The organism is Ruegeria sp. AM1 (genome assembly GCF_056540745.1).
Genome location: NZ_JBQFXH010000006.1, coordinates 1 through 55,030 on the forward strand (window position 1 = coordinate 1; position 55,030 = coordinate 55,030).

The 55,030-nt window shown below is 58.3% G+C and carries 58 protein-coding genes (1 of these 58 cut by a window edge); 32 read left to right on the plus strand and 26 right to left on the minus strand.

What is annotated here, in order from left to right; genetic code table 11:
- Window positions 1–216 precede the first annotated feature (216 nt).
- From ACR0I7_RS13450 to ACR0I7_RS13470, 5 genes are read right to left on the minus strand one after another with little or no spacing between them, the layout of a single operon-like run.
- Window positions 217–759, minus strand: a complete 543-nt coding sequence (locus tag ACR0I7_RS13450) for a DUF3833 domain-containing protein (RefSeq protein WP_480511830.1) — start codon at window positions 757–759, stop codon at window positions 217–219.
- On the minus strand, window positions 756–1,370 hold the full coding sequence (locus ACR0I7_RS13455; protein WP_480511832.1) for a DUF3833 domain-containing protein: 615 nt from the start codon (window positions 1,368–1,370) through the stop codon (window positions 756–758). The genes ACR0I7_RS13450 and ACR0I7_RS13455 overlap by 4 nt, the downstream gene beginning before the upstream one ends.
- Complete coding sequence (locus tag ACR0I7_RS13460) at window positions 1,367–2,590, minus strand: MFS transporter (RefSeq protein ID WP_480511834.1); 1,224 nt, start codon at window positions 2,588–2,590, stop codon at window positions 1,367–1,369. Before ACR0I7_RS13460 ends, ACR0I7_RS13455 begins: the two co-directional genes overlap by 4 nt.
- On the minus strand, window positions 2,590–3,135 hold the full coding sequence (locus tag ACR0I7_RS13465) for a hypothetical protein (RefSeq protein WP_480511836.1): 546 nt from the start codon (window positions 3,133–3,135) through the stop codon (window positions 2,590–2,592). The genes ACR0I7_RS13460 and ACR0I7_RS13465 overlap by 1 nt, the downstream gene beginning before the upstream one ends.
- Window positions 3,086–4,420, minus strand: a complete 1,335-nt coding sequence (locus ACR0I7_RS13470; protein ID WP_480511838.1) for an NAD(P)/FAD-dependent oxidoreductase — start codon at window positions 4,418–4,420, stop codon at window positions 3,086–3,088. The genes ACR0I7_RS13465 and ACR0I7_RS13470 overlap by 50 nt, the downstream gene beginning before the upstream one ends.
- A gap of 207 nt (window positions 4,421–4,627) precedes the next feature.
- Between ACR0I7_RS13470 and ACR0I7_RS13475 the strand changes: the two genes are divergently transcribed.
- Entirely contained in the window at window positions 4,628–5,353 is a 726-nt protein-coding gene (locus tag ACR0I7_RS13475; protein WP_480511840.1) for an SDR family NAD(P)-dependent oxidoreductase, read from the plus strand.
- Between the two features lie 11 nt (window positions 5,354–5,364).
- Here the strand turns inward: ACR0I7_RS13475 and ACR0I7_RS13480 are convergent, their stop codons facing one another.
- Window positions 5,365–5,652: an I78 family peptidase inhibitor gene (locus ACR0I7_RS13480; protein ID WP_480511842.1), complete on the minus strand. Its 288-nt coding sequence runs from the start codon at window positions 5,650–5,652 to the stop codon at window positions 5,365–5,367.
- A gap of 130 nt (window positions 5,653–5,782) precedes the next feature.
- Here ACR0I7_RS13480 and ACR0I7_RS13485 point away from each other — a divergent pair, with 130 nt between their 5' ends.
- From ACR0I7_RS13485 to amaB, 3 genes are all read left to right on the plus strand, one after another.
- Entirely contained in the window at window positions 5,783–6,895 is a 1,113-nt protein-coding gene (locus tag ACR0I7_RS13485) for an S-(hydroxymethyl)glutathione dehydrogenase/class III alcohol dehydrogenase (RefSeq protein WP_480511844.1), read from the plus strand.
- 216 nt (window positions 6,896–7,111) lie between these two features.
- Window positions 7,112–8,218 carry a saccharopine dehydrogenase family protein gene (locus tag ACR0I7_RS13490; protein WP_480511846.1) on the plus strand — a complete coding sequence of 369 codons (1,107 nt, stop codon included), beginning with the start codon at window positions 7,112–7,114 and terminating at the stop codon, window positions 8,216–8,218.
- A gap of 3 nt (window positions 8,219–8,221) precedes the next feature.
- On the plus strand, window positions 8,222–9,733 hold the full coding sequence (amaB, locus tag ACR0I7_RS13495) for an L-piperidine-6-carboxylate dehydrogenase (protein ID WP_480511848.1): 1,512 nt from the start codon (window positions 8,222–8,224) through the stop codon (window positions 9,731–9,733).
- Between the two features lie 36 nt (window positions 9,734–9,769).
- Here the strand turns inward: amaB and ACR0I7_RS13500 are convergent, their stop codons facing one another.
- Window positions 9,770–11,347, minus strand: a complete 1,578-nt coding sequence (locus ACR0I7_RS13500; protein ID WP_480511850.1) for a DUF5928 domain-containing protein — start codon at window positions 11,345–11,347, stop codon at window positions 9,770–9,772.
- A gap of 142 nt (window positions 11,348–11,489) precedes the next feature.
- On the opposite strand from ACR0I7_RS13500, the gene ACR0I7_RS13505 reads away from it, so the two are divergent.
- Entirely contained in the window at window positions 11,490–12,308 is an 819-nt protein-coding gene (locus ACR0I7_RS13505) for a sulfotransferase family protein (RefSeq protein ID WP_480511852.1), read from the plus strand.
- A 303-nt stretch (window positions 12,309–12,611) separates the two neighbouring features.
- Here the strand turns inward: ACR0I7_RS13505 and ilvD are convergent, their stop codons facing one another.
- The gene (gene ilvD, locus ACR0I7_RS13510; protein ID WP_480511854.1) at window positions 12,612–14,444 is read right to left on the minus strand and encodes a dihydroxy-acid dehydratase; all 1,833 of its coding nucleotides are present in this window, start codon (window positions 14,442–14,444) and stop codon (window positions 12,612–12,614) included.
- Between the two features lie 106 nt (window positions 14,445–14,550).
- On the opposite strand from ilvD, the gene ACR0I7_RS13515 reads away from it, so the two are divergent.
- From ACR0I7_RS13515 to ACR0I7_RS13535, 5 genes are all read left to right on the plus strand, one after another.
- Window positions 14,551–15,099, plus strand: a complete 549-nt coding sequence (locus tag ACR0I7_RS13515) for a helix-turn-helix domain-containing protein (RefSeq protein ID WP_480512131.1) — start codon at window positions 14,551–14,553, stop codon at window positions 15,097–15,099.
- 11 nt (window positions 15,100–15,110) lie between these two features.
- Window positions 15,111–15,380, plus strand: a complete 270-nt coding sequence (locus ACR0I7_RS13520) for a CBU_0592 family membrane protein (protein ID WP_480511856.1) — start codon at window positions 15,111–15,113, stop codon at window positions 15,378–15,380.
- Between the two features lie 71 nt (window positions 15,381–15,451).
- Window positions 15,452–16,306, plus strand: coding sequence for a 3-mercaptopyruvate sulfurtransferase (gene sseA, locus ACR0I7_RS13525; RefSeq protein ID WP_480511858.1), 855 nt, complete (start codon window positions 15,452–15,454; stop codon window positions 16,304–16,306).
- Window positions 16,306–17,490 (plus strand): amino acid aminotransferase, encoded by a 1,185-nt coding sequence (locus ACR0I7_RS13530; RefSeq protein WP_480511860.1) that lies wholly within the window; start codon window positions 16,306–16,308, stop codon window positions 17,488–17,490. Before sseA ends, ACR0I7_RS13530 begins: the two co-directional genes overlap by 1 nt.
- Before the next feature lie 148 nt (window positions 17,491–17,638).
- A complete protein-coding gene (locus ACR0I7_RS13535; protein WP_480511862.1) occupies window positions 17,639–17,935 on the plus strand; it encodes a YciI family protein in 297 nt (98 codons plus the stop codon).
- Between the two features lie 50 nt (window positions 17,936–17,985).
- Here the strand turns inward: ACR0I7_RS13535 and ACR0I7_RS13540 are convergent, their stop codons facing one another.
- Together ACR0I7_RS13540 and ACR0I7_RS13545 are read right to left on the minus strand one after the other, a co-directional pair.
- Window positions 17,986–19,314, minus strand: coding sequence for an ammonium transporter (locus tag ACR0I7_RS13540; RefSeq protein ID WP_480511864.1), 1,329 nt, complete (start codon window positions 19,312–19,314; stop codon window positions 17,986–17,988).
- Window positions 19,315–19,347: 33 nt separating this feature from the next.
- Window positions 19,348–19,686, minus strand: a complete 339-nt coding sequence (locus ACR0I7_RS13545) for a P-II family nitrogen regulator (RefSeq protein ID WP_480511866.1) — start codon at window positions 19,684–19,686, stop codon at window positions 19,348–19,350.
- Window positions 19,687–19,943: 257 nt separating this feature from the next.
- Here ACR0I7_RS13545 and ACR0I7_RS13550 point away from each other — a divergent pair, with 257 nt between their 5' ends.
- Entirely contained in the window at window positions 19,944–22,133 is a 2,190-nt protein-coding gene (locus ACR0I7_RS13550; RefSeq protein WP_480511868.1) for a transglycosylase domain-containing protein, read from the plus strand.
- A gap of 46 nt (window positions 22,134–22,179) precedes the next feature.
- Here the strand turns inward: ACR0I7_RS13550 and leuB are convergent, their stop codons facing one another.
- The gene (leuB, locus tag ACR0I7_RS13555) at window positions 22,180–23,283 is read right to left on the minus strand and encodes a 3-isopropylmalate dehydrogenase (RefSeq protein ID WP_480511870.1); all 1,104 of its coding nucleotides are present in this window, start codon (window positions 23,281–23,283) and stop codon (window positions 22,180–22,182) included.
- Window positions 23,284–23,374: 91 nt separating this feature from the next.
- On the opposite strand from leuB, the gene ACR0I7_RS13560 reads away from it, so the two are divergent.
- Complete coding sequence (locus ACR0I7_RS13560; protein WP_480511872.1) at window positions 23,375–23,902, plus strand: redoxin domain-containing protein; 528 nt, start codon at window positions 23,375–23,377, stop codon at window positions 23,900–23,902.
- 3 nt (window positions 23,903–23,905) lie between these two features.
- On the opposite strand, the gene ACR0I7_RS13565 is transcribed toward ACR0I7_RS13560, so the two are convergent.
- Window positions 23,906–24,799 (minus strand): LysR family transcriptional regulator, encoded by an 894-nt coding sequence (locus tag ACR0I7_RS13565; protein WP_480511874.1) that lies wholly within the window; start codon window positions 24,797–24,799, stop codon window positions 23,906–23,908.
- 87 nt (window positions 24,800–24,886) lie between these two features.
- Between ACR0I7_RS13565 and ACR0I7_RS13570 the strand changes: the two genes are divergently transcribed.
- Window positions 24,887–25,789, plus strand: a complete 903-nt coding sequence (locus tag ACR0I7_RS13570) for a Rossmann-fold NAD(P)-binding domain-containing protein (RefSeq protein ID WP_480511876.1) — start codon at window positions 24,887–24,889, stop codon at window positions 25,787–25,789.
- On the opposite strand, the gene ACR0I7_RS13575 is transcribed toward ACR0I7_RS13570, so the two are convergent.
- The 8 genes from ACR0I7_RS13575 to ACR0I7_RS13610 form a co-directional block, all read right to left on the minus strand.
- Entirely contained in the window at window positions 25,777–26,814 is a 1,038-nt protein-coding gene (locus tag ACR0I7_RS13575) for an endonuclease/exonuclease/phosphatase family protein (RefSeq protein ID WP_480511878.1), read from the minus strand. The two genes, ACR0I7_RS13570 and ACR0I7_RS13575, sit on opposite strands and share 13 nt — an antisense overlap.
- On the minus strand, window positions 26,811–27,641 hold the full coding sequence (locus ACR0I7_RS13580) for a hypothetical protein (RefSeq protein WP_480511880.1): 831 nt from the start codon (window positions 27,639–27,641) through the stop codon (window positions 26,811–26,813). The genes ACR0I7_RS13575 and ACR0I7_RS13580 overlap by 4 nt, the downstream gene beginning before the upstream one ends.
- Before the next feature lie 333 nt (window positions 27,642–27,974).
- Window positions 27,975–28,580 (minus strand): 3-isopropylmalate dehydratase small subunit, encoded by a 606-nt coding sequence (gene leuD / locus ACR0I7_RS13585; RefSeq protein ID WP_480511882.1) that lies wholly within the window; start codon window positions 28,578–28,580, stop codon window positions 27,975–27,977.
- Between the two features lie 43 nt (window positions 28,581–28,623).
- The gene (locus tag ACR0I7_RS13590; RefSeq protein ID WP_480511884.1) at window positions 28,624–29,178 is read right to left on the minus strand and encodes an HdeD family acid-resistance protein; all 555 of its coding nucleotides are present in this window, start codon (window positions 29,176–29,178) and stop codon (window positions 28,624–28,626) included.
- A 37-nt stretch (window positions 29,179–29,215) separates the two neighbouring features.
- Window positions 29,216–30,619, minus strand: a complete 1,404-nt coding sequence (gene leuC / locus ACR0I7_RS13595; RefSeq protein WP_480511886.1) for a 3-isopropylmalate dehydratase large subunit — start codon at window positions 30,617–30,619, stop codon at window positions 29,216–29,218.
- A 44-nt stretch (window positions 30,620–30,663) separates the two neighbouring features.
- The gene (locus ACR0I7_RS13600) at window positions 30,664–30,771 is read right to left on the minus strand and encodes an isopropylmalate isomerase (protein ID WP_170528597.1); all 108 of its coding nucleotides are present in this window, start codon (window positions 30,769–30,771) and stop codon (window positions 30,664–30,666) included.
- 12 nt (window positions 30,772–30,783) lie between these two features.
- Window positions 30,784–31,026, minus strand: a complete 243-nt coding sequence (locus tag ACR0I7_RS13605) for a helix-turn-helix domain-containing protein (protein ID WP_480511888.1) — start codon at window positions 31,024–31,026, stop codon at window positions 30,784–30,786.
- Window positions 31,026–31,532, minus strand: a complete 507-nt coding sequence (locus tag ACR0I7_RS13610) for a hypothetical protein (RefSeq protein ID WP_480511890.1) — start codon at window positions 31,530–31,532, stop codon at window positions 31,026–31,028. Before ACR0I7_RS13610 ends, ACR0I7_RS13605 begins: the two co-directional genes overlap by 1 nt.
- A gap of 194 nt (window positions 31,533–31,726) precedes the next feature.
- Here ACR0I7_RS13610 and rsfS point away from each other — a divergent pair, with 194 nt between their 5' ends.
- The 3 genes from rsfS to ACR0I7_RS13625 are packed head-to-tail and all read left to right on the plus strand — an operon-like array spanning window position 31,727 to window position 33,193.
- Window positions 31,727–32,191 carry a ribosome silencing factor gene (gene rsfS, locus ACR0I7_RS13615; protein ID WP_480511892.1) on the plus strand — a complete coding sequence of 155 codons (465 nt, stop codon included), beginning with the start codon at window positions 31,727–31,729 and terminating at the stop codon, window positions 32,189–32,191.
- A gap of 44 nt (window positions 32,192–32,235) precedes the next feature.
- The gene (gene rlmH, locus ACR0I7_RS13620) at window positions 32,236–32,706 is read left to right on the plus strand and encodes a 23S rRNA (pseudouridine(1915)-N(3))-methyltransferase RlmH (protein WP_480511894.1); all 471 of its coding nucleotides are present in this window, start codon (window positions 32,236–32,238) and stop codon (window positions 32,704–32,706) included.
- A 1-nt stretch (window position 32,707) separates the two neighbouring features.
- On the plus strand, window positions 32,708–33,193 hold the full coding sequence (locus ACR0I7_RS13625; protein ID WP_480511896.1) for a flavodoxin family protein: 486 nt from the start codon (window positions 32,708–32,710) through the stop codon (window positions 33,191–33,193).
- On the opposite strand, the gene ACR0I7_RS13630 is transcribed toward ACR0I7_RS13625, so the two are convergent.
- Both ACR0I7_RS13630 and ACR0I7_RS13635 read right to left on the minus strand, forming a co-directional pair.
- Window positions 33,190–33,558 carry a hypothetical protein gene (locus ACR0I7_RS13630; RefSeq protein WP_480511898.1) on the minus strand — a complete coding sequence of 123 codons (369 nt, stop codon included), beginning with the start codon at window positions 33,556–33,558 and terminating at the stop codon, window positions 33,190–33,192. The two genes, ACR0I7_RS13625 and ACR0I7_RS13630, sit on opposite strands and share 4 nt — an antisense overlap.
- Before the next feature lie 35 nt (window positions 33,559–33,593).
- Window positions 33,594–34,292, minus strand: coding sequence for a DUF599 domain-containing protein (locus ACR0I7_RS13635; RefSeq protein WP_480511900.1), 699 nt, complete (start codon window positions 34,290–34,292; stop codon window positions 33,594–33,596).
- Between the two features lie 81 nt (window positions 34,293–34,373).
- Here ACR0I7_RS13635 and ACR0I7_RS13640 point away from each other — a divergent pair, with 81 nt between their 5' ends.
- From ACR0I7_RS13640 to ACR0I7_RS13670, 7 genes are all read left to right on the plus strand, one after another.
- A complete protein-coding gene (locus tag ACR0I7_RS13640) occupies window positions 34,374–35,822 on the plus strand; it encodes an FAD-linked oxidase C-terminal domain-containing protein (RefSeq protein ID WP_480511902.1) in 1,449 nt (482 codons plus the stop codon).
- A 43-nt stretch (window positions 35,823–35,865) separates the two neighbouring features.
- On the plus strand, window positions 35,866–36,966 hold the full coding sequence (locus ACR0I7_RS13645; protein ID WP_480511904.1) for an FAD-binding protein: 1,101 nt from the start codon (window positions 35,866–35,868) through the stop codon (window positions 36,964–36,966).
- Window positions 36,967–36,970: 4 nt separating this feature from the next.
- Window positions 36,971–38,293: a glycolate oxidase subunit GlcF gene (glcF, locus tag ACR0I7_RS13650; protein WP_480511906.1), complete on the plus strand. Its 1,323-nt coding sequence runs from the start codon at window positions 36,971–36,973 to the stop codon at window positions 38,291–38,293.
- 119 nt (window positions 38,294–38,412) lie between these two features.
- Window positions 38,413–39,204 (plus strand): trypsin-like serine peptidase, encoded by a 792-nt coding sequence (locus ACR0I7_RS13655; protein WP_480511908.1) that lies wholly within the window; start codon window positions 38,413–38,415, stop codon window positions 39,202–39,204.
- Window positions 39,201–40,019, plus strand: coding sequence for a trypsin-like serine peptidase (locus tag ACR0I7_RS13660; RefSeq protein ID WP_480511910.1), 819 nt, complete (start codon window positions 39,201–39,203; stop codon window positions 40,017–40,019). Before ACR0I7_RS13655 ends, ACR0I7_RS13660 begins: the two co-directional genes overlap by 4 nt.
- A 121-nt stretch (window positions 40,020–40,140) precedes the next feature.
- Complete coding sequence (locus ACR0I7_RS13665; protein WP_480511912.1) at window positions 40,141–40,608, plus strand: Hsp20 family protein; 468 nt, start codon at window positions 40,141–40,143, stop codon at window positions 40,606–40,608.
- Window positions 40,609–40,880: 272 nt separating this feature from the next.
- A complete protein-coding gene (locus ACR0I7_RS13670) occupies window positions 40,881–41,429 on the plus strand; it encodes a hypothetical protein (RefSeq protein ID WP_480511914.1) in 549 nt (182 codons plus the stop codon).
- A gap of 101 nt (window positions 41,430–41,530) precedes the next feature.
- Here ACR0I7_RS13670 and ACR0I7_RS13675 read toward each other — a convergent pair whose 3' ends face one another.
- Window positions 41,531–43,714 (minus strand): esterase-like activity of phytase family protein, encoded by a 2,184-nt coding sequence (locus ACR0I7_RS13675; RefSeq protein ID WP_480511916.1) that lies wholly within the window; start codon window positions 43,712–43,714, stop codon window positions 41,531–41,533.
- Window positions 43,715–43,855: 141 nt separating this feature from the next.
- On the minus strand, window positions 43,856–45,331 hold the full coding sequence (locus ACR0I7_RS13680) for an NAD-dependent succinate-semialdehyde dehydrogenase (protein WP_480511917.1): 1,476 nt from the start codon (window positions 45,329–45,331) through the stop codon (window positions 43,856–43,858).
- 242 nt (window positions 45,332–45,573) lie between these two features.
- Here ACR0I7_RS13680 and ACR0I7_RS13685 point away from each other — a divergent pair, with 242 nt between their 5' ends.
- The 9 genes from ACR0I7_RS13685 to ACR0I7_RS13725 are packed head-to-tail and all read left to right on the plus strand — an operon-like array spanning window position 45,574 to window position 53,026.
- Window positions 45,574–46,653 (plus strand): hypothetical protein, encoded by a 1,080-nt coding sequence (locus ACR0I7_RS13685; protein WP_480511919.1) that lies wholly within the window; start codon window positions 45,574–45,576, stop codon window positions 46,651–46,653.
- Window positions 46,654–46,655: 2 nt separating this feature from the next.
- The gene (locus ACR0I7_RS13690) at window positions 46,656–47,078 is read left to right on the plus strand and encodes a hypothetical protein (RefSeq protein ID WP_480511921.1); all 423 of its coding nucleotides are present in this window, start codon (window positions 46,656–46,658) and stop codon (window positions 47,076–47,078) included.
- Complete coding sequence (locus ACR0I7_RS13695; RefSeq protein ID WP_480511922.1) at window positions 47,068–48,189, plus strand: hypothetical protein; 1,122 nt, start codon at window positions 47,068–47,070, stop codon at window positions 48,187–48,189. Before ACR0I7_RS13690 ends, ACR0I7_RS13695 begins: the two co-directional genes overlap by 11 nt.
- Window positions 48,190–48,211: 22 nt before the next feature.
- On the plus strand, window positions 48,212–50,143 hold the full coding sequence (locus ACR0I7_RS13700; protein WP_480511924.1) for an AAA family ATPase: 1,932 nt from the start codon (window positions 48,212–48,214) through the stop codon (window positions 50,141–50,143).
- Complete coding sequence (locus ACR0I7_RS13705; protein WP_480511926.1) at window positions 50,143–50,433, plus strand: hypothetical protein; 291 nt, start codon at window positions 50,143–50,145, stop codon at window positions 50,431–50,433. Before ACR0I7_RS13700 ends, ACR0I7_RS13705 begins: the two co-directional genes overlap by 1 nt.
- Window positions 50,434–50,769 (plus strand): hypothetical protein, encoded by a 336-nt coding sequence (locus ACR0I7_RS13710; RefSeq protein WP_480511928.1) that lies wholly within the window; start codon window positions 50,434–50,436, stop codon window positions 50,767–50,769.
- Complete coding sequence (locus tag ACR0I7_RS13715; RefSeq protein ID WP_480511930.1) at window positions 50,766–52,103, plus strand: DUF6638 family protein; 1,338 nt, start codon at window positions 50,766–50,768, stop codon at window positions 52,101–52,103. Before ACR0I7_RS13710 ends, ACR0I7_RS13715 begins: the two co-directional genes overlap by 4 nt.
- Window position 52,104: 1 nt before the next feature.
- Complete coding sequence (locus ACR0I7_RS13720; RefSeq protein ID WP_480511931.1) at window positions 52,105–52,371, plus strand: hypothetical protein; 267 nt, start codon at window positions 52,105–52,107, stop codon at window positions 52,369–52,371.
- 10 nt (window positions 52,372–52,381) lie between these two features.
- A complete protein-coding gene (locus ACR0I7_RS13725) occupies window positions 52,382–53,026 on the plus strand; it encodes a DUF1523 family protein (protein WP_480511933.1) in 645 nt (214 codons plus the stop codon).
- 58 nt (window positions 53,027–53,084) lie between these two features.
- On the opposite strand, the gene ACR0I7_RS13730 is transcribed toward ACR0I7_RS13725, so the two are convergent.
- The gene (locus ACR0I7_RS13730) at window positions 53,085–54,179 is read right to left on the minus strand and encodes a flagellar basal body P-ring protein FlgI (RefSeq protein WP_480511935.1); all 1,095 of its coding nucleotides are present in this window, start codon (window positions 54,177–54,179) and stop codon (window positions 53,085–53,087) included.
- A protein-coding gene (locus ACR0I7_RS13735; protein ID WP_480511937.1) for a flagellin crosses the window boundary here: on the minus strand, window positions 54,176–55,030 show its 3' portion. It continues 153 nt past the right edge of the window; 855 of the gene's 1,008 nt are visible here — the last part of the coding sequence; its start codon lies beyond the right edge, outside the window — the gene reads right to left on this strand; it ends in the stop codon at window positions 54,176–54,178. The genes ACR0I7_RS13730 and ACR0I7_RS13735 overlap by 4 nt, the downstream gene beginning before the upstream one ends.

A 55,030-nucleotide genomic window follows, 5' to 3' on the forward strand; every position in this document is an offset into this window, starting at 1 on the left:
TCCTTGATCATTCCAATGATCTGTTCGTCGCTAAATCTGCGTTTCATAGTCCATCCTTTGCTTGGACGGATTACTAACACCTCAATGGCCTGATTTCAGGGGGCTGGGTCACGGACAATGTGCGCTTACGCCAGAGGTTGATCGCCGCGGTTGCAAAGCGCGCAAAACGACGACACTGCACCAAGAGAATGAGCCATATAGAAGTCCGAACCGTGGTTACTCTTTCTCAAAGAACAGGATCACTTCGCCCAGACGGATGCCATAGCGCGAGACATAGGCGCGGTTCAGCAAGCGATCCTCTTCCAGAAGCCACATCCAGTCGTCAAAATTCACACGCATCGTACCGTCCTTGACCGGCAGGTCGATCTTGTATGTCCAGTTGAATGTATCGCCCCGCTCGATCCCGCTGGCGGTGCCCAGAACACCCGGCGCGGTGCCGGTCCAGGTCGCTTCGCCGGTCTTGGTCAGCGTCCAGATCCGTTGCTCGGTTGCGCCGTCATCATAGGTAAAATCTTCGACAAGCGTCAGCGTCTGGCCGTCCCATGTGCCGTCAATATCGACGCTAAAACGGCGAGGGACATTGCCCAGCACATCCTGAAACTGGCCGTAGGCCACGGTCTTGCCTTCAAAGAACTCTTCCAGGTTGAGTTTACGGTCAGACAGAAATGTTTCCGGTACTTTGGGTTTGCCTGAACATGCGGTCAGGATGGCCAGCCCCGCAAGGACGGCAAATATGCTCAGGCCGCGCAACCGGATCATTGCAATACCCGCGCCGCTTGCGTGTCATGCCCGTTGGCGCCATGCAGCTTTGCGGGCTTTACCTCAGGCGCGGGGCGCATCGTGGCGATCAGCTCGACCACTTTGAGGCCGAATTTCCGCATCTCGGATCGGTTCATTATCGCGCCGTTTTCCGTCAGATACATCCAGTCCGTCACATCCAGTGTATGGCCCCCGGCATCCTGTGGCAGGACGATCCGATAGCTTAGCCTGACGGTAGAGCCCGAAATCACGCCCTTGCCTTTGCCCACGATATCATCAGCGGTGGCTGTGAATGTGTTGCCGGTGCCCAGTGTCAGATGCCATTTGCGCGTGATCTGTTTGCCGTTTGAATAGGTGAAGTGTTCTGTCAGCGTGCCGGCATTCCCACGCCACTCGCCCACCATTCTGGCCACAAAACTGTTCGCCATTTTGCCGTTGGGCCCATAGATCAAGCCCTCGGACAGAATTTCCCCGTTTAGGTGCCGTTTCAACGAAAACTCGGGGCCGGTATTGGCATAATCGGCAGGGGCCTGCGCACGAAAACTGAACAGCCGGCGTTTGGCGATGATCAGGGTAAGAAGGGCAAGCAGGATGACAAGGACAAGTTTCATTTGGCGGAAACCTCTGTTGGCAGCGTCAGGACCATTCCAAACGCGCCGAGTTTGAGAATGCAGGGCAACACGGCATAGGCAAAGTTCAGTGTCTCCAATGCCTGCGCCGAGTTTGATTGACCGGGCGCAAACCCGTTCCGTTCCAGCAGGGGCAGTGTGAAAAAGGCGGCCAGTGCCAGGCCCAGTTTCCCGGCAAAGGACCAGATGCCAAAGGCGGCTGAGGCATTCAGCCCCGCGCGCGTCAGCACGACCGAGAACATGGCCGGCAATACCACCATATCCGCTCCCAAGGCCGCCCCGGATGCGATACAGATCAACGCGAACCCGGTCAGATTTCCGGCCGACAGGGTGGCGGCCCCGATAAACCCGGCAATCGACAGCGGCATTGCGATGATCAGGGTCTGTTTTGCACCGATCCTATTGCTGAGGCGTGCCCAGAGCGGGACGCTGGCACCCGCGCTCAGGAAAAACAGGATCAGTAATGGGCCCGCTTTGCCCGGCAGCTGCAGCCGATCTTCGACAAAAAACAGAAACAGGGTCGAGGTGATGGCAACCGGAAGACTATTGACCAGGGCAAGCGCTAGCAATCGGAGCCCGCCCGCCTGTCGTAACCCGGCCAGCGACAGTGTGTCCCCCGTGATGGCGGGTCTTTTCCAGATCGGGCGCGTCAGTATCAGAACAGTGACAGCCAGCAGGCCAAGGAACAGCCCAAAAGCCGGATAGCCCTGCGCGCTGGCACCGAAGGCCACGAACAGCGCCGGGGCGCTTGCGGCGAGGATCACACCGGTCAGCTGACCCCCTTCGCGATACGCCGCCAGCGTCATCAGCTCTTTGGGGGCGGGGTGTTTGGCCAGTGTAGCGCTGCGCCCGTATAAAAGGATGGTTCCAAGACTGTAGGCGGAAAACAGCAATATCAGTATAGCCACCAGCGTGGCGATGCCGACCCCGGTGGGCAGCAGAAACAGCAGGGGAAACCCAATCGCCAATCCAAGGGCCGCTGCGGCCGCAAACTGCGGTTGCGCATCTGGCCAGCGATCGATGCCCCAACCGATCAACGGGTCCTGCACCAGATCGACCAGCCGGATGATCAGCAATACGGTTCCGATCACACCCAGCCCGATACCCAGATTGACCGCTGCAAACCGTGGCAGGTGGATGTATAGCGGGATGCCCGCTGCTGCCAGCATCAGTGCATAGAGGCTGACGCGCGGATACAGCATCACTGCCCCTTCAACTGCTGTGTGAACGCGGCAGATCGGCTGTTCTCACCCAGAAATATCGACATGAAACCGCGTTTGGCACCAGCGTAGGATAGGGTACAGGTCTTGCGACCATTGCGCCAGAAACCAACATTATCCGGCCCCTGAGAGATCGCCAGATAGGTGTCGCCCTTGCTGACGGCCTGAAAACACTGCGCAAGCTGCGCGCGAGTGGGCGCCGGATTGCTCTGCCGCTGCATCTCTTCCAACGTCGAATTGATCAGAGCCTTTTGGGTCAGGTTCTTGCGATACGTCAGCTCAAGCCCGAAATCCGCATCCCAGCTGAAGGGCGCGCCATTCGGTGTGAACAGTTTGGCGTTATAGAGCGGCACGCCCAGAAACCGAAAGGTTGCGGTGCCGCGCAGCTGAGCGTTCTGCAATTCATCCGACACCACCGATGCGTCCGTTGCACCGGGGGAAAGCAGCGCAAGGGCAAGCAATCCGGCGTTGCAGAGCTTACAGATCTGCCGCAGCAGGAATGGCCGGGTCTCTTTCGGGGATGCCATTTTCAGCTCCGATGGGTTGCGGTGTACCTTCAATGCGTTCGACAACATGCATGGCGCTGGCAATGCCATCTTCGTGAAAGCCATGCCGGTTATAGGCACCGGCAAACCATGTTTTGTTCTGGCCCTGCATGTCGCGAATCTGCCCCTGCGCCCGCAGCGCGGCCTTGTCAAAAACCGGGTGGGCAAATTCGACCTGATCATAGATCATGTCATCGGGGATTTCGGATGAGGCATTCAACGTGACAAACAGCGGGTCGCTGTCAGGGATGTTTTGCAGTCGGTTCATCCAATAGGTGACACCAACATTTCCGGCTTGTGAACGATAGGTCCAACTGGACCAGCAGGCCCGCCTGCGGGGCATCTGGCCTGGGTCGCAATGCAGCACGGCTGTGTTGGGTTGATACCGGATCGCACCCAATGCGGCGGTTTCAGCCTGCGTTGCGCCGTCCCCCAGAATGGCGAGCGATTGGTCGGAATGGGTGGCCAGGATGATCTCATCAAACAGGTCGGGTTGGCCGTTGCTGTGTACGCTCACGCCCAGCGGGTTTCTTTCAACACGGTCGACCGGTGTGGCCACCCGGATGTCGCAGCCCCGCGCGCGCAAGGCGGTTTCTACCCTGCGAACATATTCGACGCTTCCGCCTTTAACCGTCCACCACTGGTGTTGATTGGCGCGACCGCTGGCCAGAAGGGCGTGATTGCGAAAGAACTGTACCAATGAGCGTGCCGGGAAGCGGTCGACAAATTCAACCGGTGTCGACCAGATCGCGCCGCACATCGGCATCAGATAGTTATGACGGAACCAATGCCCCAGACGCAGCTGATCAACCAGCTCTCCGATTGTGGTGTCATCGTCCTGCGCGGCGGCGGGGGCCTCTTTGCCGAACCGCAGGATATCGGCGATCATTTTGTAATAAGCAGGCCGCGCCAGATTGCGTTTTTGCGCCGTCAGCGTCCGCAGGTTGTTCAGCCCGTATTCGATGCGGCCATTATCGATCGTGGCCCCAAAGCTCATCTCGCTTTTGACAACCGGAACATTCAGTTCGTCGAACAGCCGCGTTAGGTAGGGGTATGTCTTGTAGTTAAACACGATAAACCCGGTGTCCACGGGCTGATCCCCGTTGCGACCAGCCAGAACCGTTCTGGCGTGGCCGCCCAGTCTTGGTTCGGCCTCATACAAAGTGACATCGTGAGATTTTGAAAGATAATAAGCTGCCGACAGACCTGAAATACCTGCACCAACAATTGCGATTTTCTTGCGTACGCCCCGGGTTTCGTCGAACATGCCATCCTCTTTATGCGACATTTTACAAGGGGATACGCAGCTGAGCCGGGTGCGGATCATTCATATTGGTATTTTTTCTGTGGCGCGCCTGCAGGGCGGGTTTCTTTCACCTCGCCGTGATCCGGCGGGGCTGTGGCATCGTAAATTCTTATACATATTGTAATCATCGACCACGGGCGGCAAACAGTCTGCGAAAGACCTGACCATATGAACATGCTTGACGGAAAAACCTACTGGATCATCGGTGCCAGCGAAGGGTTAGGACGGGCGCTGGCCGAAACGCTCAGCCGGCAAGGGGTCAGCCTGATCCTGTCGGCGCGCAACGCGCAACGTTTGACCAGTTTGACAGAGACATTGCCCTCGGCCCGCGCGGTGCCCGTTGATGTAACCGATCTTGAAGCCGTCCGTCGCGCAGTCGCTCAGATCGGAGAGATCGATGGTCTGATCTACAATGCAGGCGCTTATGAGCCCATGAAGACCCAGAACTGGGACACCGACGCCGCCTTGCGCATCAGCGATGTCAACTATGCCGGAGCGCTGCGGGTTTTGGGCGAAACAGTGCCTGCAATGGTGCGCGCGGGACGTGGTGACATCACCCTAATCGGCTCTCTCGCAGGGTATCACGGCCTGCCGGCGGCGATTGGGTACGGTTCCAGCAAGGCGGCGCTGATTTCGTTGGCAGAAACGATGCGGCACGATCTGACAGGCACAGGTGTGACCGTCCGGATCGTCAATCCTGGGTTTATCAAAACGCGTCTGACCGAAAAGAACAGCTTTAAGATGCCGATGCTGATGACGCCCGAAGATGCTGCTGAACGTGTCATGCGGGCGATGTCACGCCGCCGCTTTCGCTCCGATTTTCCCGCACCGTTTTCCTGGCTGATACGCTTTCTGGATTATCTGCCGGACATTTTAGTTTATCGCGGGAAGTAAGCCTCAACCCGTTAGCCACATGTCAGACGCTGAATGATACCGGCCCCATTGATGAACACGTTCAGGCGATCGATGCGATAGTCCTGCGTTGCAATATCATCCGGCCCCAAAACGCGGGACCGGTCGGGTAGGCCGCTTTGAATAGTTGAAACCGGCTGGCCAACAGAGTCCGCAAAAGGCTCGCCCTTACAAAAGGCCAGATCTACAGGCGCAGGATCAGCAACCGAGGAGGTGTCCTGAGGTTCGACCGTTTCAGAACAGGCGGCGAGAAGGATCAGGATCGGTGCAAATCGGCGCATTGGCGCTCCTCCTGTAGGTAATGTCGTTTCTGAAATATCAATTGTTCGGTCAGCCTGTCACGAAAGTACAGTGGAATACACCCTGTATTTATCGCGGGGTCGACGTAAAGATGACAGGGAGATGTGCACCATGCGTACCCGCGCCGCCGTCGCCGTTCAGGCTGGCAAACCCTTGGAAGTGATGGATGTGAACCTTGAAGGCCCCAAAGCGGGTGAGGTTTTGGTTGAGATAAAAGCAACGGGCATTTGCCATACCGACGAATTCACCCTGTCAGGCGCAGACCCCGAAGGCCTGTTCCCCGCCATCCTTGGCCATGAGGGCGCGGGCGTCGTGGTTGAGGTGGGGCCGGGCGTAACAAGCCTGAAGCCCGGGGATCATGTCATCCCGCTTTACACGCCTGAATGCCGCGAGTGCGAGTATTGTCTGCACCCGAAGACCAACCTGTGCCAGGCGATCCGCGAAACGCAGGGCAAGGGGCTGATGCCCGACGGAACGTCTCGTTTCTCGACGCTGGATGGCGATCCGATCCTGCACTACATGGGCTGCTCGACTTTTTCGAACCACACGGTTTTGCCCGAGATCGCACTGGCCAAAGTGCGCGAGGACGCGCCGTTCGACAAAATCTGTTACATCGGTTGTGGTGTGACCACCGGCATCGGTGCGGTGATCAATACGGCGAAAGTAGAAATTGGCAGCCGCGCCATCGTGTTTGGTTTGGGCGGTATCGGCCTGAACGTGATCCAGGGCCTGCGTCTGGCCGGAGCTGATCAGATCGTTGGTGTCGACCTGAACCCATCGAAGGTCGAGATGGCCACGAAATTCGGCATGACCGATTTCGTCAACCCTGCTGAGGTTGAGGACGATCTGGTGCCCTATCTGGTCAACCTGACCAAGGGCGGCGCGGATTATACTTTTGACGCGACCGGCAATGTGGGCGTGATGCGCGACGCGCTGGAATCGGCGCATAAGGGCTGGGGTGAATCCATTATCATCGGCGTGGCCCCCGCGGGTGCGGAAATCTCAACCCGTCCGTTCCAATTGGTCACCGGCCGGTCGTGGCGCGGCACTGCCTTTGGTGGCGCTCGGGGCCGGACGGACGTGCCCAAGATCGTCGACTGGTACATGGACGGAAAGATCGAGATCGATCCGATGATCACCCACACCATGGGGCTGGACGACATCAACCATGGTTTTGATCTGATGCATAAGGGTGAAAGCATCCGCTCGGTGGTGGTCTACTAAACCCTCTTCTGATCTGTTCGGACTACATGCGGCGCGCCTGATGGTGCGTCGTTTTGTTTTGGGGTTCAGATCACCTTTTCCTCAAGATCGATTTCGCCATATTGCCAAATATATTGTCATAATGACGGATAGAGTCGTGATTTCGTCAAGTCGCCCACTGTGCGCCGGACAGCCTGTCGCCGATAATTCCTGAAAAGGAAAAAGGAGGAGGCGCTCTTGGGCTGGAATACATGTATCATCGGGGCAGGGAAGATCGGTCAGATGATCGCAACCCTGCTGAAAGGCTCATCCCATTATTCGGTGACGGTGGCGGACCGTGATCTGACCGCGCTGGCCGCGTTGAACAAACTTGGTATCGCAACACGGCAGATAGATGCCAAAGACCCGCAGGCGCTGATACGCGGTATTGAGGGGTTTGATGCGGTGATCTCGGCTGCTCCGTTCTTTTTGACACCGGACATTGCCCGCGCGGCCAAGGCAGCAGGCGCGCATTATTTCGACCTGACCGAAGATGTCGCCGCAACCCATGCCGTGAGACAGCTGGCGGAAGACAGTGAGACAGCTTTTATGCCGCAATGCGGATTGGCCCCGGGGTTTGTGGGCATCGCTGGCGCATCGCTGGCTGCAGGGTTCGATGAAATTGACAGTCTTCATATGCGGGTTGGGGCGCTGCCGCTCTATCCGACCAATGCGCTGAAATACAATCTGACCTGGTCGACCGATGGCCTGATCAACGAATATTGCAACCCGTGCGATGCCATCGTGAATGGAGAACGGGTCAAGACCGCGCCGCTTGAGGATTACGAAATCCTTGGTCATGACGGCGTCGAATACGAGTGTTTCAACACCTCAGGGGGGCTGGGAACCTTACCCGAAACGCTTGAGGGCAAAGCCCGCGCTGTTTCGTATCGGTCGATCCGCTATCCGGGTCATCGGGATATCCTCAAACTGTTGCTGTCGGATTTGGGGCTGGACCGCCGCCGCGATCTGCTCAAGGAGATCTTTGAGGCGGCACTGCCGCGCACAGATCAGGACGTGGTGCTGGTCTACTGCACCGCTAAGGGGATGATTGATGGCCAGCTGCGCGAGAAATCCCTGATCAACAAATCCTTTGCCCGCGTGATCGATGGGCAGGTCTGGAGCGCGATCCAGATTACCACCGCAGCAGGTGTGCTGGGTGTTGTCGATCTGATGCGGACGGGTGTGCTGCCCCCCAAAGGGTTCGTCCGGCAAGAGCAGGTGAAGCTGCAGGATTTCCTGAATACTGAATTTGGCCAGCTTTACCGCGCTGGCGAAGGCACTGAACAAGACAAGGCGGCCTGAGACATGAAAGACGTTGTGATGACAGCAGAAGCGACACTTGCCAATTTGGGTTTGACCCCGGCCGAGCTGACCGGAGGGACGCTGACAGTTACCTCGCCTATAGACGGCAGAGTTCTGGCCCAAGTGCATGAGACCCCGGTTACCGACATGGAGGCAATTCTTGCTCGCGCCACCGATGCCTTTAAGGCATGGCGCATGGTGCCGGCCCCGCATCGGGGAGAGTTGATCCGCCTGTTGGGCGAGGAACTGCGGGCCGCCAAGGCGGATTTGGGTGCGTTGGTCAGTTGGGAGGCTGGCAAGATCACCTCGGAAGGGCTGGGCGAAGTGCAGGAGATGATCGACATCTGCGACTTTGCCGTGGGCCTGTCGCGGCAGCTGTATGGTCTGACCATCGCGTCCGAGCGTCCGGGGCATCGGATGATGGAAACCTGGCATCCCGCCGGGCCGGTGGGCGTGATCTCGGCCTTTAACTTTCCGGTGGCGGTTTGGTCCTGGAATGCCGCGCTTGCCATCGTCTGTGGTGATCCGGTGATCTGGAAACCGTCCGAGAAAACACCGCTGACCGCGCTGGCCTGTCAAAAGATATTCGAGCGCGCGCTGGCGCGTTTGGGCGCGGCGCCCGATGGGCTCTTGCAAACGCTGGTGGGTGGTGCCGCGCTGGGCGAGGCACTGGTCGCGAGCGAGGCTGTTCCCGTGATCTCGGCCACCGGATCGACCCGTATGGGCCGCGCTGTGGCCCCGATCGTAGCGCAGCGTTTCGGCAAGTGCATTCTGGAACTGGGCGGCAACAACGCCATGATCGTCGGGCCGTCTGCCGATCTGGAAATGGCGGTGCGCGCCATCGTATTCTCGGCTGTTGGCACTGCCGGGCAACGCTGTACCACATTGCGCCGTCTGATCGTACATAGCTCGATCAAAGACGAGTTGGTGGCGCGGCTGAAGAAAGCCTATTCCGGTTTGCCAATTGGTGACCCGCTGGCCGAGGACACGTTGATCGGCCCCCTCGTCGATGAGGCGGCCGGCCAGGCCATGACCGCTGCGCTGGAGGCTGCAAAGTCAGATGGCGGTGCCGTCTTTGGCGGGCATCGCGTGACCCAAGGCGTGCCGTCCGGGGTCTATATGGCGCCAGCAATTGTCGAGATGCCCGCGCAAACTGCCACGGTAAAAACCGAAACCTTTGCGCCGATCCTGTATGTCATGGGGTATGAGGACTTTGACGAGGCCGTAGCGCTTCAGAACGATGTCCCGCAAGGGCTGTCATCCTGTGTCTTCACGCTGAACATGCGAGAAGCCGAACAGTTCCTGACAGCCTCCGGGTCCGATTGCGGCATCGCAAACGTCAATATCGGCCCGTCGGGCGCGGAAATTGGCGGAGCCTTTGGCGGCGAAAAGGAAACTGGCGGCGGTCGCGAAAGCGGATCGGACGCCTGGAAGGCTTATATGCGCCGTCAGACCAATACTGTGAACTATTCGGCTGAGCTGCCACTGGCGCAGGGCGTGAAGTTCGATATCTGACAGTTTGTCCGGCGGCGTCACCGCGCCGCCGGGCCGTCAATCCGCAAACAGATAGTCCAGTTGCATCACCGCCCGCGCCTTGTCGTCTGAGATGTTCAGAAACTCTGCAACAGCGGCTTCGTTTTCGGCACGGTCCGCAGCTTCGCGCAGGCGCAGATATGTATCGGTCTGGGCCCCTCGGATCTGTTCGGATTCGTAGATCAGATCGTTGTGCAGGGTGGGCAACAAACGGGCCACCGTTTCCGCAGGGGTTGTTTCACCGGCCAGACCCACGCGGCGCGCGTGGCCGACAAGATAGTCGTCGGAATACTCACATTCGATTTCCAGCAAATGGGTTTTGACCTGATCGGCGCAGAAATCCTGAATGATGTCTGCGCTCGCTGGATCAACGCAGATCACCAGACCGTTGGTGTCAAAATGCTCAAACAACAGCTGCACCAGAGCGCGCCGGTGCCGAGAGCGCTTGGTGAGCGTTGTTTCAATACCGCCGAGGTCCGGCAGAGGTGTGGCTTGTTCATTGAACAGGTATTCCACGCAGGGCAGATCCGTTTCCGAGATGATCTGATCAACCAACCGTTTGGCGACGTGCCACTTTTTGCACACCACAAGGAACAGATCACGTTCAGGGCCCAGTGTATTTCCGGCCTCCCAGAAACGTTGCCCGAACCGGCGACCGATCCGTCCGCGGCCGGTCAAAAAGCTGTACAGGCTGCGCCCTTCATCCGAGATCGGGAAATCGATCCCTTCGCTGGCATAAAGCTGCCCCAGCTTGGCTTTCAAATCGTGGGCTTCGGGGCTGATTTTCCGCGCAAACAGATAATCCTGCCCAAGCAGCAGATCATAGTGATCGTTATAGAATGTCACCGGCATTCCATAATCCGAGAACATCAGGAATGTCAGCGTCCGGTTGTTGATCTCTTGCTTGGGGATCAGGTGACGAACCAGCGTCTGGAAAAATGTCTCATCCGGGATCCATGTGGTCGAGAAGAACCGCATCACATCCGGGCGTTGTTGCAGGAATTCAAGGATCATTTCGACAGTACGGCGGCGCAGGCACCACCACTGGCTGCCGATCATCACCTGAATGTCTTGAGGGATTTCACGTGTCAGACCAAAGCGTTTCTGGAACTGGTACGAGGCATAAAACCGTCCGCTTTGTGTGCGTTCGTTGAAATAGTGACGATAGATCAGCCGGTCTTCCTTCATGCCGGTCTTGATCCAGTTGCTCTCGAAGAAGTCGTGGCTTTCGACAAAATCCTGGTCGTTCTCGTCAAGAAAACGACGTGCATATTCAGCAGTTTTGATCGCCATGCAGTCACCCGACAGCATGTAGAAATGCGTTGCGCGCGGGAATGCATCGACGGCGGCCTGCAATGCGTACAACGTCGCCTGAACAAGAGACCACTCTCCCCAGCCGCATTTGATGCGTTTGGTTGCGAAGGTCACATTCGGGTTGTCTTTCAGCGCGCTGCGGATGCGCTCGTAGTCCGAAGGATTGGCGCGCGCGTCAAAGTGGATTGCCATGCAATCCCCGGTCGCGGTGAGTTGCTCAGCCTGTGCGACAATCGCGTCAGGGTCTTTGTGACACAGCAAAATGTAGGCAATCTTTGCCATCAGTGATACGCAATTTCCGTTTCTGCCCGTTTCCAACCGTGATACTGAGGATGAGCGATTGAATAAACAGAATAATTTTGCTTTTTTGGGTCGAAACGCTGGTGTTCGATCTGGGATCAGGGCAGCACAGGAGGCATTTTAGATGGGTTTTCCCGGCACTTGGATGACCGAGAGCGAGAGTATGGTTTATCGTGTTGTGCCAAAATGCGCCTGCTCGACAATTGGCCAGATCATGTATTTTTCAGATCACGGGCAGTTCTTTGACGGTGATATTCACGACGCCAAAGGCGGGATGCACAAATGGGCTTTTGATACCAGTCAGGGACCGATCTCCAGCAATGTGCGATCCCATGCATCTTATGCCTTTACCTGTGTGCGCAATCCCTACACGCGTATTCTGAGTTCCTTTTTCGACAAGATCTGCGGCATTCAACGCAACGGCAAACGCTATCGCGGCAATCTGGTGCCGACGCTCATTTACAACTACGGGATTGAGGTCGGGGGCGACGACGGCAAGGGTGAGTTTGACCAAATCGCGAGCTTTCGCAGATTCCTGCTCTTCGCGCGCGATACCATTCGCTGGCGTCGCCCGATGGATCCGGACATTCATTGGTCGGCAATGTCGGGCCATGTGTCGACCTTCATCCTGAATGGTGGTCGATACAACCGGATTTTCTGGACAGAACAGTTTAACGAAGGCATGCAGGACGTGTTGTCCAACACCGAAACGCGGCATCAGGTGACGCTATCGGAAATCCCCCGCTTTAATGAATCCGAAGGACACGGCCCCAAACGCGCCCATCCGGTTGAGGCCTATTTCGACGATCTCTCGATGCATCTGGTTTATGAGATCTACAAACAGGATTTTGACCTCTTCAAATACGATTTCGAGAACCCGGCCAACAAGATGCCAATCGGCGAAATTGATCTGGACGAGGTTCACGCCAAACTGGGCGATTGATCCAGACAGGAGGCTCCCGCCCATCGTCGATGTCTCTTGCGAGACATCTCCTCTGGTTGGGCCCGGCGCCGGCAATGCGCGGCGCCGGGCCCAAGGGCGACTGCGGCTTCGGCGCAGCCGATAGCGCAGTTCGGGCGCGGGAGCATTACTGATATGTCTAAGCACCACGGTGGTATGATTTTCGGCCAATCCCGCAGGTGCGTATATGAAGGTTGGGCTTTCAGACCCGCGACGAGCGCTCCGCCGAAACAAAAAAAGCCCCACCCGCAGGACGGGTGAGGCTGTGATCCAGACGGCGTGCTACTAAACCTGACGCACCGCCCCTTTGGCCGCGCTGGTGGCTAGTTTGGCATAGGCCTTGAGCGCGGTGGACACTTTACGCTTGCGCGGCGCGGCGGGTTCCCAGCCTTTTTCGTCCTGCGCCTCTCGCCGTGCGGCGAGCTCTTCGTCTGACACTGCCAGATGGATGGTGCGGTTCGGAATGTCGATCTCGATTGTGTCGCCGTTCATCACAAGGCCGATTTCTCCGCCCTCTGCCGCTTCGGGCGACACGTGACCGATCGAGAGGCCCGAAGTTCCTCCCGAGAACCGCCCATCCGTCAGCAGCGCGCAAGCTTTGCCCAGCCCTTTTGATTTAAGATAAGACGTCGGATAGAGCATTTCCTGCATCCCCGGTCCACCACGCGGTCCTTCATATCGGATAACGACCACATCGCCTTCGGTGACTTTGCCGGTCAGAATGTCGCTGACCGCCTGATCCTGACTTTCGCAAACATAAGCTTTGCCAGTGAATTTCAGGATGTTTTCATCCACACCTGCCGTTTTCACAATGCAACCGTCGCGCGCGATATTGCCGAACAGAACCGCCAGACCGCCATCCTGGCTAAAGGCGTTTTCTTTCGAGCGGATGACACCGCCCGCGCGGTCCGTGTCCAGCTCTTTATAGCGGTTCGACTGGCTGAACGCCTGCGTTGTGCGCACGCCCCCGGGGGCCGCCTTGAACAATTCCTGCGCCTTGGGGTTATTCGCGACCTTGATGTCCCAATTGGCAATCGCCTCACCCATCGTGGCTGAATGGACGGTGCTGCAATCCTCATGCAGCAGGCCAGCACGGCTGAGTTCTCCGAGGATTGAAAAGATGCCGCCCGCGCGGTGAACGTCTTCCATATGCACGTTTTCAGTATTGGGCGCGACTTTGCACAGACACGGCACCTGGCGGCTGAGGCGATCCATGTCGGTCATGGTGAAATGAACCTCGCCCTCATGCGCGATGGCCAGAAGGTGCAGCACGGTGTTGGTCGAGCCGCCCATGGCGATATCCAGACTCATGGCATTCTCAAACGCGTCGAAAGTCGCGATCTCGCGCGGCAGAAAGCCCTTTTCGTCCAGGTCATAGTGGCGTTTGGTGATCTCAACGATCCGGCGACCGGCCTCAAGGAACAGCTCTTTGCGGTCCGCATGTGTGGCTAAGGTCGAGCCGTTGCCCGGCAGCGCCAGACCCAGCGCCTCGGCCAGACAGTTCATCGAGTTGGCAGTGAACATGCCTGAACATGATCCGCAGGTCGGGCAGGCGTTTTCCTCGATATGCTGGACCTGCTCATCGGTGTACTTATCGTCGGCGGCGGCAACCATGGCATCCACAAGGTCGATTTTTTTGGCGTCCAGATCGGCGATGTCGATCTTGCCGGCCTCCATCGGACCGCCCGAGACAAAGATTGCCGGGATGTTCAGGCGCATGGCGGCCATCAGCATGCCGGGGGTGATCTTGTCGCAGTTCGAGATACAGACCATCGCATCGGCGCAATGTGCGTTGACCATATATTCGACCGAATCCGCGATCACTTCGCGCGAGGGCAGGGAATACAGCATGCCGTCATGGCCCATGGCGATGCCGTCATCGACCGCGATGGTATTGAACTCTTTCGCAACACCGCCGGCGGCTTCAACCTCGCGCGCGACCATCTGGCCCAGATCCTTCAGATGCACGTGGCCGGGAACAAACTGGGTGAACGAGTTGACGATGGCGATGATCGGTTTGCCGAAATCGTCGTCACCCATGCCGGTGGCGCGCCACAGGCCGCGGGCACCGGCCATGTTGCGGCCATGGGTGGAGGTTCTGGATCGGTACATTGGCATGATGCTGTTTCCCTATTGACCGGCTTGTCGTATCCGGGGTTCGTGCGTTATAGCGCACGTATCACATGTGCGCTATAACGCACAAGAGGATTCGAAAGACGGCGATATGGCACCGGAAGATATTACACTGAAACTGCGGGATGTGCGGGCAGCATCGGGGCTGAGCCTGTCCAAGGTGGCTGAGATGACAGGGGTCAGCAAAGCCATGTTGGGCCAGATCGAACGCGGCGAATCAAGCCCGACGATTGCGACCCTCTGGAAGATCGCCAAAGGGTTTCAGATGCCGCTCAGCGCATTGATCGGCACCGCCGCAGGGCGCGATCCGTCAGCCGGGGTGTTTCAGACCGTGACCTTTCCCGGCAGCATCGCGGTCAAGATCGTGTTTCCGTTCGATCCAGCGCTGGGGGCCGAAACCTTTCATGTCACGCTGAAGCCGGATCAAAGCCACACGTCACCGGCCCACGCCCCTGGCGTCACCGAAGAGGTTTTTGTGCTGACCGGTCCCCTAGAGGTGCTGCGCGACGGAGAGTGGGTGATTTTGCAGAATGGGCAAGGGTTGCGGTTTGCCGCCGATCTGCCGCATGGCTACCGTGCAGGCCCGGACGGGGCCGTGTTTTTGAATATGCACCATTATGGGCAACAGACGGCTGGTTAACAGGACATAGGATGACGACATTTCTGAACTCACTGACCATTGCGGATGCGGTGGGCTCTTTCGGGGCCCTGCTGGTGGTCGCGGCCTATTTCGCGACGCAGATGCGGATGATGAACTCGGACGATCTGGTCTTTCCGCTGATCAATCTGTTTGGCTCGATCCTGATCGTTTATTCTCTGATCCAGAATTTCAATCTGGCCTCAATGCTGATCGAGAGCTTCTGGATCGTCATCAGCTTGATTGGCATCCTCCAATATTTCCGATTGCGCCGCGCTCAGTGAGCGCTATCCAAGCTTGAACCCCTATGCCACCGGGTATAGGGAAAACCTCAGCGCGCTTAGGGGAGGCTTTGATGCAGGACGATCCGAAAACCCTCGTTTCTACCGAATGGCTTGCTGCCCATCTCAAGGACCCGGATTTGCGCCTGTTGGACGGATCCTGGTATCTGCCGCAACAGGGGCGTGATGCGAAGGCCGAGTATGACGCCGGCCACATCCCCGGCACACGGTTCTTTGATATCGACGACATTTCGGATCACCGATCCAACCTGCCGCATATGGCGCCGCCAGTTGAAAAGTTCATGTCACGGTTGCGGGCGATGGGCGTCGGCGATGGTCATCAGGTCGTGGTCTATGACGGAGCCGGGTTGATGTCGGCTGCGCGGGTCTGGTGGCTGTTCCGCCTGATGGGGCAGGAAAACGTGGCCGTCCTTGATGGCGGGTTTCCCAAATGGCAGGCCGAAGGGCGTGAGATCGAAGATCTGCCCCCCGTGATCCGCGACCGCCACATGACGGTTCGGGTGCAGAACCATCTGGTCCGCGATGTCACGCAGGTCTCTGCTGCTGCCAAGCTGGCAGATCACGAAATCATCGATGCCCGTTCGGCTGCGCGGTTCGCCGGGGGTGAACCAGAGCCACGCGAAGGGCTGCGGTCGGGGCACATTCCGGGATCACGCAACGTGCCTTTTGGCCTCTTGCTGAACAAGAACGGCACGATGAAATCGCCCGAAGAGTGCCGCGCCGTGTTCGAGGCGGCTGGCGTCAATCTGACGAAACCGGCGATCACCTCCTGCGGATCGGGTGTGACGGCCGCAATCCTCAGCCTTGCGCTTGAACGGATGGGCAAGAAAGATCACGCGCTTTATGACGGATCATGGGCGGAATGGGGGGCCTTCCCGACCCTGCCCGTAGCAACCGGAGAGAACTGATGTTCGAATTTCTCAAACCCCAGCCAGCCGACAAGATTCTGGCGCTGATGCAGATGTATCGCGACGACCCGCGCGCGCAAAAGATCGACTTGGGTGTCGGTGTCTACAAGGATGCCGATGGCGTGACGCCTGTCATGCGGTCGGTCAAGGCGGCCGAGCGGTTAGTCTGGGAAGAGCAGGACACCAAGGCCTATACCGGGCTGGCCGGTGATCCGGCCTTTGCGGATGCGATGATTGGTCTGATCCTGGGTACATCTGTTCCGCGCGCAAACATCGCTGCCGTGGCCACGCCGGGGGGCACCGGTGCCTGCCGTCAGGCGTTTGAGCTGATCCGCATGGCCAACCCGTCGGCCCGCGTATTTGTGTCGAACCCCACATGGCCCAACCACCTGTCGATCCTGAACTATCTGGGGATCGAGGCGGTTCCGTATCGCTATTTCGACGGAGAAACCCGCGGCGTCGATTTTGACGGCATGATCGAGGACCTCAAAACCGCGAATTCAGGCGATGTGGTTCTGTTGCATGGCTGCTGCCACAACCCGACCGGCGCCAATCTGAACCTCGTGCAGTGGCAAGAGGTTGTGAACATCATCAACGACCGTGGTCTGATCGCGATGATTGACATCGCGTATCAGGGGTTCGGCGATGGTCTGGAAGAAGATGCGCAAGCTACCCGTCTGGTGGCTTCGTCGGTCAAGGAATGCCTGATCGCGGCGTCCTGCTCGAAGAATTTTGGTGTCTACCGCGAACGTACCGGCCTGTTGATGGCGATTAGCGCCAATGCGGGTCAGACCGCCTTGAATCAAGGAACCCTGTCGTTCCTCAACCGCCAGAACTATTCCTTCCCGCCTGATCACGGAGCGCGGGTCGTCACCGCGATCCTGATGGATGACGCCTTGCGCGCGGATTGGATGGCCGAGCTGGAAGAGGTGCGCCTGTCCATGCTGGGGCTGCGTCAACAGCTGGCGGATGAGCTACAACGCCTGAGCGGCTCGGACCGTTTTGGCTTTGTCGCGCAGCACCGTGGCATGTTCTCGCGTCTGGGTGCCGCGCCCGAGCTGGTCGAGAAACTGCGCAATGATCACGGTATCTACATGGTCGGTGACAGCCGCCTGAACATCGCGGGTCTGAATGCGGCGACGGTTCCGATTCTGGCGCAGGCCATCGTCGACGTCGGGGTCTGAACCGACATAAGCCGAAAAACAAAAGGCCGCGCATGCTCTGCGTGGCCTTTTTGATTCGCGCTGGAGCGGCGCGCATTAGCCGACTGGCCCTAAGTGTACTGGAAAAAGCTGCCTAGCATCGGGTTCCTATCAGTCACAGGAGATACGGATGCGTTGGGCGGTTATTTTCAAAGACACAGATGACATGTTGAAGGTCAGGGCGCGGCGCGACCTGCGGGACGCTCACGTAGAGTATGCCCGGGACCATCCGGAATTGCTGATCGGTGGCGGTCTCAAACCGGACGCAGACGGCACGTTTTGCGGTGCGCTTTGGATCGTAGAGGCGGCGACAAGGGACGAGGTCGCAGAGCTTATTGAAAAAGACCCGTTCTATTTCCCCGAATTCCGCAGTTTTGAAATCTATGCCTGGGGTAAGCTCCTCGAAGATCAAACGGCGATCTTGTGACAGAAAAAGCCGGGCGCGAACGCCCGGCTTTCGAGTGGTTATGTCAGGTCTCAGCCTTTGGAGAACTCAGGGTAGGCCTCCATGCCCAGCTCGCCCATATCCAAGCCGTTGATCTCTTCTTCTTCGCCAACCCGCAGGCCAACCGTTGCCTTGAGGATCGAGAAGAGGACAAAGCTGACCACAAAGACAAAGGCACCGATGGCCGCAAAGCCGATGATCTGGGTCACGAAGGACGCATCGCCATTGGTCCATGCCACGATGAAGGTCCCCCAGAAGCCTGCAATTAGGTGAACCGGGATTGCGCCAACAACGTCGTCGATCTTCATCTTGTCCAGCATCGGGACGGTGAAGACGACGATCACGCCACCGATTGCACCGATGATCAGCGCCTGGAACAGCGACGGAGCCAGCGGTTCAGCGGTGATCGACACCAGACCGGCCAGAGCGCCGTTCAGAACCATGGTCAGGTCGACCTTGCCGTACATCACCTGCGTCAGGATCAGCGCTGCAACCGCACCGGCCGCTGCGGCCATATTGGTGTTGGCAAAGATGCGGCTGATGTCTGCCATGTCACCAATGGTGCCCATCGCCAGCTGCGAACCGCCGTTAAAGCCGAACCAACCCAGCCACAGGATGAATGTACCCAATGTGGCCAGCGCCAGGTTCGAACCGGGGATTGGAACCACTTTGCCGTCTTTGTTGTACTTGCCGATACGCGGGCCCAGCACGATGGCACCGGCCAGCGCAGCGAAACCACCTGCGGCGTGAACCAGAGTTGAGCCTGCGAAGTCGCTAAAGCCCATCTCGGACAGCCAGCCGCCGCCCCACTGCCAGGACGCTTCGATTGGATAGATGACGCCAGTCAGCACGATCACGAAGATGAAGAAGGGCCACAGTTTGATGCGCTCGGCCACGGTGCCCGAAACGATAGACGCAGTGGTTGCGCAGAACATCAGTTGGAAGAAGAAGTCAGAGCCGACCGACGCATAGTCCAGCGCGGTTTCCGTGTCGGCTAGGCCAACCGGCTCAAGCGAGGTTGGCGAGAAAGCGCCAAGAATGCCGGTGATGGTCCATCCGTCGCCGGGGTACATCAGGTTGAAGCCGACCAGCCAGTACATGATGGCTGCAAACGAGAACAGCCCCATGTTTTTGACCAATTGCATGGCTACGTTCTTGGAACGCACCAAGCCGGCTTCAAGCATGGCAAAGCCCGCGGCCATCCAGAACACCAGGAAACCGCCGACCAGGAACAGCAGCGAGGTCAGGATATATTGCGTATGCTGCGCGACTTCGCCGGTTGCGGCGGCCTCTTGCGCAAGGCCCATCTGCGGCAACGCGACGACCGCGGCGGCAGGGATGAGAGATTTCATCAGTTTCATTGTCAGTCCTCGATTTTATGGAGTGAGGGCGCTTTACAGCGCCTCTTCGTTCGTTTCCCCGGTCCGCACGCGCAGCGCCTGCTCGACATCGAGGACGAAAATCTTGCCGTCACCGATTTTTCCGGTTTTGGCGGTGTTGGTGATGGTCTCAACGATCTGATCGGCCATCGCAGCAGGCACCACGATTTCCAGCTTGATCTTGGGCACGAAGTTCACCGCATATTCGGCACCGCGGTAGATTTCGGTGTGGCCGGATTGCGAGCCAAAGCCCTTGATTTCGGTTACCATCATGCCGCGCACACCCGCGTCGGTCAGCGCCTCGCGCACCTCCTCGAGCTTGAACGGCTTGATTGTCGCAATGATCAGTTTCACGTCTTTCCCCTCTGCTTGTCCGGCGGGGCCGGTTTTTGCACCTGCAGAAAAAGAACGTGACCGCACGCAGTTAGGAATGCTTTTGAGGGGGTGTTGCCGGGAAAAATGGCACAAAGTTGCACAATTTTTGCACAAATACTGTGTTTCGTCTAAAATTTAGGCGAATTTAGGAGGGGCAATAGGGGAAATTCAGACCTCTACATACACAATTCTCCAAGGTATGGTGACGCAAAATCATAACCGGGCAGAGTTTGAGCATGACTGAGTCCAAGCGCCGAAAACCAAGACTCGTTGCCGACAGGCGATATCCGTCGAAAGGACGGAGACCCGCAGCGAACAAGCGGGCCGCTAAGCCTGCGGGCAAGAAATCCACGTCGCGCAAACCCGCGACGCGCAAGACGGCGCGCAGGTCCAGCCGTAAGAAATCCGGCGGTGGCGGCGGTATATTTCGTCGCCTGTTCCGCTGGGTGTGGCGGCTGTTCTGGGGTGTCACATGGCGTGTCGGGGCGGTTGTCGCGCTGCTGATCGCGCTGGCTGTGGGCGTAGTTTATACCTCATTACCGGATCTAGATGCATTGCTTGATGGGCGCGCGCGCGGGTCGGTGACCCTGTTGGATCGCGACGGCAAGGTCTTTGCTTGGCGCGGCGATCAGTTCGGTGGGGTCATCACGGCGGATACGGTTTCGCCGCATCTCAAGAACGCGGTGATCGCAACCGAGGACAAGCGGTTCTATCGCCACTTTGGTGTCAGCCCGCGGGGCGTGGCCAGTGCTGTGCGCATCAACCTGAGCGAGGGGCGAGGGCCTTTGTCGGGTCACGGTGGTTCGACCATCACGCAACAAACCGCCAAGCTGCTGTGCCTTGGTGAGCCCTATGAGCCAAGCGAGTGGGAATCTGAGGCAGCGTATGAGGCCGATTGCCGCCAAGGATCGCTGTGGCGTAAAGCTAAAGAGGCGATCTACGCGATGGCGATGGAGGTCAAGTATTCAAAGGACGATGTTCTGACCATCTATCTGAATCGCGCCTTTCTGGGTGCAGGCGCGCGCGGGTTCGAGGCCGCAAGCCAGCGCTATTTCGGCAAATCAGCCGCCGAGGTGAACCCATCCGAGGCCGCGATGCTGGCCGGTTTGCTGGTGGCTCCGACGCGGTATGCTCCAACCAACAACCTGCAACGCTCGCAGGATCGCGCGCGACTGGTGATAGGGTTGATGGAGGATCAGGGATATCTGACGACCTCTCAGGCAAGTTCTGCCCGCTCCAACCCGGCGCAACTGTCCGAGGCGGCCGCCGCGCGCGCCGGTGGTTATTTTGCCGATTGGGTCATGGCTAGTGGGCCAGAGTTCTTTACCCGTAACACCACCGAAGATGTGGTGATCCGAACCACATTGGATCAGCGCATCCAGAAGTCGGCGGAAGAGGCGCTGCAGTATATCTTTCAGGAAAAGGTCCGAGAGGGCTCCAAGGCGCAAGCCGCAATTGTTGTGATGTCGGCGGATGGCGCCGTGCGTGGCATGGTTGGCGGGCGCAAGACGCGGGTGTCTGGCGCGTTCAACCGGGCCACGCAGGCGCTGCGGCAAACCGGGTCGTCGTTCAAGCCCTTTGTCTATGCCACCGCGCTGGAACTGGGCTATTCCCCGTTGGATGCTGTCATAGATGAGCCGACATGCTGGACCCCGCCTGGTTCTGCGCGTTGGTGTCCCAAGAACTATACCAACAAGCACTATGGCCGCGTCACGCTGGCAGATGCGCTGAAGAACTCACTGAACATTCCGGCGGTGAAAGTGGCCGAGATTGCCGGGCTGGACAATGTACGCACCGTTGCCAGCGGCTTTGGGATCGCTAGCGATCTAGCAGAGGGGCCGGCGCTGGCGTTGGGTGCGTCCGAAAGCACGCTGATTGAGATGACAGGCGCCTATGCGGGCATCCTGAACGGCGGGTCATCGGTCGAACCATATGGGCTGACTGAACTGAAGCTGCTGGGCGACACGACACCGATGATGGTGACCACATCCGGGATCGGCGAACGCGTGATCCGCGATGAGGCGGCCAAGCAACTGACCTGGATGATGGAGCGAGTTGTCTCCCAAGGTACGGGGGGGCGTGCGAAGCTGCCGGGGTGGCAGGTCGCGGGCAAAACCGGCACGACTCAGGCCGCACGGGATGCGTGGTTCATCGGGTTTACGGCAGATTACGTTGTTGGGGTCTGGATGGGCTATGACGACAACACGCCATTGTCAGGCGTGACGGGGGGTGGTTTGCCCGCCGAGATCTGGAAAGAAACCATGCTGCGCGTCACCGAAGGGATGGAGCCCTCGCCACTGCCCATGCTTGCACCCGCACCGCCAGCCCAGCCCGCCCAACAAAACCGTCCCCGCCGTCAACGGAACGGCGGCGGCTTTGAGCGTGCAATCAATAATCTGCTGAATGGGATATTTGGCGGCAATTAGGCAGCCAAGGTTCAGGTGGCGCGATACGCGCCACCTAAAATAGGAGTCAAAGGCTCTCGTCGAGCGCGGAGATTATTACGTCACCCATTGCTGAGGTGGAAATCGGCTCCACGCCTTCATCGGCCAGCAAGTCGCCGGTGCGGTGCCCATCTGCCAAAACCTTTTCAACGGCCGCTTCCAGCCGGTCAGCTTCGGCGCCCTGGTCAAAGCTATAGCGCAGCGCCATAGCAAAGCTGAGGATACAGGCAATCGGGTTGGCCTTGCCTTGGCCCGCAATGTCCGGGGCTGAGCCATGGACGGGTTCGTACAGCGCCTTGGGGCGTCCGTTTGCCATCGGTGCACCCAACGAGGCAGACGGCAACATGCCCAGCGATCCGGTCAGCATCGCAGCCGTGTCGGACAGGATATCGCCAAACAGGTTGTCGGTCAGGATCACGTCGAACTGTTTGGGCGCGCGCACCAGCTGCATCGCGCCATTGTCGGCATACATGTGGATCACTTCGACCTCGGGGTAGTCCTTGGCCACACGGTCCACGACCTCGCGCCACAGGATACCCGATTCCATTACATTGGCCTTTTCCATTGAGCAGACCTTTTTGTTCCGCCGCATCGCCAGTTCGAAGGCCGAGCGTGCGGCGCGTTCGATCTCGGATTCGGTATACCGCTGGGTGTTGATGCCGACGCGTTCGTTGCCTTCCTCGAAAATGCCGCGCGGTTCGCCGAAATAGACGCCCGAGGTCAGTTCGCGCACGATCATGATGTCCAAGCCCGCAACGATGTCCTTTTTCAGCGACGAGAAATCGGCAAGCGCGTCAAAACACTGGGCAGGGCGTAGGTTGGAATACAGATCCATCTCTTTGCGCAGGCGCAGCAGGCCGCGCTCGGGTTTGAGACTGAAATCCAGGTCATCATATTTGGGACCACCAACCGCGCCCAGCAGAACCGCATCCGCGTCATGCGCCTTGGCCATGGTTTCGTCCGACAGCGGCTTGCCGTGCGCGTCATAGGCCGCACCGCCCACGAGGTCCTCGCTCACATCAAAGTGAAGTCCGCGATTGGTGCCGTACCAATCGATGATTTTGCGCACTTCGGCCATAACTTCCGGGCCAATTCCGTCTCCGGGCAGGATGAGGAGCGAGGGGTTGGACATCGATAGTCTCCTTGCGTTTCGTCGCACAGGCCCTAGCGTCTGCGCTGCATCGGGTCAATGAGACGAACCCGTCAAAATACGAGGAAAACACATGCTGACACCCGGAAATCCGGTTCCTGCGCTGAAAATCGAAACCGTTGCCCATGGCGGCTTCGATCTGGAGGCTAACAAAGGTGAAAACGGAACGCTGGTGATTCAATATCGCGGATTGCACTGCCCGATCTGCATCAAGCAGATGACCGAGGTCGAAGCGGCGCTGGATGAGTTTGCGGCGCTGGGCGTCGAGGTCATCATGATCTCGACGGATACGGCGGACCGCGCGGCCGAAACCGCCGAGAAAGCCGGCGTGTCGCGGCTGCGCGTTGGTCACAGCCTGCCGATGGCCGAGGCGCGTGACGGCTGGGGTATGAACATTTCGACCAAGCGCGAAGGCAGTGCCGAGCCTGACATGTTTGCCGAACCCGGACATTTCTATATCGCGCCCGACCAAACGCTGTATTACGCTTGGCAGCAGACCACGCCATTTGGACGGCCATCCATGTCAGATATCGTCGGCGGCCTGAAATTTACATTGAACAACAACTACCCGGCGCGTGGCACGTATACAGGTGCGCTTTAGCCCCTAGAGACGGGCCTTGAGGCCTGCAGCCAGCAGATCCCAGACCCTGCGGATACGTGGGGTCTGGCGCATCGCCTGCGGAGCGGCTAGCCAGACCGGCAGCGTTGGAACTTCGACGTCCAGTGGCAAGATTGCTACGGACGGATCGGCACTTGCCACTTTGGTTTGCGTGAAACCGATGCCGCAACCGGCCCGGATCAGCTCCCAATAGGCGCTCTGCAGATCGCATCGAATGCCGAAACTTTCCCGGTCTACCGGCCAGCCACGGTTGCGCATCTTTCGGATGATCACGTCGCTTGTGTCGAACCCAACAAGCTCATGCTGGAGTAAGTCATTAGGTTTTTGGGGTCGCCCCGCGCGCTCCAGATACGAGGTTGCAGCGCAGACACATATTGAAATGTCCCCGAGATAGCGCGAGACGATATCCATCTGCTCCGGGCGGTACATGCGCACCGCGATATCCGCTTCACGAAACAGCAGGTTTTCAGTTGTATCGGTGGCGACCAGTTCCAGCTGTATCGCCGGTTCTTGCCTGCGGATGTCGGCAAGAATCGCTGGTAGCATATGATGCGATGCAAAGACCGAAGCGGTGATGCGAACCGACCCTTCGAGCTGCTGCGCTTGTCCCGCCGCGGTCATGTTGATCGCATTCATGGCCTCATGCATCTGCTGCGCCATGGGCAGGAGTTGCTCCCCCACCTCGCTGAGCTTGAGCCCTCGGGCGTGACGCTCAAAAAGCGAGACGCCCAGCTCGGTCTCAAGCGTCTGGACCTGCCGTCCCAGCGTAGGTTGGCTGCGGCCAAGCGCACGCGCGGCACCGGACAACGAGCCGCTTTCGGCCACCGCGAGAAAGCTTTGAATCAGTGACCAGTCCGAGAGGGCAAGCGATTTATCCATAAGTAGATGAATACATGATCTGCATTTTTCGGCAATTCCTCAAATTCTGTGAATGGCAATATCAAAGGTATAAAGGAGGCCCGCATCATGGCAACTGTTCTTGTTCTGGGCGCGTCGGGGCGCTTTGGTCGTAACGCGGCAAATGCGTTTCGCAGCGCAGGTTGGGATGTGCGCGCGTTCAACCGTCGCACGGATGATCTGGGGGCCTGTGCGCGGCAGGTCGATGTCATCGTCAATGGCTGGAACCCGGCCTATCCGGATTGGGCGAGGCAGATTCCGCAACTGACGCGGCAGGTGATAGAAGCTGCAGCCGCCAAAGGAGCGACAGTGATCTTGCCAGGGAACGTCTACGTCTTCGGTGCGCAGACGCCGAGTCCGTGGTCGGTGGCAACCCCGCATATGGCGGCCAACCCGCTGGGCCGCATCCGGATCGAGATGGAGGAAGCGTATCGCGCGTCATCCGTGCGCACGATCATTCTGCGCGCCGGTGATTTCATCGATACCTGCGCGTCGGGGAACTGGTTTGACCAGATCATGATCAAACAGCTCGCCCGTGGGCGGTTTGTCTATCCCGGCAACCCTCACATTCCGCATGCCTGGGCCTTCTTGCCCGATCTGGCGCGCGCCGCTGTTGCGCTGGCTGAGATGCGAACGGATCTGCCCCGGTTTTGCGATGTTCCCTATGCAGGATACACACTGACCGGCGCTGACATTGCAGCGGCTTTGTCGCGTGTATCGGGCCATGAGGTGACCCTGAAGCGAATGCACTGGTGGCCCCTGCAGCTTGCCCGTCCGTTCTGGCCGCTGGCGCCGTATCTTTTCGAAATGCGGTACCTGTGGAACACCCCGCATCGGTTGGACAACGCGTTTTTTGAGGAATTGATTGGCGACTTTCGCCCGACCGGGCTTGAGGCGGCGCTGTCCAGTGCGATTGCTCAGCCGCAGGCCCGGTCCGCGCCCCTTGCCAATGCGGGGCCTCAGGGGTCGTGAGCGGGCACCAGATCGACCCATATCATGCGATGCCGACTGGCCGTTTGGGCGACCTCGATCTCTTGCCCGGTCTCATCGGTCCAATAGATGCCCGAGGTCGCAATCTGCCAGTCCGCCGACGGCAACAGATAATCAACGCGCATCTCTCCGACCGTTTTCCAGGCCACGGTTGCTGGGGACCCCGTGCTGTCGCGTGGGACCGGGTCCTGCAGCCGGGGGTCTTGCAGCAGCGTCCGGATCGCCTCTTTGCGCCCGTCGCCTTTCTGAGGGTCCAGATTGGCGCCCCCAGCAATGATAAAGGGCCCTGTTGGGGCTGTGCCGACCTTGCCGTCCAGCACCTGCGACCACAGCCGGATTTCATCCTTGTTGCGCAGGCCATTCCGATCCTCCGGCCCATCGAACACCGGGGGGCTGGCATGGAAGGTCATCAGGTCAAACCGCCCCTGGGGCGCATCGATCGGGATCACCCAATGCGCGGTCGAGGACAGGCGCTGGATGGACTGCGCCTGCGTCGAGGGAAAGGGCGCCCCGCCTGATGTGGGCAGCTCGGCCCCGGGCAGATCCCGCCAGAGAAGAGCGGTATAGTCGGCAACCTCGTCAGTGATGATCGGATACCGGGATAGAATCGCCAGACCGCCCTGTCCGGCAAATCGCCCCCATCCCTGAGCGTCGCCTGGCCCCTGCGCTGTACCATCACCGTCCATATCCACATCGGTCGCCAGCCCCGCATTGGGTTGCGCGGCGTAGACAAAAGGATAGGTAAGGTCTGCCTCGAGCAGCTTCTTTGACAACGCATCCAGTGTGCGGCCGTCATAATCCCAATCGATCCCCTGCAGAGCCAACACGTCAGGCCTGACCGCAGCAATGACCTGAACAACGGCCAAGACCTGCGGATCGTCGCGTTCAATATCTCTTAGAAGAAGGCCGGGGCCGTCACGGCGCAGCTCTGTGTTGAAACTGGCCACACGTAAAGTCTCTGCCTGCGCTGCAAGGGGAAGCAGCAGCAGGATCAGGGTTCGGATCATGCGGCCTGAGTGGCCTCGGCTGTGGAATAGGCGCGCCGCTTCTCGACAATCAGACCTGCGATGCGCAATGTTGCCATGCCGCGCATGATCATGCTGGCGGGCAGGAAAGCCCAGGCGCTCATAGTCCAGATCAGTGTCTGAGGATTGCTGAGGGACAGGGGATCAACGAAGTTTGTAGTCACTTTTATAAGCGCCGGAATCAGGAACGGCAGGAGGACACCAACCGAAATGTTCAGCTTTCCGTCGCGCTGAAGGCGGGTGACGACATCACCCCCCTTGGTTGGGTCAAAGAGCGGCAGGTTGGTCCATACATTGAACGCGCCATTGCTGGTGGGCCAGCCGCGCACTTTCACGGCATAGGCAAAGCTTGCGATTGTGACCAGAGCCGCGACATAGGCAACACTGGCGCAAATCCGAACCAGCTCAACCAAAGGCAGGCTCGAATCGGAGGGCAGCATCAGCACAACCAACCTGACGGGCGAATAAGGGAAATCGACGACATTTGCGACCGCAAGCCCGACGGAGTAGACCACGCTGCTCAATTCGCTGGGCGCATAGACGTTTTTGCAAACCAATGTCAGGAAAGACACCATCGACATCAGCCCCACAAAGCGCAGCCGGTTGACCGGCGGAGCATCGCGGAACTCAATAAAGCTGGGGAATGCCGAATTATATTCGGCAAAAGTCAAGATAAACGCGAGGATCGCGAGAAATACGATGATCTCGGTCCCATTCGATGTCGATGTCGGGAGGTACAACGCTGGCGTAAGCACCATAAGTGCCACCAATACACCGCGTATTGCCGCCCCCGTTGTGCGTGCAATCACAATCCGAACCCTTTTCCAAACTGGCGCGGCCGATTCTGTGCCGACCTAACGTCCAACTTGTGCCCGCCGCTCGTTTATTGATGGCGGCCTCGTTAAAACTAACTTTGAAGATAAGCGGTATTTCGCTCAAGTCGGAGTGCAGAAAACACTCAATTTCGGGCAAAATGATGGCGCAACTGGTGCGGGATTGCATCATTTTGGGCGCAAATCCGACGTGTATCTCAATGTGATACCTAGATGTTGTGGTTACTCGAATTTCAACCCCAAGAATGCGAACGGGGCCGCCAAGGCGACCCCGTTAAGGTTGAGTATCCCCAGAATCATCCCCAGGTTTCAGACCCAGGGGCGGGCCTGACTGGCGTGGTCCTCGAACTTATCGATATGGTGGTCTTTTTCCATCGTCAGGCCGATGTCGTCCAGACCGTTCAGCAGGCAGTGTTTGCGATGGGGGTCGATGTCAAACGCGATCACGACGCCATCAGATGTGGTGATCTGCTGATCTTCCAGATGCACGGTCATACGCGCGTTTTCGCCCTTATGCGCATCGTCCATGAGGATCGCGTGATGCTCTTCCTCGACCACGATGGGCAGAATGCCGTTCTTGAAGCAGTTGTTAAAGAAGATGTCGGCAAAGCTGGTCGAGATCACGACCTTGATACCGAAATCCTTGATTGCCCACGGTGCGTGTTCACGCGACGAGCCGCAGCCGAAATTGTCGCCCGCCACCAGAATCTCGGTCTGGCGATAGGCGGGCTTGTTCAGAACGAACTCTTCGTTTTCGCCGCCGTGATCGTGATAACGCATCTCGTCAAACAGGACGACGCCAAGGCCGGACCGTTTGATGGTCTTCAGATGCACTTTGGGGATGATCATATCGGTGTCGATATTGATCAACGGCATTGGGGCGGCCACCCCGTGGACTTTTTCAAACTTTTCCATCTCTACACTCCTGCGGGAGAGGGCCGCGCCCTGTGCCCCGCGTTTAAGCCTCTTTGGCTTCTGTTGTTTCGCCCTTGGGTGCGTTTTTGACGAAGAACGCCATGAAGACCAATCCGAACCCGTTGAACAGCATCTCAATGCCCAGGAAGATTCCCAGAATGCTCAGTAGGGCCTGCGGCTCTTGTCCGACATAGCTCCAGATGATGCCTGCCAGCACGATCGACAAGATGCCCGAGATCATGGTCGGCCAGAAGAACTGTGTTCCCTTCATCTGGAACGACAGGATGATCCGGGCAATACCGCCTGCCATGAATAGGATCAGCATTACGGTCGCCAGCGTTAGTGTGCCTTGCAGCGGGTGATCCAGAAAGGACCAGCCGAGGAACAGCATCACCACACCCATGATGAGCGACAGGATCTTGTTGCCTGTGCCTTCGACGGTAAAGCCGCCGACCACCTGCACTGCGCCCGCAATCAGCAGAAGCACACCGGTCACAACCGTCACGGCAATCGAAGCCGCAATGGCATTGCCCAGTGCAAAGACACCGAACGCTATAGACAGCAGCCCCAGCAGGAGCCATTTGATCCAATCACTCATCTGTTCAATCCCTCAAATATTCAGATATGAGGGTACCTTACATCAGCTCACGGACGTCTGTCAGCCGTCCCGTGATTGCCGCAGCGGCAGCCATTGCGGGGCTTAGCAGGTGGGTGCGCCCACCGCGGCCCTGACGGCCTTCAAAGTTGCGGTTCGAGGTCGCCGCACAGCGTTCGCCCGGTTGCAACTGGTCGGGGTTCATTGCCAGACACATCGAACATCCGGCCAGACGCCACTCGAAACCGGCCTCTTTGAAAATCTCGGCCAGACCCTCTTCTTCGGCTTGAGCACGGACGAGACCTGAACCCGGTACGACCATGGCGCGCATCCCGTCCTTGATCTTTTTGCCTTTCAGGATTTCGGCTGCGGCGCGCAGGTCTTCGATACGGCCATTCGTGCAAGACCCTATAAAGACGGTGTCGATTTCCACATCGCTCAACTTCTGCCCGGCTTCCAGACCCATATACTCGATCGACCGGCGGGCCGCGTCGACCTTGCCACCTTCGAAATCTTCGGGACGCGGCACGGAGGCCGTGATCGGCAGCACGTCCTCGGGGCTGGTGCCCCAGGTCACAACGGGGGCGATATCTTCGCCGCGCAGGGTGATGACCTTGTCGAATTCCGCGTCCTCATCGGTATAAAGCGTTTTCCACCAGTCCATCGCTGCTTCCCATTGCGCGCCTTTGGGCGCATGGGGACGGCCTTTGACATATTCAAAGGTGGTCTCGTCCGGCGCGATCAGACCGGCGCGCGCGCCGCCTTCGATCGCCATGTTGCAGACGGTCATGCGGCCTTCCATCGTGAGGTCACGGATCGCTTCGCCGCAATATTCGATGACATAGCCGGTGCCACCAGCCGTGCCGGTTTCCCCGATCACGGCCAGAGTGATGTCTTTCGCAGTCACGCCCGGCTGCAATTTGCCGGTGATCTCGACCTTCATGTTCTTGGATTTCTTCTGGATCAGCGTTTGTGTGGCCAGAACGTGTTCGACCTCGGACGTCCCGATCCCATGGGCCAGCGCGCCAAATGCACCATGCGTGGCGGTGTGGCTGTCGCCGCAGACAACGGTCATGCCGGGCAGGGTCCAGCCCTGTTCCGGGCCAACGATGTGTACAATGCCCTGACGGACGTCATGTACGGGATAGTAGTGAATGCCAAAATCCTTGGCGTTCTTGTCCAGCGCCTCGACCTGAATGCGCGATTCCGGGTTTTCAATTCCGTTCACACGATCCGGTGTAGTGGGCACGTTATGGTCGGGCACAGCAATCGTCTTTTCCGGTGCGCGTACCTGACGCCCCGCCATGCGCAGGCCTTCGAACGCCTGCGGGCTGGTCACTTCGTGAACCAAGTGGCGGTCGATATAAAGCAGGCAGGTGCCATCATCGGCTTCGTGCGCGACATGGGCATCCCAGATCTTGTCATAGAGTGTTTTGGGGGACATCTGTCCTCTCCCCATATGTAATGAGAAATAGCTGGCGAGGTGGCTTAGGCCGCCGATAGACGGGCCAGAACCGTGCGGGCAGCCCCATAGAACCGTTCGCGCAGGCGCGCGCGATCCTCTAGATTCTGTTCTTGGGCCACATTGAGTCTCATGGGCACCAGATACTATCCGCTTGAGCTTGGTTCAAGTGAAATGGACGGGTCGTCTATCATGGCTTCCAGCAAGTCGCCCGGTTGGCAGTCTAAGACCTGGCACAACTTGGCAAGTGTTTCGAACCGCACCCCTTTGACTTTGCCAGATTTCAAAAGACTCAAATTCTGCTCTGTGATGCCGATCGCTACTGCAAGGTCACGCCCTTTGATCTTGCGTTTGGCCATCATGACATCAAGCCGCACGATTATCTGCATCAAACGAATTCCCGATTCTCGCGATCGATCAATACGGCTTCGGCAAAGATCCATCCAATCAGATAGACAAGCCCCGCGCATAGCAGCATCAGAAGGTCCGATGAGCCAAAACTCACCACAAGGCTGCGATCTCCGCTGGCTTTTCCGATGCTTTCAGCAAGGCTGATCAGTGTGTTGTCAAAGGTTTGGAATACAGCAAGCGCCAGTATCGTTCGTCCCAAACGCTGCACGTTTTCCGCAGTCTCAGGCACGAGAACCGCGCCGCGTGCGCAGTCTTTTAAGACTGAGCGCAGGATCCAAAGCATTCGGATCAACAATGCCAACCCCATCGCTGCGATCACCGCCAACGCGATGAAACGAACGAAATGCGCATCGGACCACGCCATGGACAGGGAAGGAATTTCTCCGCTGACAGCTGCGTAGATCGCCAAAGCAGGGATCACGAAGATCGCGCCATTGGTTAGTCGGTTAAGCCATTTCGCCATATGTGTAACGCGGTGTCGCATGAGCTTATCTCCGTCAAACAGTAGTTTACTGTAAAGCAATAAAAAATAATTTGAAAGGATGAAGTTTTGGGCTCTTACCGTTGCTATACCCCTGCTTTTTTGGGCAGCGCACTATGCATAGATGCACCAGATTCGATTTGAACAATGATTAGAGTCCGGCCTTCATTGAAATGTCACGGGGCGCTTGTTACCTTATGACTATCCCGGCGCCGGGGATTTGGCGGCGCATAGCAAAGGAGGACTATGTCCTGTCTCTACATACCCAGGCGGGTTTGCCTGCCGAAGACGGGGCCGCAGTGATGGCCCGCTCTCAGTCAATCAGCGACAAGCTGCTTGAACGCATCCTTTCCTCACTTTCCGATGACAAGGCCGAAGATATCGTGCAGATCAATCTGCGTGGTAAATCCTCGGTTGCGGACCACATGGTGATTGCCTCGGGTCGGTCGACCCGTCAGGTCTCGGCCATGGCGGAAAAGCTGACGGATCGCATCAAGCAGGAATTTGGGTTCACCTCGAAAGTCGAAGGTCGGGATACCGGCGACTGGGTGTTGATCGATACGGGCGACGTGATTGTCCATATCTTCCGCCCCGAAGTGCGTGAATTCTATCAGCTGGAAAAGATGTGGCTGCCCCAGGGCGGCAGCGCCTCAGCGAACTGAGGCGCCATCTCGGCCTGTATTGAAAGGCCGGAGGCGAGAGAGATATGCGTATCAGCATAATTGCGGTCGGGCGATTGCGCGCCGGACCGGAGAAGTCCCTGCTTGATGACTACCTGACACGATTTGACCGGACCGGCCGTGCGCTGGGCCTTGGTCCTGCGCGGGTGATTGAGGTCGAAGACAAAAAGAATGCCGGCATGGGGGCCGAAGCCGCGCTGTTGCGCAAGGCGCTGCCCGAGGGCGCGGTTATCTGCACGCTGGATGAACGCGGTCGGGTGATGTCCTCGCCCGATTTTGCTAAAAAACTGGGCGGTTGGCGCGATGCCGGGCGTCAGGATCTGGCGCTGATTATTGGCGGCGCGGACGGAATAGACCCGAGCTTGCGGTCCGAGGCTGATTTCTCGGTCTCGTTTGGCGCGATGGTCTGGCCTCATATGCTGGTCCGTGTGATGCTGTCCGAGCAACTTTACCGGGCCGCTACCATCTTGTCGGGCGGCCCTTATCATCGGGTCTGAGATGGCGCAGCTTTTGATCGTTTATCACTCCCGCACCGGTGGCAGTCGCCAGATGGCCGAGGCTGCGGCAGATGCGGCGCGGCAAGAGGCCGAGACAATCCTGAAACCCGCCGATCAGGCCGGGCCCGAGGATTTGCTGGCAGCGGACGGTTATATTTTTTGCGCGCCCGAGAATTTGGCCGCGATCTCAGGGGTGATGAAGGACTTCTATGACCGCTGCTATTATCCGGTTCTGGGTCGCCTTGAGGGGCGGCCTTATGCGCAGATGGTCTGCGCTGGATCGGACGGCGAAAACGCAGCGCGGCAAACTGCGCGCATTGCAACCGGGTGGCGGCTGAAAGAGGTTCAGTCGCCGCTGATCATATGCACCCACGCGCAAACGCCCGAGGCGATTCTGGCGGAGAAGACCATCCCGCAAGGTCAGCTGAACCAATGCCGCGACCTTGGGTTGGCTATGGCCGCCGGGTTGCAAATGGGTGTGTTTTAGCCCTCGGGCAGGGTCACGACGAAATTGTCGGCGCCCCAACCATCGACATTGGTGCGCGCCTGAATTTGCACCTGCGCGGTGCCGTCGGGAATCACCACTCCGCTGAGCGAGCGGGTAAAGGGCTGCTCCTGCTCATGCGGGTGATGTAGCACGCGCATGCCCAGTTCATTGCCGTCCATGTCCAGAACTCGCCAACCGTCAGCATAGTCATCCCAACCGGTATCGGGGTGCAAGATGGTCACATCGAATCGCCAGCCATCCCCGCTGCGCTGGGCGGCGACGTTTTCGATCACCGCGTCATCGGCAAATGCGGGCGTGTTCAGGGCGGGGGCGGCGAGCAAAGCGCTTAATAAAATGTATCTCATGGCGGGACCCTAGACGGTTTGGCTGACAAAGGCGATCACGATCCGGTGTTGAGCATTACTGTGCGCGAATGCGACGCAAATTCCCGCCGGTAGAGCACCCCCAACGTGATAATCGAGGTCAGCATCAGCGCGACAGGTCCTAGAATCCAGGCGATCGAGGCCAGCGCGAAATAGGTGGCGCGCAGGGCGCGGTTAAAAGCGCGGGCGGCGGTGATGCAAATCTCGGCGGATTGGGCCGCGCGCGGATAGGCCATCGGGTCATCCGGTTCATTGGGCACGGCGGCCATCAGGACCGCGCTGTAGCCAAACAGGCGATGCGACCAAACAAATTTCAGAAAAGCGTTGGATAGAAACAGCAACATAACCAGTATCTTGATCTCCCAGACCATTGCTGGAGCGCGCCCGATGGCAAGGTCTTCGGCGACGCCCGCCAGGCGCTCGGTATTGCCAAGCAGGGCCAGCGCGCCACCAATTGCGATCATGATGGTCGAGGCAAAAAACGTGCTGCCCTGACGCATGGCAGAAATCACCTGCGCATCAAAGACCCGCGGCTGCCGCGTGACCATCTCGCGCATCCAGTCGCGGCGGAAATCATCCATCATAAACGAAACGGACGGCTTGTCGGGGGATGGGTGGTCGATTCGCCATCCGATTCCCAGCCATGCCCCAAAAAGAAGCGCAAGGGCGGCGTAATCCAGCGGCGAAAATAGCAGGGCACGGTCAATCCAGGTCATGGTCGCGACAGTACGTCCCGAGACGGGAACTTGCCAGACGCCATAATTGGTAATATTATCTTACCAAACGGAGGATCAGCTATGGAAATGCCTCAGCCAAACCCCGATGTGCTGTCGCGCAAGGCCGGGATCATCTCGCGCTTGCAGCAAGTGTTGCCGCCCGATGCGGTGATTCACGAAGAGACCGAGACGCGCGCTTATGAATGCGATGCGCTGACAGCGTATAAATGCGCGCCGATGATCGCGGTGCTGCCATCGACGACGCAAGAGGTCGCAGATGTTTTGCGCATCTGTCATGACGAGGGCGTGCCGGTCGTGCCGCGCGGCGCGGGCACGTCTTTGGCGGGCGGGGCCTTGCCAACCGCGGATTGCGTGATCCTGGGTGTTGCCCGCATGAACGAGGTGCTTGAGGTCGATTATGACAACCGGTTCATCCGGGTTCAGACCGGCCGCACCAATCTGAGCGTTACCGGAGCGGTCGAAGAGGAAGATTTCTTTTACGCGCCCGACCCCTCCTCTCAGCTGGCCTGCGCGATTGCCGGGAACATCGCAATGAACTCGGGCGGGGCGCATTGCCTTAAATACGGGGTTACAACGAACAACCTGATGGGCGTGACCATGGTCATGATGGATGGCAGCGTGGTTGAGCTGGGCGGGGCTCATCTGGACGCGGGCGGGTTGGACCTGTTGGGGGTCATCTGCGGCTCTGAGGGGCAATTGGGTGTCGTGACCGAGGCGACCCTGCGTATCCTGCGCAAACCCGAGGGAGCGCGCCCGGTTCTGATGGGGTTCGATGACAATGCGGTGGCGGGGCAATGCGTTTCGGACATCATCAAATCGGGTATCTTACCCGTCGCCATCGAGTTCATGGACCGTCTGTGTATTCAGGCCTGCGAGAATTTCGCCCATGCCGGTTACCCTAACTGCGAAGCCCTGCTGATTGTCGAGGTCGAAGGGTCAGAGGCCGAAATCGACAGTCAGCTTGCCAAGATTGTCGAGATCGCCAAGCGGCACAATCCCGTTGAATTGCGGGAAAGCCAGTCAGCCGAAGAAAGTGCGCGTATCTGGCTGGGCCGGAAATCGGCCTTTGGCGCGATGGGACAGATCAATGACTACATGTGTCTGGACGGGACGATCCCGGTGTCGTCTCTGCCTACAGTTCTGCGCCGGATTGGCGAGCTGAGTGAAGACTATGGTCTGCCGGTCGGCAATGTTTTTCACGCAGGTGATGGCAATATGCATCCCCTGATCCTGTTTGACGCCAACAAGCCCGGTGATCTTGAAAAATGCGAGGCGTTTGGCGCCGATATACTCAAGCTCTGCGTCGATGAGGGCGGCTGCCTGACCGGCGAACACGGTGTTGGCATCGAAAAGCGGGATCTGATGTCGCATCAGTACACGCAAACGGATCTTGAGGCGCAGATGGCGGTCAAAGATGTTTTTGACCCCACCTGGCTGTTGAACCCGGCCAAGGTGTTCCCGCTGGATGTGTCCGGCACCCATCGCGATGCCGGCATCGCCGCCGAATAAAAGCAGACCCCGCTCCCGTAGCGCATGAAAAAGATGGACAGATATGAGACCTGAGACAGAGGCCGAACTGGCCGAACTTGTGGCGGACCTGAAGGAGCCGGTGGGCATAACCGGTGGCGGCACGCGGGGTATTGGCGGGCCAGAGAGGTCGATCAGCACGGCGGGTCTGAATGGCATATCCCTGTATGAGCCCGGTGCCCTGACGCTGGTGGCGCAGGCGGGTACGCCGGTTGCCGATATTGAAGCCGCGCTTGCAGCCGAGGGCCAGCAGCTGGCCTTTGAACCCATGGATCACCGCGGTCTCTTGGGGACAGCGGGCGCGCCGACCATCGGGGGTGTTGCGGCGGCCAATATCTCGGGGCCGCGCCGGATACAGGCCGGGGCGTGCCGGGATTTCCTGTTGGGCGTGCGCTATGTCGATGGGCGCGGGCAGGCGATCAAGAATGGTGGCAGGGTGATGAAAAACGTCACCGGCTATGATCTGGTCAAGCTTATGGCCGGAGCGTGGGGCACATTAGGGGTGCTGTCCGAAGTGTCGTTGAAGGTCCTGCCCAAACCTGAAACATCTGCGACGCTGGCGGTGCGGGTATCGGATGTCGCCGGCGCGGTACGGGTTATGTCGGCCGCTTTGAAATCCCCGTTTGACGTAACCGGGGCCGCATATGATCCGCAACAGCGCAGCACCTATCTGCGGGTCGAGGGGTTTGCGGACTCTGTAACCTATCGTATGGCGCAGCTTAAGGCGCAACTCGCAGGGCAGGGCGATGCCGAAGAGGTCGCGGAGTCAGAGGCGCTGTGGCGCGCATTGCGGGATGTGCAGGCGTTTCAGGATGCAGATGGAGACGTTTGGCGGCTGTCGGTCAAACCCGGCGATGCCCCCGATATCGCGGCGCGTATGGATGCCGAACAGACAGTTTTTGACTGGGGCGGCGGGCTGATCTGGGCTTTGGTGCCAAAGGGCACGGACATACGCAAAAAACTAGGCACCTTTGAAGGGCACGCAACGATCGTGCGTGCGGCTGCTGAAACGTTGCGCGATCTGGGCCGCTTTCAGCCCGAGGCCGACGGTGTTGCCGCCCTCACACGCGGATTGCGCCAGCGGTTTGACCCGCGCGGAGTATTCAATCCGGGCCTGATGGGATAAAGCGATGCAGACCACATTTACCGAAAAACAACTGCAAGACCCCGCGATTCAGCGATCCAACGAGATTCTCAGGAATTGTGTGCATTGCGGTTTCTGCACCGCCACCTGCCCGACCTATCAGGTTTTGGGCGATGAGTTGGACAGCCCGCGTGGGCGTATCTATCTGATCAAGGATATGCTGGAAAACGAGCGGGTGCCGGATGAAAAAACGGTCAAGCATATTGACCGCTGCCTCTCGTGCCTTGCCTGCATGACAACCTGCCCATCGGGGGTGCATTACATGCATCTGGTCGACCATGCCCGCGAATATATCGAGGCGAACTACAAGCGGCCTTTCTCGGATCGTGCGTTGCGCTGGGTTCTGGCGCAGATATTGCCCTATCCCATGCGGTTTCGCTGGGCTCTGATCGGGGCCAAACTGGGACGGCCGTTCCGGTTTCTTATGCCCGACGCGCGGCTGCGCGCGATGCTGGACATGGCACCACGCCACATCCCGCCGGTCAGCCGCAACGACGACCCGCAGAGTTTTGCGCCCAAAGGCGAGCGGCTCAAACGGGTCGCGTTGATGACCGGTTGCGCGCAAAAGGCGCTGAATACCGACATCAACGATGCCACGATCCGTCTGCTGACCCGGCTGGGATGCGAGGTGGTTGTGGCCGAAGGTGCCGGATGTTGTGGCGCACTGACCCATCACATGGGCAAAACGCAGGACAGCCACAAAGCGGCGGCTGCCAATATTCTGGCCTGGACGCACGAGATGGATGGCAAAGGCCTGGACGCAATTGTGATCAACACATCGGGCTGCGGTACAACAGTCAAGGACTATGGCCACATGTTCCGGAATGAGCCGCTGGCCAACGATGCCGCGCGCGTGTCAGCCATCGCCATGGACATCAGCGAGTTGCTTATGCAGCTGGACCTGCCCGAGAGGGACAGTAAGGATATGACCGTCGCCTATCATGCTGCGTGCTCCCTGCAGCACGGGCAAAAGGTCAAAACCTATCCCAAGGACCTGCTAAAGCGGGCCGGTTTCAGCGTGACCGAACCTGCGGACAGTCACCTGTGTTGCGGTAGCGCCGGGACCTATAATCTGATGCAGCCTGAGATTTCAGCAAAGCTGAAAGAGCGTAAGGTACGCACGCTAGAGGCAAAGAAACCGGATGTTATCGCGGCCGGAAATATCGGGTGCATGATGCAGATTGGCTCGGGCACGGATGTTCCCATTCTGCACACGGTCGAATTGCTTGATTGGGCGACAGGTGGGCCCGAGCCGCGAGCCCTGACGCAGCAGGGGGCTCCGGTGCCAGAGGTGCCGATCCTGCGTTAGCGGGCATGATGCAGCCGCGCATCAGTTGGTGCTGAAAACCGGGGGCAGCGTGTTCGCCCTATTTTCGCCTCAAGCGAACCATAAGACAGTTTTCCGGGGCGAAAGGGCCGGAGAACCGCGTGCGCAACTGGATCAGGGCATTGGCGTTGAGCGTGCTGCCAATGGCAGCTGCAGCGCAGGATACCGGGCTAAAAAGTCTGGAAACCACCGATTCCGGGCGGGAATGGATGGCTGTCGGGCGACTGGACATCGACGGGATCGGGTTTTGCACCGGTGCTTTGATTTCGCCCACGCTGGTTCTGACGGCAGCACATTGCCTGTTCGACAGAACCACCCAGCAGCGTGTTGACCTGTCTCAGATCGAATTTCTGGCCGGCTGGCGACGTGGACGCGCTTCGGCTTACCGCGCCGCGCGACAAGCGGTCATTCATCCCGATTATCAGTACGCCGAGCGTACCACCGCCGACCGGGTGCGCCATGATATTGCGCTGATCGAGCTCTGGCAGCCGATCCGGAACACATCTGTGATTCCTTTTGAAACGGGCTTCCGTCCGGCGCGCGGCGAAGATGTCGGCGTCGTGTCCTACGCCCATGACCGTGCCGAGGCGCCCTCTCTGCAAGAGGTCTGCTCGGTTGTGGCGCGCCAGTCGGGCATTCTGGTCATGTCCTGCGATGTCGACTTTGGCGCCTCTGGTGCGCCGATTTTTTCCTTCTCAGAAGAGCAGCCGCGCATTGTGTCCGTTGTCTCGGGCAAAGCCGAACTGGAAGGGCAGCGTGTTGCCCTTGGAGCGGCGCTAGAGGAATCTCTTGAATTGCTGCGCGAAGAGCTGTCTCAGGGGCGCGGTTTCGGATCTTCGCCCGGCGCGGGTGGATCGACCAAGAATGTAGGTGCGAGGTTCGTTAGGCCATGATCCGGTTTCTGATCTGTTTGTTTCTGACCCTGTCGCTGACCGGTGCTGCGGCGCATGCTCAAAGCGGCAATAAACGCAAACTGACAGACCGCGATGATCTGCTGGGCTGGGAGGCGATTGGACGGCTTGATATTGGCAAACGGTCCTTTTGCACCGGCACCCTGATTGCCAAAGATCTGGTTCTGACCGCCGCGCATTGCGCCTTGGACAAAAGAACCGGCAAACCTTATGTCCCCGGCGAAGTGACCTTTCGCGCGGGGCTGAGCAACGGAGAGGCTCTGGCAGAGAAAAAGGTCGTACAAATCGTTGCCCATCCCGATTACGTCGCCAACGCGGCCCTGTCGCCTGCCAGCATTCGGGCAGATGTGGCGCTGATGCGACTGGAAGCGCCCATTCCGCATTCGATAGCCAACCCTTTTGCGCTGTACAGCGGGCGTGTGATCGGGAACGAAATCAGCGTCGCCTCATATGGCCGCGGCCGGGCCGAGGCGATCACAAGACAGCGGTCTTGCCGCATTCTGGAACGCCGAGAGGGGCTGATTACGTTTGATTGCGATATCACATTCGGATCATCCGGGTCCGCCATTTTGGCCAAGAATGGATCGCGCTGGCAGATTCTTTCAGTTGTCTCCGCCGGGGGTTCATATCGGGGCAGAAAGACCGGCTTCGGGATGGAACTGTCCGATATCGTTTCAGACCTGAGGGCAAAGATGCGCGCATCTGCACCGCAACCCAAGGCGGCAATTCGCCGGTTGCAGGTGGGCACAGACAAATCCAGTTCCGGTGCAAAATTCATCAGCTCTGGCGGGTCTTGAACCGCGCAGAATACTCCCCATGTGAAATGTATCGGATCGCCACAAACGGGGTCCGTTAACTCAACCGCCCGTCCGAACGGAGGGCAGACTGTAGATCGCTCAAATGATGAGGATTATTCACATGCGTAGTTTTGACTTTGCACCGCTGCACCGTGCCACAATTGGCTTTGACCAGATCGCCGATATGATGGACCGCGTTCTGACCAGTGACGTCGCGCAGCCCAGCTATCCCCCATACAACATCGAAAAAACCGATGCCGACACGTATCGGATTTCCGTGGCTGTTGCCGGTTTTTCCGAAAGTGACCTATCGGTCGAAGTGAAAGAGAACTCACTGGTTGTGTCCGGCAAGAAGGCCGCCGAGGAAAAAGACCGCAGCTATCTGCATCGTGGTATCGCGACGCGCGCGTTCGAGCGTCGTTTTGCGCTGGCTGATCATGTCCGCGTCACGGGTGCGAGCCATGAGAACGGTATGCTGAATATCGATCTCAAGCGAGAAGTGCCGGAGGCTCTGAAACCGCGCCGGATTGAAATCTCTTCGGCCAACGCTATCGAAAAAGACGTGGTCGACGCCAAAGCCGTGAACTGAGGCCACTGAGATGAGCGACAATCTCGCCTCTCTGGATTGTTGCAGACTGCACGCCCCGCGCACCTCCAGGCGCGGGGCGTTGTTTTTGTGTAGGACAGATAGGCAATCGATAAATTCCCTTGAGGCGAAATGCTTGCAGCCTTGTTTCTGCGCGAGTGCCCCGCCAATGTAGAGGTGCCGAATTTTAAGCGATTTTGATGTTTCGACTATTCATCTCAGTAGTAGCTTTTCTTATCCCGGTCGCGGCGTCATCAGAGGTTCTGCCTCCGGCGATGGCTGAGGACTATGATCGTATGGTTAGCAGCGGTCCGACGTTGAATATCGGGCTTGTCCGGAATGGAAATGCTGCGGACAACAATCTTGGTGGTACCAGTCTAAAAGATGCATTCTTCGGTGCTGAAGGAAACGATCTTCTGGTCGGCTATGATTCTGTAGATACCTATACATTTGAAGCGGGCCACGGGGCTGACACTGTTGTCGATCACAGCGCTGAGGGAAACAGGATCAAGTTTCTTGATGTGCCCGAAGGTTCAGTAAAGCGGTCCGACGTGCCAGGGTTCGACGGGGAAACCGATCTGTTGCTTACTTACGGGGAAAGTGATGCGATCCGCATTGTCGGATGGTCAGAGCTATCGGATGAGACGAAGTCAGCATGGAAGTTCGACCATGTCTTTCGTCCAAAACAAGAACCGATTGCCGAAAGGCCAAGTTCCATAATGCTTATCTTAACGGATTCGAAGTCAGCATTTATGCTTCTTTTGCTGATTTTTCTCGGCTTTTTCCCAATGGTGCGTTTGCTGTGGGTCCGTTGGCGAAAGTAAAAGACGATCGATAGCATTTGCAGCCTGTCCGCACTTGGCTTTGGCTAAAGCAAAAGGCCCTGCACAGTAGCTGCGCAGGGCGATTTTCGTGGATGGCAGTATCAATTGCCAGCTGTCACCGAACCGATCGACCAGAACATGGTCTCGCCCGAGGCATCGTCGACGCCATCATTGTCGGTCATCACAAAGGCTTCGCCCGAAGGCAGGATCGCCAGGCCTTCGATCTTGTCCAGCACATAGCCGCCGGTTGAAGTCAGGTCGGGCAGCAGGTCGCGGACCTCTTGCTTGCTGACGACAGGGAGTTCACCGCCCAGCGGCGCAGGTGTCATCTCGGACAACGGGATGCGATAGACCTTTTTGGTCACGGCGCGGTGGTCGTGCTGGTTGTCGCGCTCGATCACATAGACATAGTCACCGAAGGCTACGATTTCGGACAGGCCAACCCAGCCGGTTTCAGGATCAGCCTTGGGATAGTGAACTGCACCCCATTCCTGAGTTTCCAGATTGTAAGCAACCAGCTTGACGTGGTTCTCAGGGTCGTCCTTCCACTCGCGCTGAACGGCCATCCAAAGGGTGTCACCAACCTTGGTGATGCCCTCAAAGCCGAAGCGTTTCTCAACGGCCATCAGCTCGGGCGGCAGGCCGATTTCGCCTTTGCGGTCCTTGATCAGGCCATCGGCCGAGACGTGATAGATCGCGTGCGGGATGACGCGATCGGTGCGGCCTTCGGAGACGACGTAAAAGCCGCCATCGCCGTCCAGCGTGATACCCTCAAGGTCCAGTTTCTGAGCCGGGTTGCCGTCCTGACGGTGGACGCGGATCACGTCGACGATGCGGGCAGGTTTCTGGCTGGGGTCGATCTTGAAGATCGAAGGTTGGAAGCCATAAAAGCTGTCGTTGACCGCATAGATCATGCCGTCCTCATCCGCGACCAGACCGGACAGCGCGCCCCAACCGATCAACTCATCCGCACCTGCGGAGGTCAGATGCGGGTATGCGGCTGGCGCATCCTGATATTCGAAGATGGAAACATGCGCACGCGGGCCGCCTTCTTCGATCAGGTCTTTTTCATTGGCCGAGACCAGCAGATTGCGTTCCGGGATCGCCACATAACCTTCCGGGCCAACACCCGAAGGCAGCAGCTGTTTCAGCACAGGATTGGCCGGATCGGTGGCGTCATAAACACCCACGACCGAGGCACGTTCGGCGCCGACAAAGATCATCGGTGTCCCGCCAAAGGTTGCTGCGGTCACGCTTTCGGGCTCAACCCCCTTGCTGTCCGAGCGTTTGTCGGGATAGTGGCCGATCTGGATGATGGCTTTCTCAAAATCGGTGCCGTTCTCATAAACAACGGTGCCGTCCTTGTGGAAGATGGTCCAGCCGCGCGACCCGCCCTCATAGTCGCCTTCGTTGGCGGTGGCGAAGTGGGTGTCGTCGATCCATTTCACCGCGTCCGGCTCGCGCAGGCGGCCCGGCTGGCTTTCGGTGAAGATCAGCGCGCCGCGTTCATCGGTGGCGTCGATGCCTTCCAGATCAACGCTGCCTGCCGAGAAATGGTTGATCACTTTACCGGACCTGTCGACAACCGCGATGTGATTGTTTTCCTGCAGGGTAACGACGGTTTCGCCTAGGCCGTTGATATCAACGAATTCAGGCTCGGGATCGGTTGGCGCGACCTCGGCCAGACCGGTCAGTGAGGCCATCGTCATGCCCGCACAGTCCAGTGTGCCGTCTTTCAGCGGGACCAGCGCCAGTGATCCGGCGGGCAGTTGCGGGATGATGCCATCGTTCAGATCTTCGTCCCGCTCATTCTCGATGGCGACTGCAACAAAGCTGCCATCAGCGGCGATGGCCACGCTGTCCGGCTGACCCCCCAGATCACAGGCACCGGTTTCGGCTTTGCCTGCGATATCGACCGAGATCAGCTTGCCGGACGGCGCCGTATAGCTTTCAGATGTGTTCACGCCCACAAAAGCTGTGGTGCCGACGATGCCCACAGAGGTCGGCTCACCCCCAACCTCCATTGCACCCAGCGGGGCTGGCTGTGCCGGATCGGTGATATCGACCATGCCGATGACGCCCAAGGGGCTGTCGGTGTAAACCAGCGTCATGCCGTCCGCCGTGGCGGCGATGATCTCGGGTGAGGTCTCGCGTTCGGTATCGGCCCCCTCGGCCATGTTTTTGACAACGGGGAAGGACGCAATTCGGTTGAAATTCATCTCTGCCATGGACTGACCGGCGGTCAGGGCAAGGGCAGATGTCAGGCAGACAAAGCGCAATGACATCGTTGGGTATCCTCTTCTCACTTGGACGTGAGTGCAATGGCCCCGGATGATTGCGATTTTGTGACAGTTTCACTTCAGTTTGATGACAAGCGCATCGTCAGTGGCCATCGCCCAGGGTGATTGGGCGATGGCGGGGATGGGTCAGACCGACAGGCAGACGTATTTCATTTCCAGAAACTCTTCGATGCCGTGATGGCTGCCTTCGCGGCCCAGACCGGATTGTTTGATCCCACCAAACGGCCCAACCTCGGTCGAGATGATGCCCGTGTTCACCCCCACAATGCCGTATTCCAGCGCCTCGGAGACTTTGTACACGCGGCTTAGGTCCTTGGCATAGAAATAAGCGGCCAGACCAAAGATCGTGTCATTGGCCATGGCTATGACGTCGTCCTCGTCTTCGAACTTGAACAGGGGCGCCAGCGGGCCAAAGGTTTCTTCCTGCGCGACTTTCATGTACTGAGTGACGCCAGTCACGATGGTTGGCTGAAAGAAGGTGCCGCCCAGATCATGGGGCAGACCGCCGGTCAGGATCGCGCCGCCTTTTGCCGTGACATCCGCGATATGGTCCTGAACCTTGGCGACCGCCTTGTCGTTGATCAACGGGCCGGTCGTGACGCCATCCGTCAGGCCGTCACCCACGGCCAGCGCCTCGGTCGCGGCCTTCAGTTTGGCGGCAAAGGCCTCATAGACACCAGCCTGCACATAGATCCGGTTGGCACAGACGCAGGTCTGACCATTGTTGCGGAACTTGCACATCATCGCGCCTTCGACGGCGGCATCCAGATCGGCATCGTCAAACACGATGAACGGCGCGTTGCCACCCAGTTCCATCGAACACTTCATCACCTGATCTGCCGCCTGCCGCAGCAGGATGCGGCCCACTTGTGTCGAGCCGGTGAAGGTTAGCTTACGCACCCCGGGGTTTTCGCAGAACTCTTTGCCAATCTCGCTGGCATTGACCGAGGGAACGACGTTGAACACACCCGCCGGGATACCGGCCTGTTCGGCCAGCACGGCCAGCGCCGTTGCCGACAGCGGCGTCTCTTCGGAAGGGCGCGCGACAAAGGCGCAGCCGGCAGCCAGCGCCGGGGCCGCCTTGCGGGTGATCATAGCATTGGGAAAGTTCCACGGCGTGATCGAGGCTGCGACACCGATCGGTTGCTTCATCACCATGATCCGTTTGTCGCGCTGGTGGCCGGGGATCGTCTCGCCATAAATGCGCTTGGCCTCCTCGCCAAAGAACTCGATGAAAGAGGCGCCATATCCGATCTCGCCAATGGCCTCGGTTAGCGGCTTGCCCTGTTCGGCGGTCAGGATCTTGCCCAGATCCTCGGCGTTCTCCATCATCAGGTCGAACCAGCGGCGCAAGATTACGGCGCGCTCTTTTCCGGTCAGCCGGGCCCAGTCCTTCTGTGCAGCCTCAGCCTGCGCAATCGCACCGGCGACCTGCGCACGGCTCAGGTCGGCAACCTCGGCGATCACGTCACCCCGCGCGGGGTTGGTCACCGCAAAGGTGCCGTTGTCCCCATCCACCCATTGACCGCCGATATACGCTTGCGTCGCCAACAACGTGGGGTTTTTGAGGATCGATTTTAGGTCAGTTGCGGTGTCCAGCATGGGGCAGCCTCCGGCAAGAGTTGGTTTGCGAGCACACAAACAGGTGGCGCTGCAATTGTCCATGACCACAGGCTCTGGCGTCGTTGCGACGCAGACGCCAAAAACACATTGCTTAGGGTGTTCGTCCTATCTTTTTCAATGGGATTTTGCCAAAGTCCTGATGATTTTGAGACCCAAGGGGATGTAAACCGACGTAACATTCCCTATCTTATTGGGTAATAAGGAAAATAGGGATAGGATAGATGTCGAACCAGCAATTCGAAGCGTTGATTCAAGAGACACAGGCCAAAGTACGGGAAAGTCAGTCAAAGATTGAAGGTCTGACTTCGCGGATTGACGCGGCGCGTGCCAAGATTGGTACTGCTGAGGCGGATATCGACATCGAAAACGCCACACTCGACGATGTGCATGCCCATACCGAAGTGATGAATGCCAACATTGCCGAGCTGATCATGGGTCTGGATGATGTCACCAGTGCCTTTTCCAAAGACTTCGACGACATGCGCTCGAAAACCGGGTGGGAGAGCTTTGTTGGCATCTTCTCCAAAGGCAAATCGGACTCGATGCGGCAAGAGCGGATGCGCACGGCCAATATCGACGACAAGCTGCAGGACCTGATCGCCAAATCAGACGTGATCGTGAAGTTGCTGGAAGGCCAACTGTCCGTGCTGGAAAAACAGCGCGTCAAGGTCGAGGATAACCTGACCGTCACGCTTGATGACCGCGAAGCCACCGTGGCCGAGCTGGAAGCTCTGCGTGCTGAAATTCAGGGCATGGATCCGGCGATCATCACGCTGGAAAACAAGATTTCCGTCGAACAGGACGCCGCCGCGCGCACCCAGCTGGAAACCGAGCTGGCTGAGCTGAACAAGCAATACAACGCCAAAGTTCAGGAAGAGCAGGTCAAGCTGGCCAAAAGCCAAACGCTGGAGCGCTACATCGAAAAGGGCAAGACCTGGGTCGATTCACTCCAGAACCAGGCGGCGACGCAGATGGTGCTGATCAACAAGCTGCAGACAGACACGCAACAGCGCGTGGTCTTGTATGACGCCCTGACCAAATCGCTGAAAACCGCGCAGCAGCAGGACGTGGCCCACCGTATCAACGAGATCGGCGTGCAGACCGACCAAGAGGCGCAAACCGCCATGGCCGCCATCGGCACCGCGACCAACCAGAAAATGGCCGACATGCTCGAGGCGCATGAGGACCACATGGTCTTTGCCCGCGACGTGCTGGAGAAAAAGGCCAAGGCAGACGAGCGTTTTGCCCGTCGGTTCGCCTCGATTGTCGAGAAGCATGATAAGAATTTGTATGGGGGTTGAGCTTGGACCGATTGAATACAAGCCGGTCAGAGCAGTTAGGTTGGTCGCCCCTTCGTTGGGCTAATGGTATCTTCGGTGCAGCGCTTGCGATGGCATATATCGGGGGTCGGTACTTTATCTTTGCGCTACCTTTGATTGCGGTATTCGCCATTAGCTTTGCGGTTACTTTTTGGATTACCGGTGGCAACGAAACAGCCATGGGAGTTTCACTAGTATTGCTGTCGCCAATTTCGTTGGCCTTTCTCGTTTGGCAAGTGGCGAGGTTTGTGGGCCCTGCTTATGTTGGCATAATTCAGAAATGTGGAATTGTCTGGCAACGCGCTCACCATTTTTCTCCAGCGGATTTGCTTGGTTCTGTTCGCAAACAGCGCCAGATAGCGTCTGCGGACGTTCATAGACTGTGGGAGAAAGCAATTGGCAGCTGACCCCACCCGAGACCACGTTGGCCTGACCGACACCTTCGCCTCGCGCCGTTACTTCCGCAAATTCGAGGTGATCACCGTCCACCTCCTGCGCGTGGCCGCGACGATGGAGGCAGAGGGTGCGATCAGCAAGCAAGAGGTGCGCATAGTGTCGCGTTACCTCTCGGGGCTGCTCTATACCTTCCGGGCGCTCAGCATGAAATACCTGCTGGTCGGGCGCGATACAGGGCGGTTCTTTGGCAGCCTCGCCATGGACAAACGCGACAGCGGCTTTCCGGTGGCGGCAGAGCTGCTGACAATGGCCAATGACGCGCAGCAGGGGCAGGTGCATTTGGCAAATATGCCCTCAGCCGACGACCTGAAGACCGACATGGTGCGGACGATCATCGGTGATCAGGAAATCCCGACGAAGCTGCAATTCGCGCTGTCCCAAAGACTCTACTACGAGGAATTGCTGAAGGGGGAGCTGTTCTGGGCCCGCAACGATCCCGAATGCCACTGGATCGGGAATGAGGGCGACCGGCGCAAATTCCTGATCCACTGGGCGGTCTATGACAGCCAGATCAACCTGCCGGTCATCTACCTGATGCAGTTGGAGGACAGCGGCAAGACGGCATTGCCCAAGGATCAACGCCGCTGGCCCGAGGTCCAGGCTCATCTGATGGCACAATCCTTAGGTGGGTTGAAACTGGTGACGATCGCGAAAGGTTTCGATCAGGATTTCGACGATCTGCACCCCAAACATCTGCGGCGTATCCATGTGGGCCCGATGTATTCATCGGCCTATACCGAGCAATCCGGCCCGTTGCGGCAGGTGTTGGAGGATGCGCAGGCTCCTAGAGGTCAGGATTGGGCATTGGCCTGGACTTTGGAAGAGCTGGACAGCGAGGACGTGATCGAAGAACGCGCCGGGTGGTTTTCGACCGTGCAGCGTGAGGTATTTGCGTTGGACCCGTTCGGTGGCCGAGGCGCCGAGACTGGAGCGACCCGAACCCAACGGTCGATCATCCTACCCCAGCGCCCGTTTCAGGTGCTGGCTGAGCGCAACCCGCCGGGCTTTGCCGATGTGCGCAAGTTCGTCGTCAGCAAGACCGGGCAGGTGTTGAGATATTGAATACAGCAAAGGCGATTGTGAAATGAGTTTGACGTCAGACCAGATGGAATTGCGCGAAGACGATATTCGCAAGCATTATCCGGCAGCGACCGCCCTGCTAAACGGGTTCGAACACGCGCCTCGGATTGCCAAGGCGGTGGAGACGTCGACGGAACGGTCGCCGGGGGTGTCGACCGGACGTAGGTTCCGGTCCACCACGCCGGGTTTGGTGACACGGCGCACAGTGCGGACAGATGGGGTGCATCTGGTCGAGCGGATTGAGGCGTCGGATGATGGTGACATGCTGGTCTCGCCGCCTCAGGCGACTACACAGCAGGCGATCCGGCGCGCCATCGCCATTGCTCTGGCCGTGGGTGAGGCTTATGCGGAACAGACCCCGCTGGCCGACTTGAAACGTGCGAACCTTGCGGGTGATCTGCCTGCTGCGCGCAAGACCGAATTCTCGGAACTGCTGACGGCTGAGGCTCTGATCACCTCTCACACGTTCGGCAACGCACTGGCCTATCTGATGTCCTCGCATCTTGGTGAGACGACCGCCGATATCGGTGAGCTCGAAGAGGTTCTGACCGACAATGGCCAACTCGCCCTGCACGGCGCGCTATGGGAGCTGGACCAAACGCTGGCCAAACATGCGCCTGACGACGCGCACCTGATCGCGGCAGCTAGTGCCTATGCCGAACAACTGATGGAGAAAGCCGCCCTGCGCGCCCAGTCCGCGGGCCATCTGGCCCCGTTCCAGAACGCCGCTTGGCATATCGAGGCCGACGATCTGACGATCCGGGGGTTCGAACCCGCCTCCAAAGCCAAATCCACCACCCTGACCATGACGTTCAAGAAACCGAACGAGGTGGTGGGCAACCACATCGCCAAGTATCAGGCGATGAAGCTGGCCAAGATGGTGATGGCCTATGATTTTGACCGCCGCCTGAACCCCTTCGCGGAACTTGGCGGGTTCATTTTCACCTTCATGGGCGACGGCAAACCGGGCACCGGCAAGACCACCTTGATCCAGATGATGGCCGGTCTGATCAACGACTACTGCCAGAACGCTGGCTATCCGTTTCGCTATCAGAACCTGAGCACCGACAATATCGACAGCTATCAGGGCAAATCCGGCCAGAACGCCAAGGCGTTTATCAACTCAATCATCGACCCCTCGGTCATCGGCTTCGGCACCATCGACGATATCGACCAACTGGCGGGTAAACGCGGCGACCGGCAGTCGTCGGCCGGGCAGCTGGAAATCACCGCCGTGCTGATGGAGAGCTTTGCGGGGGCCAACACCGTCGTGCGCGGCAACTGCACCTTTGGCATGTTCTCGAATTACCCGGAGAATGTGGACGACGCACTGCGCCAGCGAGCAGGAGCGCGGTTTCTGGTGGACGGGCCGCAAACGCGTGAGGATTACATCGACATCCTGCACCTGCTGATGGGCCGCAACCACGACATCCCCCTGGGCGAACACGAGGCCTATGCCGCGCAAGAGATCAAGAAGGCCGTCGCCGCCAGCTTCGAAAGCCACGCCCGCCCGCATGAGGACGCTCTGATGCAGGTCTATGACCGGGTCTCCGACGAAATCGGCCAGATGGACACAATCGCCAAGTTAGGCACCTACCTCAAGGCGATTCAACAGGCGGATGAGCGGTTCACCGGTCGCGCCATCAAGAACATCACCGACGCGGTCAAGGTCCGCGCGATGGATTTCGAACTGCCAGATGAGTGGATGGAAAACCCGGACCTGTTCCTGTTTCGCGACTACGACACCAAGAAGGCCATGATCGAGGACCTGCGCCAGCCGATCACGGTCGAGATGGTGATGCAGGAGATCAACCGCTACGCCGACAGCGAGTTCCGATATGCCGATAAGAGCGACGAGGTCGCCATCGAAAATGCGGTGCGTGAGATGGGCCGGATGGAAGAGGCCAAGCGGCGGTATCTGGAGGGGAAGGGATAGTGATCGTTTACGCGATTTCCGGTCTGGCACTTGTTCTGGGTCTGATCCTGCCCCTGCGCTGGGGTGTGCTCGGATTTCTGGGAGCCGTGGCGGTGCTGTTTCTAACCCAGTTCGGTGTCAATGCGGGCGGCGGGTTCGAGGGCACCTCATGGGAAGAGTCCCTGATCCTGTTTGAAGGCAGCGTGGTGTCATACATCGGGTTCAACTTGCAGATCACGGCGCGGGCGTTTGCATTGCCGTTGTTGGTACTGGCGGTGGTTGTCGTTGGTCGGTTTGCTAGGAGTTATTGAGTGCTTGATATCCTCTACCTGATTACTTGTGCGCTCCTTGCCTATTCGGGCATCAAGTTTGTCTTATGGGTGATCAGGCGCAGTCTACCCGTACCTTTGGGTGGCTTTATGTGGCTCCGGTTCTTTTTTTGGTGGACCGCTAGTTTAGGCGTCGCAGTTGCAGTGTATTATGGTTTGATTGCCGTGTGTGGCTTGATGATTTTTGACACTTGGGGGTTAAGTGAAAGGCTAGAACCTTCGGTGGTATTGGTTGGCGGCCTCATATTATCAGCGCCTTATTGGGTTGGACTGGTCAAGGGAATTGACCTGCAAGTCACGCACAGGTGGTCAGAATGATCCGCCTCATCGAAGAAGGCCTGATGTTCGGCAACCTCGTCCACATCTCCAGCCCGGCTCTGGTCGAGCGGTATAACCGCGCGCTGCAGCATCTGGCGGGCAAGACCACGGCGCTGATGGACTTCCATGTCGATATCTCGGGCTATTCGCCGGAGGTGGGGATTGAGCTTGAGGATGAGCTCTACCTCAACCCCAACGGGGTCAATCGGCAATTCATCTTGCTGACGACCGAACAGAAACGGGCACCTTTGCTGAACGTCAAATTCTCGACCTCGCGCGATATCCTGCGGGACTTTATCGAGATGAACGAGGCGCAGCTGTTTGCCCTGACCGCCACCGATGCGGTGGCCGGAGAGCTGGTGAACTCGGTCTTCAAACTCACCACGCCCGCCGACCTGCTGAACCTGCGTAAGATCGAGATCGAGGCCGATACCGCTGGCGGCACCCTGCGCAAGGCACAGCAATTGGCGGGTATGGTTGAACAATTCAAAACCGAAGAGGATGCCTGGTTCGATGATGTGCTGATCGCAAAGATGATCGATACGGCCAAGGAAACCGGCGATGTCACGCGCAACCCGGTCCGCTTGCGCCACACGGCTTTTGAGCAACGCAACTTTTGGACAGCGCATTTCGGCGGGCTCTATCTGTTTCCCGATATGGATCACCCGGCAGCGATCTGCATGGGGGACAAGCCGGACGATCTGAAGATCAAATACAGGTTTGATCCTTCGCAGCGAAATCAGATTGCCAAGTTCCTCGATTATAACGATCTGGTCGAGCCGATTGTAAAAGCGCGCGGCGTGGATGCGGCGGCGATCCTGCAGCAGAGGATGGACTTCCTGACCATCGACGCCGCCGCCGATGCGAATGTCGACCTGACCGGCCTTGACCGCAGCGATATGCGACGTTTGGCGCGCACCCATTCCGATCGCCTGCCCGAGGCCTATCATGGTCTGGCGCAATTGCTGCGCTGGGCAACAGATGGCGGGCGATGGCCGCACATCACTTCGGATCATCCGGCCTATTTCTATACGCTGCGTGCAGCCGATACGCCGAACCGCGATCTGGTGAACATGTTGCTGGCAGAACTGGCCCCACTGGATCCGCGCCAGATGTTCATCTGCCATAAAGAGCTGTTCTACAGCACATACAAAACATGGGCTGAGAACAAGAAAGCCTATGTTGCCGACTTCCTCGCGCGCGAGTATCAGGTCGATAAGGCGGGTGCCCGCGCGTCGTTGTTCGGCCATGAGCCGGATATGAGCGGCGATGACCGGGTCAGCGAGGCGGTAATCGCACGTGTGGGCCCTTGGGGCGCGGTCGGGAGGAATTGAGATGTTCGGAGCGATGCGCCTGTTTCTGATCCTGCTGGTCCTCCAGACAGTTGCCTATTTTGCACTGTCACTCTATTCGCGCGGTATGCGGCGCCGTAAGCTTGAGAACTGGTGGGATGAAAAGGGCAAGACTGGCAATAAAGAAGCGTTTGTTGAACGTGGTTTGCATGCCTATGACAATTCGTTCCGACGAAAACTGATCCTTGGCGTTTTTTTTGTACCATGGGTGGCCATCGGGTCGTTGATCTATATCGTGAATTATCTGTGAGGTTCTGGGAATGGTTTATATCAAATGGGCGTTCATCCTGACCTTCTGGATCACGCTAGGGGCAATTCTGCAATATTCGCTGCCGCAACATGACATCGTGCGGATAGTGAACACCTATGAAGAGCGTCAGGATCTGAATGACTGGACCCGGATATTTTGGTCCGAACCAGACGACCAATCCACAAGCCTGTCCAACCGGGATGTTCAGTTCATCCAGGCCGTACGCGCAAATGGAAAGCCGATCGTCTATCGAAACGAGGATACCAGCTGGGGTTGGCCACCTTATTTCAAGTTCGACACCGCAAATCTTTACACCGAAGCCAACGATGCAAAGTCGACCAAAGAGAATCCCGATTGGGTGGCTGTCACGCATTACGGCTGGCGCAACGAATTCATGTCGATCTTTCCCAATGCGGTTTTCATCCGTCACGTCGATGGCCCCGACGTACGCATCATACCCTGGTTCAACATCATCTTCTTGACCGTTTTTGCGGCGCTTATTTGGGCCATTTGGGTGCGCTGGCGCCGGTTCCGCCGATCCAGAATCGACCCGATGTTGGAGAATGTCGAAGATGGGATATATGCTGCCGGCGATGCCATTGAGGAACGGCGCAACAGCTTCCGCCGCTGGCTGGACAGCTGGAGATCGAAGTAGACAAGCGGCTTTGGGTCAGATCTTAACCTGCAAGCTGAGCTGAATTATGGAGCTGCTGTCAGCGTACAATAAACTCTGCGTGCAGGGCACCGGCGGCTTTGATTGTTTTGAGTATGTCAATCATATCCTGAGGCGAGACCCCCAACGCATTCAGACCGGCGACCACTTCGGATAAGGTTGTCGCTGCGGGTATTTCTGCAAGGCCGGTGCCTTCGTCCTCTTCGATATCAGCAACCGTTCTGGGCACCACAACGGTCTGACCGCGCGCGAAGGGGTTGGGCTGTACCGCGATGGGGGCCTCTTCGACCCTGAGGGTCAGGTTCCCCTGTGAAACTGCGACACGCGAAATCCGCACATCCTGCCCCATGACAATCGTCCCGGATCTTTGATCAACCACAACGCGGGCCTTAGTTTCTGGTTCGACGAGGATGTTCTCAATACGACTGATCGCATGCGCGGTTGATGCGGCTTGCGTGGCTGCAACGTTCAGTTCGACTGTGCCCGAGTCCCTCATGATCGCCACAGCGCGATTGAATTCCGTATTGATCGCCACCTCAATGCGACTGGCCGTCGTGAAATCAGGCTCGCGCAGAGCGAGGCGCAGTTGGGTCAGCGTCGATAGTTCAAAATCAATCTCTCGTTCTACCCGGGCGCCGGACGGAATCACGCCCGAGGTCGGGACGCCGCGTACGACAGTGGCCGCTTCGCCCTCGGCGACAGCGCCACCGGCCAGAACCGTCCCCTGCGCAACCGCGTATATTTGACCGTCTGCCGCGTTCAGCGGTGTCATGATCAATGTCCCGCCCAAAAGGCTTTTGGAATCGCCAATTGCGGATACCGTCACGTCAATCTGCCCGCCGACCCGCGCAAACGGTGGCAGGCTTGCTGTCACAAGCACGGCAGCCACGTTTTTGGGGCGAAAATCTTCACCGTTCACATTGACGCCAAGACGCTCAAGGATGTTCGACATGATTTCTTCGGTGAAGGGAGAGTTGCGCAGACCATCACCGGTCCCGTTCAGACCAACCACGAGGCCATAGCCCACCAGATCATTGCCTCGAACGCCGTCGAATTCGACCAGATCCTTCAGTCGAATCGCGCCAGCATTTGCGATGCCGGGTAGCAACAGAAAGAGAAATATCAGCAGCCTCATCTCAGGAAGTTCACCAGTGACAGGTTCGCATTGCGAACGGTTACGGAATACAGACTTTCCAACTGGAACTGCACGGTTTGCAGCTGCGCCGCGGTTTCATAGGGGTCGGCAGAGACAAGCTTGTTTCGGGCGTATTCGACACTGGTCTTTTCCGCTGCATTGCGTGTTGCGGCCTGTTCTACCCGGGCTTCTGCGGCGCCGACCTGCGCGCGCAGATTGACTGTGTCGTCCTTGGCATTCGCCAACTCGACGCCCAGCACTGTAAACAAAGCCGTCCGCTGATCGGGCGCGACACCAAGCGCATTGTCTGAGACAAGCGCCGCGACGGCGACATCGCGCAGCGCCGCCTTGAAGGCGGGATCATTTGCCTTGATGGGTACCGCGATGCTCTCGTTTTCTGAGATTGTCATCGGCGCAAGAGAGGTTGCATTGCCTTGATAAATAACGGCGTCAAACCCAGCGGGGTCGTTGAACCAATCTTCTGCCGCCTGACGAATATCGGCCATCGTGACCAGGCCGGTCAGCTCGGCCTGCAGCGCAGTCAGCAGCGTGTCGGCGGACGGCAAGGGCGAGACATCAGTGGCCGTGCCGGAATACAGGCTGCGCCCGCCGGCGCGGGTATTGAGCGCTGAGATCATCGTGTTCAGCTCGTTCCGCGCCTGAACAGAGGCCTGTTCATGTGTGACCGTCTGGTTGGCGCTGCCAAAGGCGAGCAGTGACGCAGAAAGTTCGCCGATTGAATCGCTAAAGGTTGTCAGGCTCAGCTGCATTGCATCCGTGAAAAGCCGTGCCTCAGATGTTGCGACGGAATAGGCGTCGAACTGTACCAGCTTGCGATCCAAATCCAGAAG

Bases quoted from the DNA above. Each gene is read 5' to 3' on its own strand.
- ACR0I7_RS13450 (WP_480511830.1), bottom strand. From the start codon at position 759: ATGATCCGGTTGCGCGGCCTGAGCATATTTGCCGTCCTTGCGGGGCTG.
- ACR0I7_RS13455 (WP_480511832.1), bottom strand. From the start codon at position 1,370: ATGAAACTTGTCCTTGTCATCCTGCTTGCCCTTCTTACCCTGATCATC.
- ACR0I7_RS13460 (WP_480511834.1), bottom strand. From the start codon at position 2,590: ATGCTGTATCCGCGCGTCAGCCTCTATGCACTGATGCTGGCAGCAGCG.
- ACR0I7_RS13465 (WP_480511836.1), bottom strand. From the start codon at position 3,135: ATGGCATCCCCGAAAGAGACCCGGCCATTCCTGCTGCGGCAGATCTGT.
- ACR0I7_RS13470 (WP_480511838.1), bottom strand. From the start codon at position 4,420: ATGTTCGACGAAACCCGGGGCGTACGCAAGAAAATCGCAATTGTTGGT.
- ACR0I7_RS13475 (WP_480511840.1), top strand. From the start codon at position 4,628: ATGAACATGCTTGACGGAAAAACCTACTGGATCATCGGTGCCAGCGAA.
- ACR0I7_RS13480 (WP_480511842.1), bottom strand. From the start codon at position 5,652: ATGCGCCGATTTGCACCGATCCTGATCCTTCTCGCCGCCTGTTCTGAA.
- ACR0I7_RS13485 (WP_480511844.1), top strand. From the start codon at position 5,783: ATGCGTACCCGCGCCGCCGTCGCCGTTCAGGCTGGCAAACCCTTGGAA.
- amaB (WP_480511848.1), top strand. From the start codon at position 8,222: ATGAAAGACGTTGTGATGACAGCAGAAGCGACACTTGCCAATTTGGGT.
- ACR0I7_RS13500 (WP_480511850.1), bottom strand. From the start codon at position 11,347: ATGGCAAAGATTGCCTACATTTTGCTGTGTCACAAAGACCCTGACGCG.
- ACR0I7_RS13505 (WP_480511852.1), top strand. From the start codon at position 11,490: ATGGGTTTTCCCGGCACTTGGATGACCGAGAGCGAGAGTATGGTTTAT.
- ilvD (WP_480511854.1), bottom strand. From the start codon at position 14,444: ATGCCAATGTACCGATCCAGAACCTCCACCCATGGCCGCAACATGGCC.
- ACR0I7_RS13515 (WP_480512131.1), top strand. From the start codon at position 14,551: ATGGCACCGGAAGATATTACACTGAAACTGCGGGATGTGCGGGCAGCA.
- ACR0I7_RS13520 (WP_480511856.1), top strand. From the start codon at position 15,111: ATGACGACATTTCTGAACTCACTGACCATTGCGGATGCGGTGGGCTCT.
- sseA (WP_480511858.1), top strand. From the start codon at position 15,452: ATGCAGGACGATCCGAAAACCCTCGTTTCTACCGAATGGCTTGCTGCC.
- ACR0I7_RS13530 (WP_480511860.1), top strand. From the start codon at position 16,306: ATGTTCGAATTTCTCAAACCCCAGCCAGCCGACAAGATTCTGGCGCTG.
- ACR0I7_RS13535 (WP_480511862.1), top strand. From the start codon at position 17,639: ATGCGTTGGGCGGTTATTTTCAAAGACACAGATGACATGTTGAAGGTC.
- ACR0I7_RS13540 (WP_480511864.1), bottom strand. From the start codon at position 19,314: ATGAAACTGATGAAATCTCTCATCCCTGCCGCCGCGGTCGTCGCGTTG.
- ACR0I7_RS13550 (WP_480511868.1), top strand. From the start codon at position 19,944: ATGACTGAGTCCAAGCGCCGAAAACCAAGACTCGTTGCCGACAGGCGA.
- leuB (WP_480511870.1), bottom strand. From the start codon at position 23,283: ATGTCCAACCCCTCGCTCCTCATCCTGCCCGGAGACGGAATTGGCCCG.
- ACR0I7_RS13560 (WP_480511872.1), top strand. From the start codon at position 23,375: ATGCTGACACCCGGAAATCCGGTTCCTGCGCTGAAAATCGAAACCGTT.
- ACR0I7_RS13565 (WP_480511874.1), bottom strand. From the start codon at position 24,799: ATGGATAAATCGCTTGCCCTCTCGGACTGGTCACTGATTCAAAGCTTT.
- ACR0I7_RS13570 (WP_480511876.1), top strand. From the start codon at position 24,887: ATGGCAACTGTTCTTGTTCTGGGCGCGTCGGGGCGCTTTGGTCGTAAC.
- ACR0I7_RS13575 (WP_480511878.1), bottom strand. From the start codon at position 26,814: ATGATCCGAACCCTGATCCTGCTGCTGCTTCCCCTTGCAGCGCAGGCA.
- leuD (WP_480511882.1), bottom strand. From the start codon at position 28,580: ATGGAAAAGTTTGAAAAAGTCCACGGGGTGGCCGCCCCAATGCCGTTG.
- ACR0I7_RS13590 (WP_480511884.1), bottom strand. From the start codon at position 29,178: ATGAGTGATTGGATCAAATGGCTCCTGCTGGGGCTGCTGTCTATAGCG.
- leuC (WP_480511886.1), bottom strand. From the start codon at position 30,619: ATGTCCCCCAAAACACTCTATGACAAGATCTGGGATGCCCATGTCGCG.
- ACR0I7_RS13600 (WP_170528597.1), bottom strand. From the start codon at position 30,771: ATGAGACTCAATGTGGCCCAAGAACAGAATCTAGAGGATCGCGCGCGC.
- ACR0I7_RS13605 (WP_480511888.1), bottom strand. From the start codon at position 31,026: ATGCAGATAATCGTGCGGCTTGATGTCATGATGGCCAAACGCAAGATC.
- ACR0I7_RS13610 (WP_480511890.1), bottom strand. From the start codon at position 31,532: ATGCGACACCGCGTTACACATATGGCGAAATGGCTTAACCGACTAACC.
- rsfS (WP_480511892.1), top strand. From the start codon at position 31,727: ATGACTATCCCGGCGCCGGGGATTTGGCGGCGCATAGCAAAGGAGGAC.
- rlmH (WP_480511894.1), top strand. From the start codon at position 32,236: ATGCGTATCAGCATAATTGCGGTCGGGCGATTGCGCGCCGGACCGGAG.
- ACR0I7_RS13625 (WP_480511896.1), top strand. From the start codon at position 32,708: ATGGCGCAGCTTTTGATCGTTTATCACTCCCGCACCGGTGGCAGTCGC.
- ACR0I7_RS13630 (WP_480511898.1), bottom strand. From the start codon at position 33,558: ATGAGATACATTTTATTAAGCGCTTTGCTCGCCGCCCCCGCCCTGAAC.
- ACR0I7_RS13635 (WP_480511900.1), bottom strand. From the start codon at position 34,292: ATGACCTGGATTGACCGTGCCCTGCTATTTTCGCCGCTGGATTACGCC.
- ACR0I7_RS13640 (WP_480511902.1), top strand. From the start codon at position 34,374: ATGGAAATGCCTCAGCCAAACCCCGATGTGCTGTCGCGCAAGGCCGGG.
- ACR0I7_RS13645 (WP_480511904.1), top strand. From the start codon at position 35,866: ATGAGACCTGAGACAGAGGCCGAACTGGCCGAACTTGTGGCGGACCTG.
- glcF (WP_480511906.1), top strand. From the start codon at position 36,971: ATGCAGACCACATTTACCGAAAAACAACTGCAAGACCCCGCGATTCAG.
- ACR0I7_RS13660 (WP_480511910.1), top strand. From the start codon at position 39,201: ATGATCCGGTTTCTGATCTGTTTGTTTCTGACCCTGTCGCTGACCGGT.
- ACR0I7_RS13665 (WP_480511912.1), top strand. From the start codon at position 40,141: ATGCGTAGTTTTGACTTTGCACCGCTGCACCGTGCCACAATTGGCTTT.
- ACR0I7_RS13670 (WP_480511914.1), top strand. From the start codon at position 40,881: ATGGCTGAGGACTATGATCGTATGGTTAGCAGCGGTCCGACGTTGAAT.
- ACR0I7_RS13675 (WP_480511916.1), bottom strand. From the start codon at position 43,714: ATGTCATTGCGCTTTGTCTGCCTGACATCTGCCCTTGCCCTGACCGCC.
- ACR0I7_RS13680 (WP_480511917.1), bottom strand. From the start codon at position 45,331: ATGCTGGACACCGCAACTGACCTAAAATCGATCCTCAAAAACCCCACG.
- ACR0I7_RS13685 (WP_480511919.1), top strand. From the start codon at position 45,574: ATGTCGAACCAGCAATTCGAAGCGTTGATTCAAGAGACACAGGCCAAA.
- ACR0I7_RS13700 (WP_480511924.1), top strand. From the start codon at position 48,212: ATGAGTTTGACGTCAGACCAGATGGAATTGCGCGAAGACGATATTCGC.
- ACR0I7_RS13715 (WP_480511930.1), top strand. From the start codon at position 50,766: ATGATCCGCCTCATCGAAGAAGGCCTGATGTTCGGCAACCTCGTCCAC.
- ACR0I7_RS13720 (WP_480511931.1), top strand. From the start codon at position 52,105: ATGTTCGGAGCGATGCGCCTGTTTCTGATCCTGCTGGTCCTCCAGACA.
- ACR0I7_RS13725 (WP_480511933.1), top strand. From the start codon at position 52,382: ATGGTTTATATCAAATGGGCGTTCATCCTGACCTTCTGGATCACGCTA.
- ACR0I7_RS13730 (WP_480511935.1), bottom strand. From the start codon at position 54,179: ATGAGGCTGCTGATATTTCTCTTTCTGTTGCTACCCGGCATCGCAAAT.